This window comes from Qipengyuania algicola (assembly GCF_042492175.1).
GTDB lineage: Bacteria > Pseudomonadota > Alphaproteobacteria > Sphingomonadales > Sphingomonadaceae > CAJXSN01.
In genome coordinates this window covers 2269001-2325988 of sequence record NZ_CP170453.1, presented here as the reverse complement: position 1 = coordinate 2325988, position 56988 = coordinate 2269001, and the positions used below count along the sequence as shown (strand labels likewise).

The 56988-nt window shown below is 62.2% G+C and carries 53 protein-coding genes and 1 tRNA gene (2 of these 54 only partly in view); 29 read left to right on the top strand and 25 right to left on the bottom strand.

The window, feature by feature from the left end; all coding sequences use genetic code 11:
- From ACFCW2_RS11055 to ACFCW2_RS11020, 8 genes are all read right to left on the bottom strand, one after another.
- Window positions 1-201, bottom strand: partial view of a hypothetical protein gene (locus ACFCW2_RS11055; protein WP_379546401.1) — the 5' end (the start) only. Its footprint begins 333 nt before the window's first position; 201 of the gene's 534 nt are visible here — the first part of the coding sequence; it begins with the start codon at window positions 199-201; the stop codon falls past the left edge of the window.
- Window positions 194-688 (bottom strand): ATPase, encoded by a 495-nt coding sequence (locus ACFCW2_RS11050; protein ID WP_379546399.1) that lies wholly within the window; start codon window positions 686-688, stop codon window positions 194-196. Before ACFCW2_RS11050 ends, ACFCW2_RS11055 begins: the two co-directional genes overlap by 8 nt.
- A gap of 102 nt (window positions 689-790) precedes the next feature.
- Window positions 791-1018 carry a F0F1 ATP synthase subunit C gene (locus tag ACFCW2_RS11045; protein ID WP_114520182.1) on the bottom strand — a complete coding sequence of 76 codons (228 nt, stop codon included), beginning with the start codon at window positions 1016-1018 and terminating at the stop codon, window positions 791-793.
- 39 nt (window positions 1019-1057) lie between these two features.
- The gene (locus ACFCW2_RS11040; protein ID WP_379548975.1) at window positions 1058-1816 is read right to left on the bottom strand and encodes a F0F1 ATP synthase subunit A; all 759 of its coding nucleotides are present in this window, start codon (window positions 1814-1816) and stop codon (window positions 1058-1060) included.
- 91 nt (window positions 1817-1907) lie between these two features.
- The gene (locus tag ACFCW2_RS11035; RefSeq protein WP_379546397.1) at window positions 1908-2243 is read right to left on the bottom strand and encodes an AtpZ/AtpI family protein; all 336 of its coding nucleotides are present in this window, start codon (window positions 2241-2243) and stop codon (window positions 1908-1910) included.
- A gap of 142 nt (window positions 2244-2385) precedes the next feature.
- Window positions 2386-2781 carry a YdbL family protein gene (locus tag ACFCW2_RS11030; protein WP_379546396.1) on the bottom strand — a complete coding sequence of 132 codons (396 nt, stop codon included), beginning with the start codon at window positions 2779-2781 and terminating at the stop codon, window positions 2386-2388.
- Between the two features lie 23 nt (window positions 2782-2804).
- Window positions 2805-2960, bottom strand: coding sequence for a YnbE family lipoprotein (locus ACFCW2_RS11025; protein WP_379546395.1), 156 nt, complete (start codon window positions 2958-2960; stop codon window positions 2805-2807).
- A gap of 101 nt (window positions 2961-3061) precedes the next feature.
- Window positions 3062-6334: an intermembrane phospholipid transport protein YdbH family protein gene (locus ACFCW2_RS11020; protein WP_379546393.1), complete on the bottom strand. Its 3273-nt coding sequence runs from the start codon at window positions 6332-6334 to the stop codon at window positions 3062-3064.
- Window positions 6335-6455: 121 nt separating this feature from the next.
- Here ACFCW2_RS11020 and radC point away from each other — a divergent pair, with 121 nt between their 5' ends.
- Window positions 6456-7145, top strand: coding sequence for a RadC family protein (gene radC, locus ACFCW2_RS11015; RefSeq protein WP_379546392.1), 690 nt, complete (start codon window positions 6456-6458; stop codon window positions 7143-7145).
- A 34-nt stretch (window positions 7146-7179) separates the two neighbouring features.
- Here the strand turns inward: radC and ACFCW2_RS11010 are convergent, their stop codons facing one another.
- Window positions 7180-9924, bottom strand: coding sequence for a DUF3857 domain-containing protein (locus tag ACFCW2_RS11010; protein ID WP_379546390.1), 2745 nt, complete (start codon window positions 9922-9924; stop codon window positions 7180-7182).
- A 286-nt stretch (window positions 9925-10210) separates the two neighbouring features.
- Between ACFCW2_RS11010 and purB the strand changes: the two genes are divergently transcribed.
- From purB to ACFCW2_RS10965, 9 genes are all read left to right on the top strand, one after another.
- Window positions 10211-11521 (top strand): adenylosuccinate lyase, encoded by a 1311-nt coding sequence (purB, locus tag ACFCW2_RS11005; protein WP_379546389.1) that lies wholly within the window; start codon window positions 10211-10213, stop codon window positions 11519-11521.
- 67 nt (window positions 11522-11588) lie between these two features.
- The gene (locus tag ACFCW2_RS11000; RefSeq protein WP_379546388.1) at window positions 11589-11942 is read left to right on the top strand and encodes a DUF1049 domain-containing protein; all 354 of its coding nucleotides are present in this window, start codon (window positions 11589-11591) and stop codon (window positions 11940-11942) included.
- A 10-nt stretch (window positions 11943-11952) separates the two neighbouring features.
- Complete coding sequence (pyrF, locus tag ACFCW2_RS10995; RefSeq protein WP_379546386.1) at window positions 11953-12627, top strand: orotidine-5'-phosphate decarboxylase; 675 nt, start codon at window positions 11953-11955, stop codon at window positions 12625-12627.
- Between the two features lie 50 nt (window positions 12628-12677).
- Window positions 12678-13409, top strand: a complete 732-nt coding sequence (gene bla / locus ACFCW2_RS10990; protein ID WP_379548974.1) for a subclass B1 metallo-beta-lactamase — start codon at window positions 12678-12680, stop codon at window positions 13407-13409.
- A 10-nt stretch (window positions 13410-13419) separates the two neighbouring features.
- The gene (locus tag ACFCW2_RS10985; RefSeq protein WP_379546385.1) at window positions 13420-14052 is read left to right on the top strand and encodes a phosphoribosylanthranilate isomerase; all 633 of its coding nucleotides are present in this window, start codon (window positions 13420-13422) and stop codon (window positions 14050-14052) included.
- A 107-nt stretch (window positions 14053-14159) separates the two neighbouring features.
- Complete coding sequence (gene trpB / locus ACFCW2_RS10980) at window positions 14160-15371, top strand: tryptophan synthase subunit beta (protein ID WP_379546383.1); 1212 nt, start codon at window positions 14160-14162, stop codon at window positions 15369-15371.
- A gap of 519 nt (window positions 15372-15890) precedes the next feature.
- Window positions 15891-16676 carry a tryptophan synthase subunit alpha gene (gene trpA, locus ACFCW2_RS10975; RefSeq protein ID WP_379546381.1) on the top strand — a complete coding sequence of 262 codons (786 nt, stop codon included), beginning with the start codon at window positions 15891-15893 and terminating at the stop codon, window positions 16674-16676.
- Complete coding sequence (gene accD, locus ACFCW2_RS10970; RefSeq protein ID WP_379546379.1) at window positions 16673-17521, top strand: acetyl-CoA carboxylase, carboxyltransferase subunit beta; 849 nt, start codon at window positions 16673-16675, stop codon at window positions 17519-17521. Before trpA ends, accD begins: the two co-directional genes overlap by 4 nt.
- Before the next feature lie 106 nt (window positions 17522-17627).
- Complete coding sequence (locus ACFCW2_RS10965) at window positions 17628-18995, top strand: bifunctional folylpolyglutamate synthase/dihydrofolate synthase (RefSeq protein WP_379548973.1); 1368 nt, start codon at window positions 17628-17630, stop codon at window positions 18993-18995.
- On the opposite strand, the gene ACFCW2_RS10960 is transcribed toward ACFCW2_RS10965, so the two are convergent.
- Window positions 18996-20777, bottom strand: a complete 1782-nt coding sequence (locus ACFCW2_RS10960; RefSeq protein WP_379546377.1) for an AmpG family muropeptide MFS transporter — start codon at window positions 20775-20777, stop codon at window positions 18996-18998. It lies immediately after the preceding gene.
- Window positions 20778-20869: 92 nt separating this feature from the next.
- Here ACFCW2_RS10960 and ACFCW2_RS10955 point away from each other — a divergent pair, with 92 nt between their 5' ends.
- From ACFCW2_RS10955 to rsmD, 3 genes are read left to right on the top strand one after another with little or no spacing between them, the layout of a single operon-like run.
- Window positions 20870-22036, top strand: coding sequence for an aromatic ring-hydroxylating oxygenase subunit alpha (locus tag ACFCW2_RS10955; protein ID WP_379546375.1), 1167 nt, complete (start codon window positions 20870-20872; stop codon window positions 22034-22036).
- A gap of 35 nt (window positions 22037-22071) precedes the next feature.
- Window positions 22072-22857, top strand: a complete 786-nt coding sequence (locus ACFCW2_RS10950; protein WP_379546373.1) for a pseudouridine synthase — start codon at window positions 22072-22074, stop codon at window positions 22855-22857.
- On the top strand, window positions 22854-23396 hold the full coding sequence (gene rsmD / locus ACFCW2_RS10945) for a 16S rRNA (guanine(966)-N(2))-methyltransferase RsmD (RefSeq protein WP_379546371.1): 543 nt from the start codon (window positions 22854-22856) through the stop codon (window positions 23394-23396). The genes ACFCW2_RS10950 and rsmD overlap by 4 nt, the downstream gene beginning before the upstream one ends.
- On the opposite strand, the gene ACFCW2_RS10940 is transcribed toward rsmD, so the two are convergent.
- The 3 genes from ACFCW2_RS10940 to ACFCW2_RS10930 all read right to left on the bottom strand — a co-directional run bounded on the left by ACFCW2_RS10940 (window position 23393) and on the right by ACFCW2_RS10930 (window position 24941).
- Window positions 23393-23803, bottom strand: coding sequence for a GFA family protein (locus ACFCW2_RS10940; protein ID WP_379546369.1), 411 nt, complete (start codon window positions 23801-23803; stop codon window positions 23393-23395). The two genes, rsmD and ACFCW2_RS10940, sit on opposite strands and share 4 nt — an antisense overlap.
- A gap of 128 nt (window positions 23804-23931) precedes the next feature.
- A complete protein-coding gene (locus tag ACFCW2_RS10935; protein ID WP_379546367.1) occupies window positions 23932-24405 on the bottom strand; it encodes a hypothetical protein in 474 nt (157 codons plus the stop codon).
- A gap of 287 nt (window positions 24406-24692) precedes the next feature.
- Window positions 24693-24941 (bottom strand): hypothetical protein, encoded by a 249-nt coding sequence (locus tag ACFCW2_RS10930; protein ID WP_379546365.1) that lies wholly within the window; start codon window positions 24939-24941, stop codon window positions 24693-24695.
- 144 nt (window positions 24942-25085) lie between these two features.
- On the opposite strand from ACFCW2_RS10930, the gene ACFCW2_RS10925 reads away from it, so the two are divergent.
- Together ACFCW2_RS10925 and ACFCW2_RS10920 are read left to right on the top strand one after the other, a co-directional pair.
- Window positions 25086-27425, top strand: a complete 2340-nt coding sequence (locus ACFCW2_RS10925; RefSeq protein WP_379546363.1) for a UvrD-helicase domain-containing protein — start codon at window positions 25086-25088, stop codon at window positions 27423-27425.
- A 37-nt stretch (window positions 27426-27462) separates the two neighbouring features.
- On the top strand, window positions 27463-28029 hold the full coding sequence (locus ACFCW2_RS10920) for a DUF7010 family protein (RefSeq protein WP_379546361.1): 567 nt from the start codon (window positions 27463-27465) through the stop codon (window positions 28027-28029).
- Window positions 28030-28163: 134 nt separating this feature from the next.
- Here ACFCW2_RS10920 and trhA read toward each other — a convergent pair whose 3' ends face one another.
- The 3 genes from trhA to ACFCW2_RS10905 form a co-directional block, all read right to left on the bottom strand.
- Entirely contained in the window at window positions 28164-28796 is a 633-nt protein-coding gene (gene trhA, locus ACFCW2_RS10915) for a PAQR family membrane homeostasis protein TrhA (protein ID WP_379546359.1), read from the bottom strand.
- Window positions 28797-28941: 145 nt separating this feature from the next.
- The gene (locus ACFCW2_RS10910) at window positions 28942-30360 is read right to left on the bottom strand and encodes a DEAD/DEAH box helicase (protein ID WP_379546358.1); all 1419 of its coding nucleotides are present in this window, start codon (window positions 30358-30360) and stop codon (window positions 28942-28944) included.
- 192 nt (window positions 30361-30552) lie between these two features.
- The gene (locus tag ACFCW2_RS10905) at window positions 30553-31119 is read right to left on the bottom strand and encodes a hypothetical protein (RefSeq protein ID WP_379546356.1); all 567 of its coding nucleotides are present in this window, start codon (window positions 31117-31119) and stop codon (window positions 30553-30555) included.
- Between the two features lie 163 nt (window positions 31120-31282).
- Between ACFCW2_RS10905 and ACFCW2_RS10900 the strand changes: the two genes are divergently transcribed.
- Together ACFCW2_RS10900 and ACFCW2_RS10895 are read left to right on the top strand one after the other, a co-directional pair.
- Complete coding sequence (locus ACFCW2_RS10900; protein WP_379546354.1) at window positions 31283-32731, top strand: FAD-binding oxidoreductase; 1449 nt, start codon at window positions 31283-31285, stop codon at window positions 32729-32731.
- A gap of 85 nt (window positions 32732-32816) precedes the next feature.
- Window positions 32817-33614: a SapC family protein gene (locus ACFCW2_RS10895; RefSeq protein WP_379546352.1), complete on the top strand. Its 798-nt coding sequence runs from the start codon at window positions 32817-32819 to the stop codon at window positions 33612-33614.
- A 97-nt stretch (window positions 33615-33711) separates the two neighbouring features.
- Here ACFCW2_RS10895 and ACFCW2_RS10890 read toward each other — a convergent pair whose 3' ends face one another.
- Window positions 33712-34668, bottom strand: coding sequence for an N-formylglutamate amidohydrolase (locus ACFCW2_RS10890; RefSeq protein WP_379546351.1), 957 nt, complete (start codon window positions 34666-34668; stop codon window positions 33712-33714).
- 94 nt (window positions 34669-34762) lie between these two features.
- Here ACFCW2_RS10890 and cpdR point away from each other — a divergent pair, with 94 nt between their 5' ends.
- From cpdR to ACFCW2_RS10855, 7 genes are all read left to right on the top strand, one after another.
- Window positions 34763-35155, top strand: a complete 393-nt coding sequence (gene cpdR, locus ACFCW2_RS10885; RefSeq protein WP_379546349.1) for a cell cycle two-component system response regulator CpdR — start codon at window positions 34763-34765, stop codon at window positions 35153-35155.
- Window positions 35156-35235: 80 nt separating this feature from the next.
- Window positions 35236-35310 (top strand) — tRNA-Val (locus tag ACFCW2_RS10880).
- A gap of 160 nt (window positions 35311-35470) precedes the next feature.
- Window positions 35471-36160 carry an NAD(P)-dependent oxidoreductase gene (locus ACFCW2_RS10875; protein WP_379546347.1) on the top strand — a complete coding sequence of 230 codons (690 nt, stop codon included), beginning with the start codon at window positions 35471-35473 and terminating at the stop codon, window positions 36158-36160.
- 118 nt (window positions 36161-36278) lie between these two features.
- Entirely contained in the window at window positions 36279-37493 is a 1215-nt protein-coding gene (locus tag ACFCW2_RS10870) for an NADP-dependent isocitrate dehydrogenase (protein ID WP_379546346.1), read from the top strand.
- A 26-nt stretch (window positions 37494-37519) separates the two neighbouring features.
- A complete protein-coding gene (locus ACFCW2_RS10865) occupies window positions 37520-39169 on the top strand; it encodes a GNAT family N-acetyltransferase (protein WP_379546344.1) in 1650 nt (549 codons plus the stop codon).
- A gap of 74 nt (window positions 39170-39243) precedes the next feature.
- Window positions 39244-41016, top strand: a complete 1773-nt coding sequence (locus tag ACFCW2_RS10860; protein ID WP_379546342.1) for a cation:proton antiporter — start codon at window positions 39244-39246, stop codon at window positions 41014-41016.
- A 63-nt stretch (window positions 41017-41079) separates the two neighbouring features.
- A complete protein-coding gene (locus ACFCW2_RS10855) occupies window positions 41080-41250 on the top strand; it encodes a hypothetical protein (protein ID WP_379546340.1) in 171 nt (56 codons plus the stop codon).
- A 39-nt stretch (window positions 41251-41289) separates the two neighbouring features.
- Here the strand turns inward: ACFCW2_RS10855 and alaS are convergent, their stop codons facing one another.
- The 8 genes from alaS to dapA all read right to left on the bottom strand — a co-directional run bounded on the left by alaS (window position 41290) and on the right by dapA (window position 52243).
- Window positions 41290-43953: an alanine--tRNA ligase gene (gene alaS, locus ACFCW2_RS10850; RefSeq protein WP_379546338.1), complete on the bottom strand. Its 2664-nt coding sequence runs from the start codon at window positions 43951-43953 to the stop codon at window positions 41290-41292.
- Between the two features lie 84 nt (window positions 43954-44037).
- Complete coding sequence (locus tag ACFCW2_RS10845) at window positions 44038-44865, bottom strand: class I SAM-dependent methyltransferase (RefSeq protein ID WP_379546336.1); 828 nt, start codon at window positions 44863-44865, stop codon at window positions 44038-44040.
- A gap of 208 nt (window positions 44866-45073) precedes the next feature.
- On the bottom strand, window positions 45074-46144 hold the full coding sequence (gene recA, locus ACFCW2_RS10840; RefSeq protein ID WP_379546334.1) for a recombinase RecA: 1071 nt from the start codon (window positions 46142-46144) through the stop codon (window positions 45074-45076).
- A 97-nt stretch (window positions 46145-46241) separates the two neighbouring features.
- Window positions 46242-48716: a hybrid sensor histidine kinase/response regulator gene (locus ACFCW2_RS10835; protein WP_379546332.1), complete on the bottom strand. Its 2475-nt coding sequence runs from the start codon at window positions 48714-48716 to the stop codon at window positions 46242-46244.
- Window positions 48716-49330, bottom strand: a complete 615-nt coding sequence (locus tag ACFCW2_RS10830) for a DUF2062 domain-containing protein (RefSeq protein WP_379546330.1) — start codon at window positions 49328-49330, stop codon at window positions 48716-48718. Before ACFCW2_RS10830 ends, ACFCW2_RS10835 begins: the two co-directional genes overlap by 1 nt.
- Before the next feature lie 179 nt (window positions 49331-49509).
- Entirely contained in the window at window positions 49510-49992 is a 483-nt protein-coding gene (smpB, locus tag ACFCW2_RS10825) for an SsrA-binding protein SmpB (protein WP_379546328.1), read from the bottom strand.
- A gap of 59 nt (window positions 49993-50051) precedes the next feature.
- Window positions 50052-51365, bottom strand: coding sequence for a hypothetical protein (locus tag ACFCW2_RS10820; RefSeq protein WP_379546326.1), 1314 nt, complete (start codon window positions 51363-51365; stop codon window positions 50052-50054).
- Window positions 51362-52243 (bottom strand): 4-hydroxy-tetrahydrodipicolinate synthase, encoded by an 882-nt coding sequence (gene dapA, locus ACFCW2_RS10815; RefSeq protein ID WP_379546324.1) that lies wholly within the window; start codon window positions 52241-52243, stop codon window positions 51362-51364. The genes ACFCW2_RS10820 and dapA overlap by 4 nt, the downstream gene beginning before the upstream one ends.
- Before the next feature lie 108 nt (window positions 52244-52351).
- Here dapA and ACFCW2_RS10810 point away from each other — a divergent pair, with 108 nt between their 5' ends.
- The 5 genes in view from ACFCW2_RS10810 to ACFCW2_RS10790 are tightly spaced (at most 48 nt apart) and all read left to right on the top strand, a layout consistent with a single transcriptional unit that may run on beyond the window.
- Window positions 52352-54304, top strand: coding sequence for a lytic transglycosylase domain-containing protein (locus ACFCW2_RS10810; protein ID WP_379546322.1), 1953 nt, complete (start codon window positions 52352-52354; stop codon window positions 54302-54304).
- A 1-nt stretch (window position 54305) separates the two neighbouring features.
- Window positions 54306-54812, top strand: a complete 507-nt coding sequence (locus ACFCW2_RS10805; RefSeq protein WP_379546320.1) for an invasion associated locus B family protein — start codon at window positions 54306-54308, stop codon at window positions 54810-54812.
- Between the two features lie 48 nt (window positions 54813-54860).
- Window positions 54861-56105 (top strand): 23S rRNA (adenine(2503)-C(2))-methyltransferase RlmN, encoded by a 1245-nt coding sequence (gene rlmN, locus ACFCW2_RS10800; RefSeq protein WP_379546318.1) that lies wholly within the window; start codon window positions 54861-54863, stop codon window positions 56103-56105.
- Window positions 56102-56722 carry a class I SAM-dependent DNA methyltransferase gene (locus ACFCW2_RS10795; RefSeq protein WP_379546316.1) on the top strand — a complete coding sequence of 207 codons (621 nt, stop codon included), beginning with the start codon at window positions 56102-56104 and terminating at the stop codon, window positions 56720-56722. The genes rlmN and ACFCW2_RS10795 overlap by 4 nt, the downstream gene beginning before the upstream one ends.
- Window positions 56719-56988, top strand: the 5' portion of a protein-coding gene (locus ACFCW2_RS10790) for an MOSC domain-containing protein (protein ID WP_379546314.1). The gene runs 378 nt beyond the window's last position; the window shows 270 of its 648 coding nt (coding positions 1-270); its start codon is at window positions 56719-56721; the stop codon falls past the right edge of the window. Before ACFCW2_RS10795 ends, ACFCW2_RS10790 begins: the two co-directional genes overlap by 4 nt.

Genomic DNA, 56988 nt, shown 5'->3' with positions numbered 1-56988 from the left:
CTCGTCGAGCTGTTCGCGGATCGCGGCGATGCGGGCATCCAGACCGCCGGCAATCATACCGGGGACCTTCTTCCAGATCATCACTGCGATCAGCACAGCCATGGAGATCGAAACGATCACATAGGGTTCCATGCCCCACAGGCTGGGCCCGAGCGCTTCGGGAACGTCCTGCGTGGTCAAGACTGCGGGTGCATTAGACATGAGCCAGTGCCTCCTTGACGGCCTTGGTTGCGGTAGGCTTGGTCACCTTCACACCGGCGAGACGCTTGGTGATGTCCTGCGCCGCTTCGGCAGCAACCGTCTCGATTTCCGCCATCGCAGTGTCGCGCGATGCGGCGATGCGGGTTTCCGCCTCGGCAAGTTTGGTATCGAGCCGCTTCTGGGCCGCCGCGATCTTCTTCTCCGACTTGGCGGCGGCATCAGCTTTCGCTTCCGCTACCAGAGCCTGTGCCTGTGCGCGGTTCTCGTTTTCGCGAGTGCGCCAGGCTTCTTCCTCTTCATCCGCCCGGTCTCGTGCCGCCTGTGCGGCAGCCAGATCGTCGGCGATCTGTTTGTCGCGGTCACCCACGGTCGCCATCACGCGCGGGACCATGCCCCGACCGATGACGAAGAAAACAAGACCGAAGAACACCAGCAACCAGAAAATCTGGCTGGAGTATGTCTCGGCGAGCTGGGCTATCTGAGGCATTGCACGGGTCCTGCGAAGAGGCGTCTTGCGAGAGAAAACTCGAAATAATCAGCGTTGCAGGCCGAGGTCGCCCCCGGCCCGCAGCACCAAAACGTCAACCGATCAGGCGACGAAGATCAGGATCATGGCGACAACGAATGCCAGCAGACCGAGAAGCTCGGCAGCGGCGAAGCCGATGAACAGGCGGCCCTGCTGGCCGTCAGCGGCGCCCGGATTGCGCAGTGCGCTCTCGAGGAACGAGCCGAACACGTTACCCACACCGATAGCGGCCATACCGGCACCGATTGCTGCGAGACCGGCACCAATGAGCTTTGCTGCTTCTGCGTCCATTAGAAAATTCCTTTAAATTCTGTGTGTTGTGAAAATAACTTAGTGAAGGTTCTCTGCGTCGTTGATGTAGAGCGACGTCAGAAGAGCGAAAACATAGGCCTGAATGCCGGCGACCAGAATTTCCAGCGCGCTGATACCGATCATCAGGACGAAGCTGGGTACACCGACCAGCAGGCCGAAACCGATACCGGCGTTGGTCCCGTCGATCACGAAGCTCGACAGAACCTTGAGCAGCACGTGCCCGGCCATCATCGCAACGAACAGTCGCAGCGCGAGGCTGAACGGGCGCACGAGGAACGAGATCAGCTCGATCGGGAAGATGATCGGGATCATCGGCAGCGGCGTGCCGTGGGGCACGAACAGGCTGAAGAAATGGAAGCCGTGCTTCCAGAAGCCCACGATCAGGACGATCGCGAAGCTGATGACAGCCAGAACGCCAGTGACGGTGAAGTGGCTGGTGAAGGTGAACGGGTGGATGCCGACAATGCCCAGCGGCAATAGGCCGAGCAGGTTGGCGAACAGGATGAACATGAACAGCGAGAAGACGTAAGGGACGTATTTCTTCCCTTCTTTCCCGATGTTTGCTTCCAGCATATCATCGATGAAGCCGGTCGCGCTTTCCACCATGACCTGCCAGCGGCCGGGCACGAGCTCGCGCTTCATGCCGCCCCAGACAAATACGAACAGCACGATGGTGGTGATCATCATCCACATCGAGCTGTTGGTAAAAGCGATGTTGAAACCGGCAATTTCCCAGTTCTCCGAACCCAGAATGGGCTCGATATGGAACTGGTGCATCGGGTCGACTTTGCCCTCTTCGGCGGCCACGATAATTCCCTGTGCGTTTGCGCCAAAACGGCGCGTTCGGTTTCCGGCGAGCCTGAACCTGTTACCCGTCTTCCGGCGGGGTCTGGCTCTGCGTGCTCGCCATCTTGAAAATGTTTCTGAAGGCCACGACTATTCCGAGGAACAGCCCGATCAACAGACCCCAGGGCGAGGTATCGAACAGCGAGTCAACCGCAAAGCCGATAACCAAACCGCCGAGAATCCCGCCAAGCAAATCCGCCAGCACACGGTTGCCACTGCGGTAATTCGCATCGGCACCGCTTGCCTTGGGACGGTTGCGCTCTTCTTCACGCTCGCGTGCGGTCTTCAACCGCTCTTCGAGCGCGTCAATTCGCGCATCCTCGGCAATGGGTTCCCGTGCGGACTTGTCATCGCTCATGCCATGCTCCTGTGTGGGAATGCGCGGCACGGGCGAAACCTGCCCGCCGAGGGCGCGCTCCCCTTAGGTGGGGGGCTGGGCCAAGTCAACCGATGGCGACGGTTCTCGTGGTGGTTTTTCGGACGCGCTCAGGGTGCGAAAATTACGGGCAGCGGGGATCGCGCTGCGGCGCAGCGGACCCGCGGGTTTCCCAGTTTCCGCTGGGGGCCTGATATTTCTCGCCCGGCACGGTGCGATTGATCAGCACACAGCCCTGCGTGAAGGCGTATTCCTCGATCGTCGCATTCTGGCCCTGCGCACGCTGGGTGTAATTCGCCCGGCGCTTGATGTTGAGGTCGGCGACCAGCTTGCGAATCGACGCATCCTGATTGCCCACCACGCCCAGATAGCCGTCCATCTTTTCGCCAATGGAGCCATTGGCCCGGGCAGCGGCATAGGCAGGGTCGCGCTGCGCCATGGCCGAAGTCGGAATGGCGAGCGACAGCGCGGCGAGACCCAGAAGGCCTGCTTTTGCGATGTGTTTTGCCTGCATAGACATTGGCATTTCCTTGTTCGCCCGCATCAGAAGATATCGGGGTTTTCGTCAATATTGTCACGGACATCCGCCGCGAGCTGATAAATCACTTCCTGCCGGATGTTGATGTTGAGTTCGATCACGATCGCATCGTCCGGTGCATTCACCTGAATGCAGCCGCCCAAAGCAAGCGGGACCGCCATCACAGCACCCCATCTGGCCGCCCTGCCCTTTAGCATATGCTCAGCCCCCCGTCTGCGGGGCTTCTTTGCAAAGCGCAGGCGAGTCGTCAATTTGAATGGGTTCATCGCATATTCTCGCTTTCGGAGGACTGAACGGACGGGTCCGATGGGGCGGCGTCTAGCGTGGCGGGGAAATCGGGGTCGACCACTTCGGGCGCATCCTCTCCGCTAATCGAGGGACGGAGCCGGGTTCCGTCTTCGGAGACCAGCCCCAATTCGCGCGGGTCGCGGACAAACGCCGGATCATAGATCGAGCGCACATTGGTCAGCAGCTGATAAAACGGCGCGCGGATATTCACATTGAATCGCAGCGGCAGATTGGCCAGTCGCCGGGTGATGAAATTGCGCTTTGCGCCCTCCCCCTGGCTGACTCCGTCGAACCGGACCTTGGTCAGAATATCACCGGTCAGCGGGCCATCTATGCCGACCTCCATCCGCTCGTACTGGAGCGAGCGCAGCGCATCGAAGGCGAAATTGGCAATCGGCGAAAGGTCTTCATAGGTCAGCTCGCCAACATAAGAGAGGCTGCCCCCCGGTGCGCGCGAGGACAGCAGACCCTGATCGATGCGACCGTTCCCCATGCGGTCGAAAACGATCTTCATCTGTCCGTCGAACACGCCATCAGCCGAGAAATTGGCCAGTTCCAGCCGTTCGAGCAGCTGCGATGCCTCCAGACCGGTGATCTTGAAAGTATATTCCCGCACCTCGCTGAGCCCGATGGTGATCCGCGATGGCGCCATCTCCAGCGTGCCGCCGAGGAACGGCCAGCTGCCGCCCTGAACCGCCAGAAGCTCTCCATTGGTCAGCGAGAACTGGACCGTGCCATCGAACACCTCGATCCCCGGATTGATCGCCCCGATGGACAAACGCTGGTCCGGAGCGGTCGTCAGGCCCAGCAAATCATCGAAGACGATGGTTCCGCGCGCGTTCTCCACGGGGCCGAAGATCGCCGCCAGATCGAGGCCTTCGGAAGAGAATCGGCCCGTGCTGGTTACCGTATCCGAATTCCAGTCGATCCTGCCCGAGCCGGTCACCGGCCCACGCACGTTCGCCACAACGCCCAGCGCGAGATAGGTCAAATCCGTGGGTTGAAGCGCGTCGCCAAAGCGTATGCCCGGCACGTCGAGATCGGCGAAACCGGCGCTGGTCGTCAGATCGTGCCGCAAATCCAGCGCCGTAATCACCGCATCATTGGCGGGCGTGCGCAGCAAGGCGTTCGCGGTGATAACATTGTCAGCAAGGGTCAGGCTGGCATCGCGCGCGATGAGCGGCTCGAACCGGTCGACCTCCTCCCGGTCCTCCAGCACGAATGCCCCCTGGTCGATAGCGATAATGCCATCGCGGTAAGCCCAGTCGCCGCTGGCTTGCAGAATATCGAGCGGTACAGTGGCAAGCCGCACATCGGCCTCGGCGAAACTGCCTGCCAGTTCATCGCCCAGCCGCCCGGTCAATTCGGATACGGCAAAGCGCACCCCAGTCTCCGGCGGTCCAAGCTCGACATCCAGCGCGCGCGCCTTCAGCGTACCCGGCCATGCAAAGCCGACCGGCCCGCTGCCCAGTTTCAGCCGCGTACCGCCCAGTGTGCCGGAGACCGCCAGCGAAGGCACACCCGCCGCGATGCGGAAGCCCCTTGCCCCGGCTCCCGCTCCGGCTTGCAAGATTGGTTTGCCGCTGGCCGGGCACATGGTCAGGTCCTGCCGCCCCAGCTCCAGATTGGCATAGACCAGCTTGTCAAAACGAGCTCTCGTGCAGCCATTCCATAGCGCCAGCCCCGCGCCGGACGTCCAGCTGCCGCTGACCGGCATTTCCAGCCCCTGCACCGTTCCGCCGGGCAGTTTGCCGCTCGCCCTCGCCAGCCCTTCGAATGCCAACGCTCCGCCGGGCGATTGGCGAACGGTCATCTGCGGAATTGCGATCCTGTCGCTGCCGACACCATATTCTGCCATCCCCAGATTGAGAGCCAGCTGGCCATTGGCGGCCCGCTCCATCCGTCCCTCGATGCGCGGCAAATCCGGCCCGCCTGTGGCGATATTGCCTGACAGCCGGGGGATCGGCGTGCCCAGCACCGCACTGCCCCGCGACAGCGAAGCGAGCACCGCGCCGCCGCGATTGGCCAGAACCGCGCGCGGGATGGTGACTGTCGCTCCGTCGCGGCCAGTGCGGTAGCGAATGCTTGCCCGCAGCTGCGAACCGGGAACCTGCTGCTCCAAAGCGCGCGCCAACCGGGCGATGATCGGGGCCGCCAGCGTGTCGGCGGCGCCCGCCTGCGCATCGTCCAGTGCCGCGGTGAAGCCGCGGCCTATCTGGATATTCTCGGCAGTGCCTTCGGCGGAGACATCCCACGAGGCGAAGCCTTCGGCGGACCGGAAGCTGCCGCCCATGACCACGCGCGAAGCGCCGACCGCGCCGCTTTTGAGTGCCCGGGCCGTGATGTCATAGCTGCCAACCAAGCGGTCTTCGCCATATTCCAGCCTGCCCGACACATTGGTCGGCCCCGCGCCGGTCCCAGCCGCCGAAAGGCTGGCGATCCGCCCTTCATAGGTGGCTGCGATGCCAGAAAAGTCCTCGTCCGCCGTTACCACCACCGGCAGTGCAGCACCGGCCAGCGCGATACTGCCATTGCCACCGCCGCAGGTGCCTTCTGCCAGCCGCAGCGGCCCGCTGATCCTCGGTCTGCCGCCGGTAATGGTGAACTTGCCATAGAGCGTTGCCTTTTCGGCCACGCAGTCGCCCAGCACCAGACGGGGCGCATTGGCCGCCATCATGCCCAGAAACCCGTCGGCCAGCACGCCTTCGCCGTCGGCCTTGAGCCCGATGGGCCCGTAAGGCGTATCGATCCGCGCCCGGCCATCCACGATGGCGATATCGCGCTCCGGCAATCCGGCCTCGTCTTCGCTAGTCCCGAACAGCAATTCATCGAGCGTGCCAAAGCTGATGCCCTCCGGCCCCGCCTCTCCCCATAGACGCGGGCGGAACACGCGGATCTGCCCCAGTTCCGGCCCCGTGAGCCGGTAGACCAGATTGACCTCGATCCGATCGACCGTCAGGTCGGGCCTTTCTGGATCGCCAACGACGATATTGGTCAGGACCTGCTGCTCGCCCGAAATATCCTCTACCTTGTAGGTGATGGGAAGGTCGTAAGCCTCCAGTTCCTCGTCGATAAAGCCTTTCGCGTAATCGGTGCGATTGGCCCACAGCACCAGCAGCACCGCGACCAAAACGAGAAAAAGCACCAGCAGCACACGCGCCACCCAGTTGCGACGGCGGCGCAGGCTGCTGGCCGTGGGAACGGCCTCCTCGGCAACATCCGGTCCAATTTCTTCAGCCTCAGCCATCAGCCTCCACTTGCGCGCAGCGCATGGCAAAGGCAATGCTGCCAATCGATCGCGCCACCTCGCTTTAGCGGGGCCCATAGCGGGGAAAGAATTGCCGCAAGCTGACGAGACTTCACGAGGGTTGGCCAAGAAGCGCCCTGCCCATGGCGGCACGGGCCATCGCCAGCGCCTGCGCGACCGGTTGCTGACCGGCGGAGCGGAAGCGCTGGCCGATTACGAAGTGCTTGAATATCTGCTGTTCGGCGCTTTCCGGCAGGGCGATACCAAGGCTCTGGCCAAACGCTTGCTCGACCGGTTCGGATCGCTGGGCGCGGTGCTGGATGCGGACCCCGGAGCTTTGGCCGGGGTGAAGGGTATGGGCGAGACCAGCGCCGCGACGCTGAAAGCCACGGCATTAGCGGCCCGCCGGATGGCCCGGAGCAAGGTGCAGAAACAGCCTGTTCTGGGCAGCTGGCAGGCGCTGCTCGACTACCTGTCCATCGATATGGCGAACCTGACCGTGGAGCGCGTGCGCGTGCTCTATCTCGATACCCGCAACCGTCTGATCCGCGATCATCATGTGGGCGACGGCTCGATCGACGAAGCCGCAATCCATCCGCGCGAAGTGATCCGGCAAGGCCTCGACCTTGGCTCAACTGCGCTGATCCTCGTGCACAATCACCCCAGCGGCAACCCGGAGCCCAGCCGCGCCGATATTCAAATTACACAGCGCATTGCCGAGGCAGGCCGCCTGCTCGGCATTACCGTTCACGATCACGTCATCGTGGGGCGGGAGGGCCACACCAGCCTGCGTGCGAAGGGGCTGATCTAAGGGTCGCCTTGTCTGCAAAGAGCGCGCTGAGGCTCTACTCGATCCCGAAGCGCCTATAATACGGGATCACATCCGGCCAGATGCGCTGGGCTTTCCTGATAAGTTCCTGCCCTTCGCGGCGACTGCCCGTTTCACGCCGGATGATGCCTAGCAGATAGGTGCTACCCGACATGCCGGGATTGCGCCGAAGCGCGGCCAGCAGATCGTTTTCTGCTTCCTCCAGATTGCCAGCGCGAAAATGCGCGAAAGCCCGGCTATCCAGCGTGCTCGCAGAATAATCACCCAGGTCCACCGCCTCGTCGCACACCTCGGCGGCCTGATCGATCCGGTGGTCGGCAAGAGCCATGAACCAGCACTTGTTGTTCCACGCTCCGCTTTCGTCCGGCTGATCGAGGACAAGCTCGTCTGCCCATTCAAATCCCTCCTCATCGCGTCCGACTTCAGCGAGAACCAGCATGCGCTCATAAATTATGGACCGACGGTCATCGCCGGAAAACTCGTCGGGGTCGAGCAAATCGAGCGCTTCCTCGGTTCTGCCGGTGCGGGCCAGAAGGTCGGACAGGCGGGTTCGATCACCGATGGTTCCGCGCGCATCGAAGGCCTCACGCGCATCGGTAATCGCCGCCTCATAATTGCCCGCCATCGTATGGGCCCAGGCCCGCGAAGCGTATAGCCCCGGCGTTGCCTCCATCGCGATAGCTGCATCGTAATCGATCAAAGCCCCGGAAAAGTCGCGGGCTTCGGTGCGATAATAGGCCCGCGCGCTCAGCGGATAACCTTCATCGGGTTGCTCGGCCACGATGCGGTCGAAAGCAGCGATGACCGATGCCATGCGGTCGCGCAACTGCGCATCGCTGAAATCCCATGCGCGCTTCGCCTTGCTCACGCGGATGACAGGGTCGGCGCTGGAATATCGACGAACGGAACGCCTCGCGTCGGACAGGGAATCGCTCGGCAGGACGGCCGGGATGGTGTTGAGGGAGTCGGTCAGCGCAATGCGGGTTCCTGTATATGAGCCGGTGCGCGCTGCGCGGATTCCGCCCGCGGTTACTTCGCTCTCCAGCTCTCCGCGAATGGTGATTTCGCCGGCCTCGTCGGGCAACGTCGCCTCGAAATTCTCGATATAGAAAGACGGTCCGCCAAACCGCACGGGAATATCGCGCCATTCTGCCCGTGCGCGGTCGGCATTGAGTTTAAGATTGGTAGACGGCAGAGCCAGTTCCCATTTGCCGCGATCGCGGCCGAACTCGAATTGCGGCTCCATGATGCCGCTGGCCCGCATGGTGCCAACGCCCTGCTCATTGTCATAGGTCACTTCCACGCCGTAAATGTCCGCCTCGCCGACGATATTCTCGAGCCAGTCGCCAGCAAATTTGCGGAGTGCCTCGTCATCGGTCTCGTCCGCCTGAGGCCGTAGCAAAGCGCCCAGCGACCCCCGCCCTTTGACTTCGGCAGTATACAGCACCGGCATGTCGAGGCCGGCGGTGAGGTCGTAAGTGACGTTCAGGATCCGGTCCGGCGTCTGCTGAAAACGCTGCGTGATTTCTTCAAGGTCGGAACCCGCGTCGGTAACCGGCAGACCGAAATAGAATGCGGGCACTTCGTCCATTGTGTCGATCCGGCCGCCTCTGCTGGTGCCATCCAGCCAGTAATCGCGGCCATCGATCTGAGTTTTCACGATCATATGATCGAAGACTCCCAGCATCGGCAGGCTGTCAGCCACAAGGTCTCCGCGCTCGCTGTGCACCAGAACTGTCTCAGCCGGGATACCCAGCTCGCCAAGCACCACCGCGAGGAGGTAGGACTTGGCCTTGCAGTCCCCATATCGCGCATCCCACGTTTCCTGCGGGGATTGCGGCAGATAATTGCCATTGTTGAGGCCATTGGCGAGATAGCCAATCTCGTCCTGCACGAAACGCAGAGCGAGCGAGGCGCGTTCCAGCTCATCGGTGGTCGCCGCTGCAATTTCAGCAATCTTGGTCGCCAGTTCGCTGCCATCCGCAATCTGTCCCTGAAGCTGGAAATGCGGGGCAAGCAAACGCGAAACATCCTGCCAGTCGTCAAACGAGGTGACCTGCACATAGGGACCCCGGCGAAAGCGCATAGGCGCGTCCTTGGGCCGGTCCGGCATTTTTGCAATCGGCATGGAAATATCCAGCCAGTGATAGCCGCCCCGCGTTTCAAGCGGGACATCCACAGCGCTGAAATCGGGCCCGGTCCGGTAAGACAGCCCCTCATCCACCGGCCACGAAAGCAAGGCCCGGCCAAAGCCGATCTCCAGCGGTTCCTGCTGGATGCCGTCATAATGCTGGATATTCCCATCGAGCGCCCCATCGCGCGAACTGGTGGTAATCGAGTAGCGAAGGATATCGCCCACCTGAAGGCCGGGAATTACTGCCGACGCCGTCAGAACCCCGTCCAGCGTGCGCTTCTCCAACTGTGCTTCGCGCCGCAGGACCTGAAAGAGGGTCTCGTCCTCCAGCACATTGATGACTGTGCCGCCTCGGACAATGTCCACGCGGTGCACGACCAGATCGCCTTTTTCCGGCAGCCATTGCACGTTAACTGTCCCGAACTGAGTCAGCGCTTCGGGGTTTTCCATCCTGAGCGCAACGTCGACATAATTCCGCCGCTCGCCGTCCTCGAAACGAGACTGCTTATCGAGGATGACAACCGTGTCGCTCGAGGATGTGTAGTCTGCAATATCCACAGCCTGCACCCAATCCGCAGGCTCGCGGTAAAGAATGGTTTCACCTGCATTGGCTGCAGTAAAAGGCACCGCAATTACGGTGCTGGCAAGAAAAGCGTTCCTAATGTGCACAGGGTTCCCCAAAGCTCGTTCCACACAGGCGTAAAGAAAATCGCGCGCTCCTCCAACGGGTAAAATCTGATTGATTGAAATAGAGAAGCCATTGCACGCGGGAATTCGCCCGTGCCGCTGGTCGCATTGGTCACGTGTTCCCGGTCTTATCGTCAGCGTTGCGGGTTGCGGTCTTGCCAAGGCAATGGCTGGCCGATAGCCGCCGCTGCAATCAGCAATCCCCCCTCTTCGGAGTTAAAAGACAATGGTCCCTCGTTACGCCCGTCCCGCCATGACTGCTTTGTGGGAGCCGGAGGCGAAGTATCGCATCTGGTTCGAGATCGAGGCGCACGCGACGCAGAAGCTGGCCGATCTCGGCGTGGTGCCGGAAAGCGCAGCCAAGGCGCTGTGGGATTGGTGGGCAACCGATCCGAAAATCGATGTCGCGGCGATCGACGCCAAGGAAGCCATCCTCAAGCACGATGTCATCGCCTTCCTCGATTGGGTTGCGGAACAGGTGGGGCCGGAAGCGCGGTTCATGCATCAGGGCATGACCAGTTCGGACGTGCTCGACACCACGCTGGCGGTGCAGTTGGCCCGCGCGGCGGACATTTTGCTGGAAGACCTCGACCTGCTGCTGGCCGCGATCAAGAAGCGCGCCGAAGAGCATAAATACACCCCGACCATCGGGCGCAGCCACGGCATTCATGCTGAGCCGGTGACATTCGGCCTCAAACTGGCGCAGGCCTATGCTGAGTTTTCCCGCAACCGCGAGCGTCTGGTGGCCGCGCGCCGCGAAATTGCGACCTGCGCCGTGTCAGGCGCGGTCGGCACTTTCGCCAATATCGATCCGCAAGTGGAAGAGCATGTCGCGCAAGAGCTGGGTCTGGAGCCCGAGCCCGTCAGCACGCAGGTGATCCCGCGTGACAGGCATGCGATGTTCTTCTCCACCCTCGCCGTCATTGCCGGTTCAATCGAGCGCGTGGCTGTCGAGATTCGCCATCTCCAGCGCACCGAAGTTCTGGAAGCCGAGGAGTATTTTGCGCCGGGTCAAAAGGGCTCGAGCGCGATGCCGCACAAGCGCAACCCGATCCTCACCGAGAACCTGACTGGACAGGCGCGGATGATCCGCGGCTACGCTATGCCCGCGTTGGAGAACGTGGCGCTGTGGCACGAGCGGGATATTTCGCATTCGTCGGTTGAACGCTTCATCGGTCCCGACGCGACCATCACGCTGGACTTCGCCCTAGCGCGGCTGACCGGTGTGATCGACAAACTGCTGGTTTACCCGGAGCGAATGCAGGCAAACATGGACCGAATGGGCGGCCTTATCCACTCGCAGCGGGTGATGCTGGCGCTGACACAGGCGGGTGTGACGCGCGACAATGCGTATCGTCTGGTACAGCGCAATGCGATGAAGGTGTGGGAATCCGATGGCCGTCAATCACTGCTCGATCTGCTGAAAGCCGACGACGAAGTGACGGCAGCCCTGTCGGACGAGGAACTCGAGGAAAAGTTCGATCTCGCTTACCACTTCAAGCATGTCGACACGATCTTCGCCCGCGTTTTCGGCTAATCTGCCAGCCCTTTACGGCCTGCGGCCCTGCGCCTAGCATTGCGAGAATATTTGGGAGACTTTGTCGATGCAGCTCGTCCGCACACTCTTGTGGGTCCTGATCCTTGCCGGTTTGCTGGCCTTCTCGTTCTTCAACTGGCAGCCTGTCGAGGTAACGATCTGGGAAAATCTGGTCTTGGAAACCAAGGTTCCGGCGCTGGTCGTCGTGTCGTTCCTGCTGGGACTGCTGCCTATGTGGCTGGTCCATCGCGGCGCGCAGTGGCGGGCGAAGCGGCGCATTTCCTCCTTGGAAGCGGCAGCGGAAAGCCAGCGCCGTCTTGCTACGCCGACACCGACACCCGCACCAGCGGCCACAGCCACGGCTCCTGCGCCCAAGGCACCTGAACCCGATGCCGGGCCACTGACTTCCGATCCATCCTAGGACACATTGTATGAGCAACCCCGTCTACCTTGCGCTCGACCTCCCCCGCCTCGAACAAGCGAAGGCACTGGTGGAGAAGGTCAAGGCGCATATCGGCGGGGTGAAGCTGGGGATGGAATTCTTCTACGCCCACGGCGCGCACGGCGTGCATGAGATTGCGCATCTGGGCTTGCCGATTTTTCTCGACCTGAAACTGCACGATATCCCCAACACGGTCGCTGGGGCGATGCAGGCGATCCATGTGCTGGAGCCCGCTATCGTCACGGTGCACACCAGCGGCGGGCGCGCGATGATGGAGGATGCCAAAGCGGCAGCGGCGGACGGCACCAAGGTCGTCGGCGTCACCATGCTCACCAGCATGGACGAGCGCGATCTGGAACGCACAGGCGTGAAAGGCACACCGCACGATCATGTGATGCGGCTGGCCGAACTGGCGGAGGCATCGGGGCTCGACGGGATTGTCTGCTCCGGACAGGAAGTCGGCGCGGTGCACAAGCAGTGGAAGAAGGGATTCTTCGTCGTCCCCGGCCTGCGCCCGGCTGGTGCCGCCGTGGGCGACCAGAAGCGCGTCGTCACTCCGCGTAAGGCCCGCGATGACGGCGCAAGTGTTCTCGTCATCGGCCGCCCGATCAGCCGCGCTGACGATCCGGCGCAGGCCGCGCGCGATATTGAGGCCACGCTGTGAGGCAGGCGCTCGGCCTACTCGCAGCTCTGGCAGTCAGCGCCTGTATCCCGATGGGCGAAATCCACCAATCTACCGCCGTGCAGGAGCGCGGCGATGATGTGACCCGTTTCGGCGATGTTGCGTTTCGCGAGCTTGCTCCGGGTGTGTGGCAGCACACCACCTATCTTGATCTACCCGGTATCGGGCCGGTGCCGTCCAACGGGCTGCTGGTGGTCGATTTCGACAACACATTGCTGATCGACACCGCGTGGACCGATTCGCAAACCGCGCAGATCGTCGCATGGGCGGATGGCGTGCTGGAGAAGCCGATCCGCGCGGCGGTGATCACCCATGGGCACAAGGACAAGATGGGCGGTATTGCCGCGCTCCATCAGGCGGACATTGCGACCTATGCGCATCCCCTCACCAATGAAGACGCGCCGGACAACGGGTTCGAGCCGGCACGCAACGTTCTGCAATTCGCAGACAATGGCTGGGTTCAGGGAGAGCAATCGATCACGCTCACTCCGCTCTCAATCTACTATCCCGGCGGCGCGCATACGCGGGACAATATCGTTGTCGGCGTGCCCACCGCGGGGATCGTCTTTGGCGGCTGCATGATCAAGGGCACGGACAACGCAACGCTGGGCAATCTGGCCGATGCCGACACCGCTGCCTATGCGCAGTCGGCGCGCAATGTCGATGCTGCCTTCCCGCGCTTCGATGTGGTCGCGATGAGCCATTCGCAGCCACAGGGACGCGAGGCGATTGCCCACACCATCGCGATGGCCGAAGAGCTGTAGGCCCGCATCCATGGCAGAGATAAAGATATGCGGGATTTCCACGCCCGAAGCGCTGGAAGCCTGCATCACCGGTGGGGCGGACTATTGCGGGTTGGTGTTCTTCCCCCCTTCGCCGCGCAATGTCGGTATGGAGGAGGCATCTGCCTTGGCGGAACGGGCCGGGTCGCGGATTGGCCGGGTGGGATTGTTCGTGAATGCCGATGATGCGTTCATCGGCGAGGCAATTGCTGCCGGGAAACTCGATGCGGTTCAATTGCATGGCAAGGAAACGCCCGGGCGCTGCGCACAGGTGAAGGCCCGCTTCGGCGTGCCGGTGTGGAAAGCGCTGTCGGTTGCAACCGCGCAAGATGTGGAGCGCGCAGGCCAGTATAGCGGCGCGGCGGATCTGCTGCTGTTCGATGCCAAAACTCCGGACGAGGCGGCGCTGCCCGGCGGGATGGGGCTGACCTTCGACTGGTCGCTGCTGAGGGCCTATCGCGGGGCAACGCGCTGGGGGCTGGCAGGCGGCCTGACGCCCAACAATGTCGTCGAAGCGATTGCCGCAACGGGCGCACCTCTGGTGGACACTTCCAGCGGCGTAGAGACGGCCCCCGGACTAAAGGACGTCGACAAGATTGTGCGCTTCTGTAAAGCGGCGCAATAACGAATGCATGGCCCTTGACCCGTTCGCCCTGAGCTTGTCGAAGGGCTGGCAAGGCACCCGCCACTCGTACTTCGACAAGCTCAGCACGAACGGATTTCCTTGTTTCGATGAACCAACCCAATTCCTACCGCACCCAGCCTGACGATCGCGGGCATTTCGGCGAGTTCGGCGGGCGCTATGTCGCCGAAACGCTGATGCCGCTGATCCTCGACCTGGAACGTGAATACCGCGCCGCGCAGGCCGACCCGGCGTTCAAAGCCCAGTTCGACGATCTGCTGGAGCATTATGTTGGCCGCCCCTCCCCGCTCTATTTTGCCGAGCGGCTGACTGAGGCGCTCGGGGGCGCACAGGTCTGGTTCAAGCGCGACGAGCTGAACCATACCGGCGCGCACAAGATTAACAATTGTATCGGCCAGATCCTGCTCGCAATCCGCATGGGGAAGAAGCGGATTATCGCGGAGACTGGCGCGGGCCAGCACGGGGTCGCCACGGCCACGGTCTGTGCGCGGTTCGGCCTGCCCTGCGTGATTTATATGGGCGCAGAGGACGTCAAGCGGCAGTCGCCCAATGTCTTCCGGATGAAGCTGCTGGGCGCTGAAGTCGTCCCCGTCACCAGCGGCGGCGCGACATTGAAAGATGCGATGAACGAAGGGCTGCGCGACTGGGTCGCGAATGTGGAGGACACGTTCTACATCATCGGCACCGCTGCCGGCCCGCACCCCTATCCCGAAATGGTCCGCGATTTCCAAAGCGTGATCGGCACCGAAGCGCGGGCGCAGATGCTCAGCCGGACAGGCCGCCTGCCCGATCTGCTGGTCGCTTGCATCGGCGGCGGATCGAACGCGCTGGGCCTGTTCCACCCGTTCCTCGATGATCGGCAAGTGAAGATGCTCGGTGTGGAGGCTGCGGGCCACGGCCTCGACGGCGACGAACACGCCGCCAGCCTGCTGGGCGGATCGCCCGGCGTGCTGCACGGCAACAAGACCTATCTGCTGCAGGACGAAGACGGCCAAATCACCGAAGGCCACTCGATCAGCGCCGGTCTGGACTATCCCGGCATCGGCCCCGAACACGCCTGGCTGAAGGAAAGCGGCCGGGTCGAATACACCGCCGTGACCGACGAGCAGGCGCTAGACGGCTTCCAGCTGCTCTGCCGCACCGAAGGCATCATCCCCGCATTGGAACCGAGCCACGCGATTGCCGCGGTAGCAGATCGCGCCAAGACAATGGCCGACGATCAGATCATCCTCATGAATCTGTGCGGACGCGGCGACAAGGACATCTTCACCGTCGCCGAAAAGCTGGGAGTGGAGATTTGACCTTCTCCCCTGCCCGCGCCGGTGTCTTCTTTCTCATTGGATTACCGATCGGGTTTATTTTGTCCGCGCTCGCGCTCGTAGTGTCGGGACGCGGGATCTCTGCCCCTGAAATCGCACCATTTGCTCTGGGAATCGCGCTTGCCGTCGCATTGGCCGCCGCAATCTGGAATCCCCGCGCATGACCCGCGTATCCATAAACCGACTGACGAAAAATCCCGTCGCCCCGGACTTGATCCGGGGTCCAGCTTCTTTGGGCGCGGCGCGAAAGGCAGCGGGCCCCCGACTCTGGGGCCGGGGTGACGTGGGAATCCAGGCTGTCCTACATCCCCTCGAATATGCCATGGCAACGCGATGAAACCGAACCGTCGAAAGAAACCACGCCAGAACTGCCCATGTGTAACGCCCATGCCAAAAAGCACTTCCTCCACAACCACTTAACCCGGGTGACACGAGGGTTACACGTGTCACCCTGTCCGCCATTCCTGTTCCTGCAATTCCCCAACTACAAGGTTTGTCAGCTTGACCCGCTTCAAAGCCGCCTTCGCCTCCCCCGCTCTCGTCTGCTTCGTTACCGCCGGTGACGGGAACACCTCCGCAAATCTCGATGCTTTGGTCGAGGGCGGCGCGGATGTGATCGAGTTGGGGATGCCCTTCACCGATCCGATGGCCGATGGCCCCGCCATTCAGGAAGCGAACCTGCGCGCGCTGGGCGCTGGCACCACAACGGCAGACATATTCGCCATCGCCGCCGCATTCCGCGCGCGCCACCCGGATGTGCCGCTGGTGCTGATGGGCTATGCCAATCCGATGGTTCGGCGCGGGCCGGAATGGTTTGCTGACGAATGCGCCAAAGCTGGCGTGGACGGCGTGATCTGTGTGGATATTCCGCCGGAGGAAGACGAGGCCCTCGGCCCCGCTTTGCGCGCCAAGGGCATTGCGCCGATCCGCCTTGCCACCCCCACCACCGATGCCGCGCGCCTGCCCACGGTGCTGAGCGGTTCGAACGGCTTCGTTTATTACGTCTCGGTCGCCGGGATCACCGGCAAACAGCAGGCGGCGCAGGCCAGTATCGCCGATGCGGTTGCGCGGCTCAAAGCCTCCACCGAACTGCCGATTGCGGTCGGCTTCGGCGTCCGCACGCCGGAACAAGCGGGCGAAATCGCCAAGGTTGCGGACGGCGTTGTGGTCGGTTCCGCGCTGGTCGAACTGGTCGGCCAACATGGGGCAGACGCGCCGCAGCATCTCAAAGCGCTGACGGCCTCCCTTGCCAAGGCAGTGCATTCGGCGGCAAAGACACAACCATGAACTGGATCACCCGCGTCAGAAACTCGCTCCCCTTCATGGCGAAGCGGGAAACGCCCGACAATCTTTGGGTCAAATGCCCCTCCTGTCAGGAAATGCTCTTCGTCAAAGAGTATGAGGAGAACCTGCATGTCTGCCCCAATTGTGGGCACCATGGCCGTATAAGCGCGGATCAGCGCCTCGCCCTGCTGCTGGACGAGGGATACACCGTGCTCCCTCAGCCGGAGGTTGCTGAAGACCCGCTGAAGTTCAAGGACAGCAAGAAATACACCGAGCGGCTGAAACAGGCGCGCGCTAAGAACCCGCACAAAGACGCGTTTACAGTGGGTTCGGGCGCAATCCTAGACCAGCCCGCCGTGATCGGCGTGCAGGATTTCGGATTTATGGGCGGCAGCATGGGCATGGCTGTGGGCACAGCCTTCTGCGCTGGTGCTCAGGAAGCGCTCGACCGTGGCTGCGGCTATGTCGTCGTGACGGCGGCTGGCGGCGCGCGGATGCAGGAGGGCATTCTCAGCCTGATGCAGATGCCCAAGGCAACCGTGATGACCCGGCGCCTGAAACAGGCTGGCCTGCCCTATATCGTGGTGCTGACCGACCCGACCACGGGCGGCGTCACCGCCAGCTATGCGATGCTGGGCGACGTGCAGATTGCCGAGCCCGGCGCACTTATCGGTTTTGCCGGACAACGTGTGATCCAGGACACTATCCGCGAGCAATTGCCCGAAGGCTTCCAGCGCGCGGAATATCTCCACAAGCACGGGATGGTGGACCGCGTGGTGCATCGCAAGGATCTGCGCGAGGAACTGGCAATGCTGCTGGACTATATGCGGGGCGAGGAAGCGGCTTAATTTCTCCCCTCCCGCCTGCGGGAGGGGCCGGGGGTGGGCACGAGAACACCATGCGTAGCACGCTCCAATTCCCACCCCTAACCCCTCCCGCAAGCGGGAGGGGAATCTGATGGACTTCGCAAAATCGGACAGCCCCGCAGTGCAGGCGCAGCTCGACCGCCTCGGCGCTTTGAGTGTGCCGGACGGGCGGCTGGGGCTGGAAACCATCCGCGCTTTACTGGACAGGTTGGGCAATCCGCAGCGCTCTCTCCCGCCCGTTTTCCATGTCGCGGGGACCAATGGCAAAGGCTCCACCTGCGCCTTCCTGCGGGCCATGCTGGAGGCGGACGGCAAGCGCGTCCACGTCACCACCAGCCCGCATCTGGTGCGCTATAACGAACGTATCCGGCTGGCGGGAAAGCTGATCGAGGATGATGCGCTCGCGGCTCTGCTGGAGGAGGTTCTGGATGCGGGCGAGGACCTGAACCCCAGCTTCTTCGAAGTCACCATTGCCGCCGCCTTCCTCGCCTTCAGCCGCACCCCTGCTGATGTCTGCGTTGTCGAAGTCGGTTTGGGCGGCCGTTTCGATGCGACGAATGTTATCGAACACCCTGCGGTATGCGGGATTGCGGCGCTTGGCATAGACCACGAGCGGTTCCTACTTGCCCCGGAAGAGGGCACACCTGACGATCCAATCGCGCGGATTGCTTTTGAGAAGGCGGGCATTGCCAAACCGGGTGCTGCGCTGGTGACCCAGACCTATGCTGAGGGAGCCAACCGTGAAATACGGATCGCTGCGGCGAAACACCAGACACCATTGGCCATGCGCGGTGATGGTTGGAACATCGACGTCACGGACCGGCTGGAATACAGGGACAATCGGGGAAAGCTGGACCTGCCCCTGCCCGCCATGTTCGGCGAACACCAAGCGGAAAATGCGGGCCTCGCAATCGCAATGTTGCGCAATCAAAGCATACTTTCAATCAGCAACATAGCGATGGCCGAGGGGCTGCGAAGGGCGCATTGGCCTGCAAGAATGCAGCGGCTGACCGACGGGCCGCTGATGGATATTGATGCCGGGTTCGATATCTGGGTCGATGGCGGTCACAACGCGAATGCGGCGGCGGCAATTAGACAAACTTTATCCAAAGAAAGCCGGCTGATAAACTTCACCGAAGACGGCCCAAAAATCAGCGTCGTTCTGGGTATGCTTCGTAATAAAAACGTGGCGGAGTTCATTCACACGATTGCGCCAATAACGCGAACATTGGTCGGTGTGCCGGTGCCGAGCCATGATCATCACGAGCCGGGTGCAATTCGTGCAATTGCAAAGGAAGCGGGCATAGCTGGCCATGGTGCGGCAGACGACGTGACAAGCGCGTTGAACATGCTCAACACCGGCAGGCCCCATGACGAATGGCAACCTGTCGCCGTATTGGGCTCGCTCTATCTCGCCGGCGAAGTCCTACGGCTTAACGACGAACTGCCCGACTAATCACTCTGCCGGGTCGGCACTCAATTTCGGATCGGGAGCAACAACCCCAGACGCCTTGCCCAGCCGCGCCTGCCGAATCCATTCGATAATGCACAGCACCACGGCGCCCATCCCGATTAAGGTGGTCAGGATGAAAACATCGTAGTAGCTCTGTTCCTCGATCATCTGGCCCAGCGCGCCGCGCCCCAGCGTGCCGACCAGCAGCGTGAGCGAGGACAGCAGCGCATATTGCACAGCGCTGTATCCTTTTGACACGATGCTGGAGAGGTAGGCGACGAACGCAGCGCCCGCGATACCCACAGCGATATTCTCGCCGGCAATCGCCATCATCAACGTCGCCAGCCGGTCATCACCGCCCAGCGCCCCGACGAGCCAGGTAAAGCCTGTCATATCGGCAAAGGCCTGCACGCGCGCGCCGCCGATGGCCAGATCGGCGTAGAGCAGGTTGGTAATCGCTGCCAGAAATGCGCCCAATGTCAGCGTGACCATCCGGCCAATCGCGGTTAGCAAATATCCGCCCAGTGCGAGGCCAACTAACAGCGCCCCGACACCGAAGAACTTGGACGCCACAGCCACCTCGTCCTTCGTATATTCCAACTCGCCGAGATAGAACGGGTAGGCAAACGTGCCCCAGATCGCGTCGGTGATGCGGTAGGTCAGCACCAGAGCGATAACGATAATAATCGCCCAGCCCAGCCGCCCGATCAAATCGGTCAGCGGCAGAACCAGAGCGCGGTAAAGATGGTCCATCGCCCGGTCGCCAGTTGACGCTGCAGCGTATTGGGATGTGTATTGGCCGGTCTGGATACCGGGGCCATCCTCGATACCAGCAGGTATCACGTACTTCCCGCGCTTGCGCGCGCTTTCCAGCCATGCCGCCACCATCGCCGGCAACACCACGGTAGCGATCACAATAAGTGGTCCCATGTTCGAGATAAACTCGACCGAGTCGGGCCGCGCGTCGGGATCGCTCGACAGGCTGCGAACCATGAACACACCGACCGTCACCAGTGCCCAGCCCCACAGCAGGGCCACGATGGCCAGCGCCGTCATGCGGACCTTGGGCAGCATCTGGCCAGCCACGCGCAGGCCGTAAGGATCATCGCCCAACGCCGCCTGATCGGCCGCCATGTCCGCTGCGTTGGCATCGGGTGCCCACAGTCCGGCGAAACCAACTGCCAGCATCGTCAGCCCCATGCCGAAATAGGTCGCTGGCCAGCCTACCCGCTCTGCCGCGAACAGTGCCAGCGCACCGCCGACCAGCGCGGCAATGCGGTATCCCATCTGATAGACGGTGGAGAGGATATCGATGGTCGCGACATCATCCGCCACATCCACGCGCCATGCGTCGATCACCACGTCCTGCGTCGCGCTGGCAAAGGCCGCGAGGCCAGCGAGCAGGCTGAAAATACCGATGGTGGAATTGCTCGGCGTGATGAAGCTGAGAGCGACCAGCGCGCCGCCGATCACCAGCTGCGCGGTGACGATCCACTGCTTGCGCTTGCCCAGCCTGCTGACGAACGGAATATCGACCCGATCAAGCGCGGGCGACCACAGGAATTTGAACGCGTAAGCCAGCCCGATCAGCGAGAAGACACCCATCGTCTCCAGATCGATATCGCCCGCATCGGACAGCCAAGCATACAGCGTGCCCAGCACCAGCGCATAAGGCAGGCCCGCAGCAAAGCCGAACAGCAGCATGTATCCGGTCTTGGGCTGCTTCAGTGCGGCGAGAACCGCGCGCCATCCCGGCTTGCCCTGTTTTGCTGCTGCATCCGCCATTGTCGTCCCGTCCCTTTATTCCCGCAGGATATGCTGTAATCCTTAGTGCCAAGCCGCGCCAAGGCAAAGGCGCTGGATGAGGAGTATCGGGGATGAGCGATGTGCAGGCGGTGAACCGAGGCAGCAGTCCTACGCCCGGCCAGATAGCGCTCGCGCGCCGGATTGCGGATGGCAGTGTCGATCCCAAGCGCTCGACCACGATCCAGACTGTGCCGGCAAGCGATTACACCGATCCCGTCCATTTTGCGCGCGAGAAGGCCGCTTTGTTCGAGCGGCTACCGCAAGTCATCGCGCCCTCTGCTCTATTGCCCACAAGCGATATGGCCGTGCCGCATGACGCCACAGGCCGCCCGCTGCTGCTGACCCGCGATTCAGAAGGCAAGGCGCATGTCTTTCTCAACGTCTGCCGCCACCGGGGCACGCGTCTTGTGGAGGGCGAAGAAAGCCAATGCGCCAAGCGGCTGGTATGCCCCTATCACGCATGGACTTACCGGCTGGATGGCAAGCTACTCGCCCTGCCCCGGCCCGAGACCTTTCCCGGCCTCGACAAGAGCGACATGGGTCTGGTCGAGCTGCCCAGCATGGAAGAAGGCGGGCTGATCTGGTTCTCTCCCGACCCGCAAGCCGACTTCACCGATGCACAGGCGATCAGCGAAGATATGGCCGCCTTTGGCACTTCAGAGCATCATTTGTTCCGGCGCAAGCTGCACACGGTGCATGGCAACTGGAAGCTAATCATGGATGCGTTTCTGGAAAGCTATCATGTCACCCGGCTGCACGCGAACACCATCGGGCCGTTCTTCAAGGACGGGATCACTTCCGGCGACACGGTCGGCCCGCATATGCGCAGCGCCGTGGGCCGTCTGGAGGAGATGGAGAACATCGACCTGACCGACATGGCCGCGCTGCGCCGCGTGGTCACCTTTGCCTATCAATTTCTGCCCGCCACCATCGTGATCCCCAGCCCCGATTACCTCAATATCATGGTCCTGATGCCGCAATCGGAGAAGCTGACGCTGGTGGAGGATTTCATGCTCATCCCCGAAGCACCCGCGACCGAAAAGGCGCGCGCGCATTGGGAGAAAAGCTGGGCGCTGCTGGATGGCGGCGTGTTTGCCAGCGAGGACTTCCGCGCGGCGGAATTGGGCCAGCAGGGTCTTTCCAGCGGCGCAATCGATCACATCACACTCGGAACGCTGGAAGGCGGAGTGCGCGCTTTCGCCGATACAGTCGCACAGGCGTTGCGCGCTATTAATTGATTTGGGCCAATTGAAGGCCTAACCCGCGCGGCATCATGGCCCATAAAGAAACCCGATCGCCTGACCGCCCCGATGGCGACCGCATTGCCAAGCTGCTCGCCCGCGCTGGCGTCGCCAGCCGCCGCGAGGTGGAGCGGATGATTGCCGAGGGGCGCGTGTCGCTTCACGGCAAGGTGGTGGAAACGCCGGCAACCTTTCTCGAAAGCCTGCGCGGCATCACGGTGGACGGCAATCCGGTGGGCAAGGCGGAGCCGACCCGGCTGTTCGCCTTTCATAAACCCGTCGGCCTATTGACGGCGGAACGCGATTTTTCAGGCCGTCCGACGATCTACGATGCGCTGCGCAATGCGCTGCCCCAGGACACACCGCGCCTGATGCCGGTCGGGCGGCTGGACATGAACACAGAGGGCCTGCTGCTGCTGACCAATGATGGCGGCCTGAAACGGCAGATGGAGCTACCATCCTCCGGCATCCCCCGCACCTACCGCGCCCGCACCTATGGCGACATTGCCGAAAGCGATCTGCACGGCCTGATGGAAGGGATCACCATTGACGGCGTGCGCTACGGCGAAATCGACGCCGATATCGAACGGGGCGGCGGCAAGCAGGGCGCGAACAAGTGGATCGTGATGACCATTACGGAGGGCAAGAACCGTGAGGTGCGCCGCGTTCTGGAGCATTTCGACCTTAAGGTCAGCCGCCTGATCCGCACATCCTATGGCCCGTTCGATTTGGCCGACCTGCCGCGCGGCGCTGCAGTGGAGATTGCCAAGCAAGACATCGGACGCTTCCGTTCCAGCCTGCCGAAAGACAGCAAATGAGGATAATTGCGGGCGATTGGCGCGGGCGCAAACTGACGGCGCCCAAAGGCGACGCCACCCGCCCCACCGCCGACCGGACCCGCGAGACCCTGTTCAACATGCTCACCAGCCGCCTCGGCACATTCGAAGGGCTGTCTGTTGCCGACCTGTTTGCAGGCTCGGGCGCACTGGGGCTGGAGGCGCTTTCACGCGGCGCGGCGCATTGTCTGTTTGTGGAGCAGGAGAAGCCTGCACTGGATGCTATCCGCGCAAATATCACCGCCCTCGATGCTCGTGCGCGCACCACCGTCAGCGCAGGCTCGGTAACAGCTCTGGGGCCTGCCAAGGCTCCGCATGATTTGCTATTGCTCGATCCGCCCTATGGCACCGGCGCGGCCAACGTGGCGCTCGACCGGATGATCCGGTTGGGATGGATCGGCGAGGCGACGTGGGTGGCGGTGGAAACAGCCGCCATAGAAGATGTCGAGGTCCGCCTGCTCAGCGTGGATAAGGAACGCAAGGTCGGCAAGGCGAAGATCACCCTGCTGCGTTTGACCTAGTCCGCATCACCCTCTTGCGGAGGAAATCGCTCGAACTGCACCAGATGATGCGCATCGGCCATCCAGCCAACCCGTTCCGCCGTTTGGATGTGGCATTCCGGGGGCAACTCGTCCGGTTCGTCCAGTGTGCCAGTTTTCACATCGACCATGCCGGGCAGCATCGCCTCGTTCGAATAGAACAGCCCCGTGCCGCACTGGATGCAGAAATGGCGGCGCGCATCTTCCGAGCTGGCATAGGTGCTGATCTCTCCGGAAATCGACAGCTGGTCATCGCGCATCATGGCCCACCCCGTCATCGGCGCGCCGGAGGACCGGCGGCAATCGACACAGTGGCACAGTGCGTGGTTAAGCGGCTCGCCCTCGATCTCGTAACGGATCGCTCCGCAATGGCATCCCCCTGTCAGCATCCCGTCACTCCCTCGCAAAACGTGTTGCGGGCACTAAGACAGGTGCACGCCGGAACGGCAAGGCTGCTGTGTTATGGCAATCACAGCCTGCGGTCCCGGCGCACAGATGTCGGCGCTATAGACTGGCGCTAGCTGGGACTGTGATCGTCCACCTCCGTCATCGGGCGATCCATGGGTTCTTCCATCGGTTCGTCGATTGGCTCCGGTGGAGCGGAAGGCGTAGCAGCCGCTGATCCCGCGGGCGGTTGGCTGGCGAGCATTTGCTGCTCCAGCCTGCTCCAGGCCGTCTCTTGCTCGTCTTCCGCCATGCCGGTCAATGTCAGCCGGTCACCATCGCTCAGCATCCAGAACACTTCCTGACGCGGCGGGCTGAGCGACCAGTAATAGCTCTTCGCTTCCTGCGACCAGCCATCGAACATGGCCTGCCGTTCCTGCGGCCACCGCCCGTAGACACGCATTTGCTCGGGCGACATTTCCGCCGGTGTCGCTGCATCAGCCGAAGCAGTCGGCGGCGGTGCAGGAGGCGGCGCACCCTCCTGCGCGGCCAGTGGACCTGCTGCGAAAATAGCTGCAGCAGCACAAATTCTCATCATCTTACGCATTGGATTCTCCATAATTCAGGGAAACCCAAACGTTACGAACGCGACCCGTTCGGTGGCCCCAATTCCCAATTGCCATCGAACAAGTTCGTGTTCAGCGATCCGCGTTGAGACGGCAATAGAGCCGCGGCTGCCCGGTCGCGCGGCCAGCCCGTTTGGCCCGCTCTTGTGCAATTTTTGCGGTGAGCGTGCAGGATGACAAAAGGGCCGGCCCCACGATCAGTGGAACCGGCCCTTTCGGCTTCATGCGCGGCGGCGAGGGGTGCTGCCGCGCCAAAATACAGTCGGAGTTAGCGGGGGAAATAACCCAGCGGACGATCGCCCCAATTAAGCCCGGCTTCGCGCGGATTGATGCAATTGTCCTGTTCTTCCGACATGCAGACGTCGATCACCTTGCCGTCGATCATTACCTTCGATGCCTTGCCATTTGCGGTGCGCTCGACGATTTCGGGCGAGGCTGCTTGCGTGCCTTGCGCGATTGCGGGCGCGGCGGAAAGGGCAAGGCCAGTGGCGGCTGCGGCTGCGAGAATAGTCTTCATTATCAATTCCTTCGTCGTTGGTATTGGACTTCTCTGTCCTTGCCTAACCAACCCGCGCACCCGCATGGGGTTCCAAATTTGGTCCTCTCGCCATGCACGGCTTGCCGCAGGCGTCCGCGTTCCCTACCTGTTCACGCAGACAGTATGACAGACCAACCGCACCCCCACGCCCCTCCGGGCGCGCTCGATACGCCTCCTCCCCCTCCCGCCGAGGGCGATATCCCGGCCTATGCCGCGCGTCTCAACCAGCCGCAGCGCGAGGCGGTGCTGACCACCGAGGGGCCGGTATTGATGCTGGCGGGAGCAGGCACCGGCAAGACGTCGGCGCTGACCTCTCGGCTGGCGCATCTGGTGGCGATGAAGAAGGCGTGGCCCAGCGAAATCCTCTGCGTCACCTTCACCAACAAGGCGGCGCGCGAGATGCGCGAGCGGGTGGCCGTGCTTACCGGCGGCGCGCTGGAGGGCATGCCGTGGCTCGGCACCTTCCATTCGATCTGCGCCAAGATGCTGCGCCGTCATGCCGAGCTGGTCGGGCTGCAATCGAACTTCACTATCATCGATACCGATGACCAGCTGCGCCTGCTCAAGGCATTGATTACAGAGAACGATCTGGACGAGAAGCGCTGGCCGCCGCGCCAGCTGGCGGGCCTGATCGACCGCTGGAAGAACCGCGGGCTGAACCCCGATGATCTCGATGCGGTGGAGAACGAAGCCTATGCCAATGGCAGGGGCGCGCAGATGTACGGCCTCTATCAGGCGCGGCTGAAGGCGTTGAACGCGTGCGACTTCGGCGACCTACTATTACACATGCTAAACATTCTACGGCGCGAGAAGGACATCCTGCGCAGCTATCAGCAGCGCTTCAAATATATTCTCGTCGACGAGTATCAGGATACAAACGCCGTTCAGTATCTGTGGCTGCGACTGCTGGCACAGGAGCGCAAGAATATCTGCGTGGTCGGCGATGACGACCAGTCGATCTATTCCTGGCGCGGCGCAGAGGTGGCCAACATTCTGCGGTTCGAGAAAGATTTTCCCGGCGCGAAAGTCGTCAGGCTGGAGCAGAATTATCGCTCCACCCCGCATATTCTGGGGGCGGCATCGGGCCTGATCGGGGCCAACAGCCAGCGGCTCGACAAGACGCTGTGGACCGAGATGGATGCGGGCGACAAGGTCAAGGTCATCGGCATCTGGGACGGTCCCGAAGAAGCGCGCCGGGTGGGTGAAGATATCGAGGGGCTGGAGCGTTCCGGCGCTTCGCTGGACCAGATCGCCATTCTGGTGCGCGCATCCTACCAGACCCGCGAGTTCGAGGACCGGTTCATCCAGATCGGCCTCAATTACCGCATCATCGGCGGTTTCCGTTTCTACGAACGCGCCGAGATCCGCGATGCCCTCGCCTATCTGCGGGTGATTGCCCAGCCGCGCGACGATCTGGCGTTCGAGCGGATTTACAATCAGCCCAAACGCGGGCTCGGTGCCAAGACGCTGGAGAAGATGCACCAACATGCGCGGCGCACCGGGCAGCCGCTGGCCGCCGCTTCGCTACAACTGGCGGACAGCGACGAGCTGCCCAAACGCGCGGCCACCACCATCGGTAATCTGATGCGGCAGTTCTTGGCATGGCGCGAGCGGGCCGAGGAGGTCTCCCCATCCGAATTGCTTCGGCAGGTTCTGGCCGAGAGCGGCTATGACGATATGCTGGCGGCGGACCGCAGCGCTGAGGCGGCCGGGCGTCAGGACAACTTGACCGAGCTCATCCGCGCTATGGAAGAATACGAAACGCTGGGCGATTTCCTCGAGCATGTCAGCCTGGTGATGGACAACGATGCCAACGCGGAAGACGCGAAAGTCACGCTGATGACCATTCACGCGGCCAAGGGTCTGGAGTTTGATCACGTCTTTCTGCCCGGCTGGGAAGAAGGCGTGTTCCCATCTCAGCGCTCGCTCGACGAAGGGGGGCTGGCGAGCCTCGAGGAAGAGCGACGCCTCGCCTATGTCGCAATCACCCGCGCCCGGCAGCGCTGCACCATTCTGCACGCGGCCAACCGGCGCATTTACGGCCAGTGGACCAGCTCTATCCCCAGCCGCTTTGTCGAGGAATTGCCGGACGAACATATCGAAAGCGAAACCACGATGAGCGGCGGCGCATCGCTCTGGCGGGCGAATTACAGCGAAAGCGAAGACCCTTTCGCCCATGTCTCGCAAAACCGCCCCGACCGCTCCAGCAATCGCGGTCCCGGATGGCAACGCGCCCTCACATCCGGCTACGATACGAAGCCCGCGCGCGTCGCCGAAAACCGTCGCAGCGCCGCCAGCTTCGCTGCAAAGGCCCGCACCGACATCGCCATCGGCGCGCAGGTCCGCCACGACAAATTCGGCAGCGGCACGGTGATCGATCAAGAAGGCAACAAGCTGGTCATCAATTTCGAGGACGCGGGCGAGAAGCGCGTTATTGACAGCTTTGTCACGCTCGATAACTAATTGGGGTTGCTGGATAAGAAACGGCCCGGAGCATGTGATGTCGAAGTCGCCTGATAATTCTGCAACCGCAATGGAAACCATGACGTTGCAGGAATTGCGGGCGGATTTTCGCGATGGCAGCACGGTTGCGATGCCGATTGCCGGCATGATCGTTTGGGCAGCGCTGGGAATTGCTGCCTTACAGCTCGACGAAGAGACAATCGCAACGGGCGCGCTTTACGTGATGGTGGCGATCATGCCGCTCGCGTTCCTGATCGATAAGGTGCGGGGGCGCAATCTGTTTGCCGGAGGGTCGGACAATCCGCTGACCAAGCAGTTCCTGCTGTCGATCCTGATTGTGGGCCTTGTCGTCCCTATAGCCATCGCGGGAGCCCGTGCGGGCGAGCCCTTGATCCTGGTTGTCGGGATGGCGGTGCTCGCCGGAGTGGTCTGGATACCGTATGGATGGGCTGCCGATGATCCGGTGGGAATCCGGCATGCCGTTGGCCGCGCAATCGGTTGTTATGCGGCCTTCGCCTATGTGCCCTCGCCATACACCGCCACGGCCATCTGCGGCGTGGTTGTGGTCTCCTATATATACTCGTTGGCATTCCTTAGGCGCTGAGTTGGTGTAACGATCCGGCCCAAAGGATGGGATAGATCGTTGAAGCCGCCGTTCAAATGCCAGCAGGCAGGCAGGCGAGAATTCACTGATCGGCAGCTTTGTGCAGGTCGAGGGCTAACCCCCTACCCCGCCCCCTAATTCTGCAGCGCGATCCAGATTGCTGCGGCCATGCTTCCTCCGCCGAGTGTGCCCCAGATGTGCCAGATCGGGTAACGGAACGGCATTTGTTTCTGGCGATAGAACCACGTCCCGATCAAATAGAACACTGCGCCCGATCCTATCGCGACCATGGAGCCCCGCGGTAGCTGCATCCAGAAGTCGGGCAGAGCGAGCAGTCCAATGGCACCAAACCCGATATAGGACGCGAGCGACCATTTCGGGTCCATGTTCGTCGCGATCAGCTTGAAGACAATGCCGATGGCCCCGACCAGCCACATCACTGCCAGAATCGCGAATGCACTGCGGGTTCCGGCCATCAGAAGCAGCGGTGTGAAGGTCCCGGCAATAACGGGATAGATTGCCGCATGGTCCCATCGCCGCAGGGTCGGTCGCAATTCGTGGCGCGGAAAGAGATGGTAGGCGCCCGAGATAGCCACCGACGACAGCACAGCGATGCCATAGACCGCAATCGCTAACGGCAAGCCGGCCTCCGGTCGCGCCTGTGCAAGTTGCAGGAAATACGGAACGATCGCGACAAAGCCTGCGAAGCTGATCGCGTGGACGATCAGGTCAGCACTGCGCGCCCTCGGATTCTGGCTAGGAAACATGTCGTGTGCTCGACTGTCTGCATGTCGACGACACCTGTATGAAGGGTTCGCCGGGTTAGGAGGTTTGCATTACCGCGCAAGTCGTCGCGATGCACTGAAACGAAGCGACGGCCCCTTTAGAAATTTGTGGCCGATCGAATGCTGCTCAGTCGAAGCCAACGTCTAGGAAGCCCGGCTGTGGGCCGTTCCATTCGCCCGGGGGGACCGGGTCGTCGTCCTGCTTGCGGCCCCGGCCGTTACTGCCCTTTTGGGAGCGTTCCGGTTTCGCCTGTTTCTCGCGGCGCGGCTTTTTCTCGCTCTTCCCGCTGTCGCCATCATTATCGCGCTCGGGTTTCTTTGAACGCGACCGCTTGGGCTTTTCGTCCTGTTCGGACTTTTCATCACGCTTTGGCTTAGCTTCCTCGGCCTTTTCCTCGCCCGCATCGCCATCTTTTAGCTCGACCCGAACGTCGTCCTTGCCGAAGACCGGAATGACGTTCTTGGTCAGCTTCTCGACATTGTCGATTGCTTCAGCGTCTTCGGGTGTCACGAAGGTGAAGGCGCGGCCCTTGGCCCCTGCTCGGCCTGTGCGGCCGATGCGGTGGACGTAGTCATCGGGGTGCCACGGCGTGTCGTAGTTGAACACGTGGCTCACGCCCTTGATATCCAGCCCGCGCGCCGCAACGTCGCTCGCGACGAGAATATTCATGTCGCCCGACTTGAAGCGCTCAAGCTCCTTCTGACGGGTCGCCTGGTCGATATCGCCGTGGATCTCGCCGCTCTTGAAGCCCTTGCGCTGCAAATGCTGGTTCAGATCGCGCACGGTCGTCTTGCGGTTGGAGAAGACAATCGCGGTTTCCACGTGATCATTGGCCAGCAGCCATTCCAGCGTGTCGCGTTTCTGGCGCGCGCCGACCATCACCTTGAACGCGGTAATATCGGCATTGGTCGTCGCCGCCCGGCTCACTTCGATCCGCTTGGGATTGTCCATGAAGGTCTTGGCCAGCTTCTCGATCGGCGGAGGCATCGTTGCCGAGAACAGCATTGTCTGGCGTTGCTCGGGCAGCTTGGAGCAGATGAACTCGATATCGGGAATGAACCCCATGTCGAGCATCCGGTCCGCTTCGTCGATAACCAGCAATTCGCAGCCATTGAGCAAGATCTTGCCGCGCTCGAACAGGTCCATCAGGCGGCCTGGCGTCGCGATCAACACATCGACGCCTTCATTGAGCGCCTTCACCTGATCGCCCATCTGCACGCCGCCAATAAGCAGCGCCATTTTCAGATCGTGGTTCTCGCCATATTTCTCGAAATTCTCGGCCACTTGCGCCGCCAGTTCGCGGGTCGGTTCCAGAATAAGGCTGCGCGGCATCAGCGCGCGGCGGCGGCCGCTGGCCATGATGTCAATCATCGGGAGCACGAAGCTGGCCGTTTTACCGGTGCCCGTCTGGGCGATACCGATAATGTCCTTCATCATCAGCACCGGCGGGATCGCCTGTTCCTGAATCGGGGTCGGCGTATCGTAGCCGGCTTTGTCGACCGCTTTCAGCAATTCAGGGGAGAGGCCGAGGTCGGCAAATTTCATGCATATGTCCGAAAATAAGAATTCAAATAGAAAGGTGTGGCCGCTCTGGCTGGCAAGTCGCCACAAAAGCTGGAGCAGACCCGGCGGCGCGAAAGGCGCGTCACACGCCGCGTCCTCTGGGCAAACGCCTTCGTAATGTCAAGAAATCTGCCGGAGAAGCACACAGTCTTCGCCCGCAAAACGCGTGTCCAATCAGACGCCCGCAGGCACCAATTGACGGATACGGCTCATCTGGCACGACATGCCATTGCGCGACTGGAGATTGTCACGCTTGATACACAGCTTCCCGTCCTTGCTCGGCTCGACATAAAAGCCGGAGTAGAAATCGCGCGGACGGCAGCTCTTTTCCAACGTCGCAGAGATGATCTTGCGGTCGTTTGTGTAGAGCAGCAGACGTGCGGCATCGGCCTGCACGGCAATCACGCTTTTCAGCTCAAGACAATTGCCGATCTTGCGTTCGATATAATCGGTCGGAGGTCGCGCGGGCAGCGTAGCGACCAGGCTTTGCCGCGCACGACGCGGAGAAACCCTGACAATCACGCGCTGCTGGATGCGCACCTGGTACCACGGCTGCGCCCCGCTGAGCGGGACAATACCCTGCCAATGCTGCGGCATGGCAGCAGGGCGGGCGCTGTCTTCCTTTACCGGCTCGGGCTTTGGCGCGAGCTTGACCGGCTCTTCCACCGGCGCAGGCTCGCTGTCTGCCGGGATCGGCAGCAACAGCGCTAGGGGCGCAAACAGGTCGACAAAATTGGGCATCGCTGGAACGGGTGTGCCGTGAAACTCCTGTACCGGCCCGCTGATACCACGCGCCGTTTGTGGTGGAGCGCATTCACCCACCGCGATTGAATGCTGGCTTAATTATCCTGTCAGCGAACGCAAGAGGTGGCATTTGGCCGTCCCGGTGTGGCAAAGGTGCATCATGCAAAGCAGCGACGATTTTCTGAAAGAGGCCCATGCCGTGCTGGGCGACCGGGGCCTGACGCGGGATCCCGATCTGGTCGAGCCTTGGCTGACGGATTGGCGCGGGCGCTATTCAGGCAAGGCACTCGCCCTCGCCTCCCCCGCCGATACGAGCCAAGTCGCCGAACTTATGAAACTGTGCGCGAAAGCGGGCGTGTCGATTGTCCCTCAGGGCGGCAATAGCGGGATGTCCGGCGGTGCCACGCCCGATCAGACAGGTGCCTCGCTGCTGCTGTCCCTGCGCCGTTTGGATACCATCGACCCTATCAAGCCGGGAAGCGGACGCGTGACCTGCGGTGCGGGCGTTGTGTTGCAGAACCTGCACGAGGCCGCCGATGCGGCGGGCTTGCGCTTTCCCCTGACACTGGGCGGCAAAGGCTCGGCCACGATTGGCGGGCTGATATCCACCAATGCCGGCGGCACACAGGTGCTGCGGCACGGAACGATGCGCGCGCAGGTGCTTGGCTTGCAGGCGGTGCTGGCGGACGGGCAGGTGTTCGACTCGCTCACACCGCTGAAAAAGGACAATCGCGGTTTCGATCTCAAACAGCTGATGATCGGCAGCGAGGGCACGCTGGGGATCGTCACGGGCGCAACCTTGCGGCTGCTCCCCGCCATTGCCCGCCGCTCGGTCATGTTTGTCGGCCTGAAACGGATCACCGATGCACGCAAATTGCTGCTCCATGCGCAGAGCGAGGTGGGCGATGTCCTGGAAGGGTTCGAGGTGATGCCCCACCACACGCTCGAATCGGTGCTGGACCATTACCCCGATGCACGCGATCCGCTGGCCGGTGCGCATGACTGGTATGCGCTGATCGAGCTGGCCGCCGATAAGGCGGGCGCGGAGGCTTTGGAGGGGCAGACGGAGGATTTCCTCGCCAGCGCCTTTCAGGCCGAGCTGCTGGACGATGCCACCATCGCCGCCAGCGAATCGCAGGCCGAGGCGCTGTGGCATTTGCGCGATGGTATCTCCGCCGCCGAGCGCGCGATTGGTCCGGCCATGCAACACGATATCTCGGTCCCGGTCGAGACGATGGCCAATTTTGTTGAGCATGCTCTGCCGGTGATGGACGCAGAATTTCCCGGCACCAAAGCGGTTGCTTTCGGCCATCTGGGCGATGGCAATGTCCATTTCCACGTACTCGCCCCTCCCGGCGCGGTGCGCGGCGAATGGGAAGAGACCGAGGGCAAGACGATCAGCCGCAAGGTCCATGATCTGGTGACACAGTGGGGCGGATCGATCAGCGCGGAACATGGCATCGGCCAGATGAAACGCGACGAGCTGGGGCGGCTGGGCGATCCGGCATCGCTGTCTATTCTGCGCGGCGTGAAATCAGCGCTGGACCCGCAAGGCCTGCTCAATCCCGGCAAGCTGGTCCCGCTTGCACCGGCGGGGGCGAGTGTTTAAGGCGCAACACCATCTTCCTGCGCAGGCTCTAACCCTTGCGTGACGACGACCATATTTTCTCAATCCAACGATCCGGAGACTGCCAATGGCCAGCGCGCCGCAGCCGAGCCTGCCCCTGTTTTACAAAGACCTGATGCCGCTCAATTCGCGCGACCACCTCAAGTGGAACAATCGCCGCAGCGACACCGCCAAATGGCTGATCGGCCACCATGCGATTCCGCTGACAGCCGACGAGTTCGTGCAGGCGCAGCGCGATTTTCCGATCGTTTTCTCGGCCGGTGACGATCCCCTGCCGCTGGCGCTGATGGGCCTGAATGAAGGCGTGAACACCTTTGTCGACAAAAAGGGCAAAGTGTCGGATCCGATCTACATCCCGGCCTATATCCGCCGCTATCCCTTCATGCTGGCGCGCATTCAGGAAGGCGCCGAGCAGCTTTCGCTGTGCTTTGACCCGACCAGCGATACGGTTGGCGAGTTCAAGGATGGCGAGCGCCTGTTCACCGACGATGGCAAGGCCACTGACGAGACCACCAAAATTCTCGATTTCTGCCAGAAGTTCGAAGAAGCCGGGATCAAGACCAAGGCTCTCGTCGAGGAACTGAAGAAGCACGACCTGCTGATGGAAAGCGAAATTTCGATCTCGCAGGACGGCAACACCGATCAGCCGTATCTCTATCGCGGCTTCCAGATGGTCGATCAGGAAAAGCTGCGCGCTCTCGATGAGAAAGTGACCAAGGAATGGATGGACAACGGCATGCTGGCCGTCATCCATGCGCATATCTTCTCGCTCGATCTGATGCGGGTGATTTTCTCGCGTCAGGTGCAGCAGGGCACCGGCCCGAAGCTGCCTGCTGAAGCAGCGAAGGATGCTGCAAAGAAATAACGCGCCGCGCCCCGGCGCACTCGCATAAAGAAAGGCGGCGGGCTCCTTAGGGGTCCGCCGCTTTTTATTTGGCCTGAACTAACCGGTTACGTAGTCTCTACTCGGCAGCCTGCGGCCAGCTGCGACGGGGGACCACTTCCTCGGCCAGCGCCCGGACCAGGCCGGTCAGCACGCCGGCAATCTCGCCTGCGCGGGCGCTCGGCACCGCATGGTCACGCTCCAGATACAGCGAGCGGCATACTTCGATCTGCATGGCGTGCACGCCCACCGATGGCGCGCCATGCCGGTCCAGCACATAACCGCCGGCATAGGGCCGGTTATGAGCCGCGCGCGCACCGACCCGCCCGAAATAGCGCATGGCCGTGGCCGACAGCATGCCATTGCATGAGGCCCCGAACCGGTCGCCCAGAACATACTGCGCCGGACGATCGGTCGGGCGGCGCGGCTTCAATGGCGGCATCGAGTGCAAATCGATCAGCAGCGCGGCCCCCCACCGGCTTCGGATACGGTCCAGCGTCGACTTGAGCGCAGCATGATATGGCTCATGCACTTGCGAAATCCGGCGCTGCACCTCTGCATGGGAAATGCGCTCTCGCCAAATTTCGCCCAAACCATTCAACCTGCGCGGGATCAGCCCCAACCCGCCCCGCGCCCGGCGGTTGGCCGCCGAATGCGAAACATTTGCCGGCCGCCCCTCTGCCACCATGCCCCAGTCCATATCGCCGGGCGCACGGTTCAGATCGATCAGAGCGCGCGGCGCATCGGCGACCAGCAGAGCCGCCCCGGTCTGCCGCGCCACTTCCCGTGCCAACAGATCGACAAGCCGGTCTTCGAGCCGGATGGCGGCAAAATCGGGATTGCGCATCGATGCGAGCAAGTCGGGCGGATAATTGCGCCCGGCATGCGGCGCGGCAATCAACACCGGCGATGGCAAAGCGTCCGGGATGTCCAGCGTGAAGCGTGGGAGGCCTTTGGAAATAGCACCGTCTTTATGGGTCGCAAATTGGCTTGCGTTTCCCTGAATCCCGTCATTCTCACCGTGTGTAGCCATCATCTGCGGTCATGCCATATCCAGCATGTGTGTCAAAGCAGGTCGCAGCGCGCGCGGCAGAAGAAATTTTAAACACATGGGCGTATAGGGAGCCGCTATGAGCGAACCGAACCAGCCCCCCCGCATCCTTCTGGCCGAGGATGAAGAGGCCATGCGCACCTATCTTGTCCGTGCGCTGGAGAATGCCGGATACGAGGTCGATTCGGTCGATCGCGGGACTCTGGCTGTGCCGCTGCTGGAAGATTCGCATTACGATCTCCTGCTGTCCGACATTGTGATGCCGGAAATGGACGGGATCGAGCTTGCCCAGAAATGCAACGAGATCAGCCCCGCGACGCAGGTGATGTTCATCACCGGCTTTGCCGCCGTTTCTCTGCGGGCCAGCGCCGATCAGCCGCGGGCAAAGGTGCTTTCCAAGCCCTTCCACCTGCGTGATCTGGTGATGGAAGTGGACCGCGTTTTTCAGGATCGCAAGGAAGCCTCGCTTTAGAACCGATTGCACCTTGCGTGCGCGCCGGGTCGCGGCTAGATGCGCGTTCCGCTTCCAAGGAGGCGGATATTCGATGGTGCGGGCGTATAGCTCAGTGGTAGAGCACTGTATTGACATTGCAGGGGTCGGGAGTTCAACTCTCTCTACGCCCACCATCGAAACTTTTTTTGCCTCAAGCGCCGACGGTCGCATCCGCTCCCTAGGCTAGCGCGCCACAGGGCGCGGCGGCCAGTCGGCCTTTGGCTGCCGCGACCAAGCGGCTCGCGCACTCATCTTCAAACCGGCACAATTACGCTGCCGGTGCGTTGAAGCCCCATGAAAATATGTCTTCTCGGCCCCGGCGGCGATACCGGCAAACACATCCTTCATCAGGCGCTGGAGCGCGGCCACAGCGTGCGCGGTGTGGAGCGCGAGGATCCCGGCGACCTGTCCGATCATCCCGATTTCGAGCCGCGCGAGGCCGACATACTCGCCGATGACCTGACAGATATCGTCGCCGGGTGCGATGTGGTCATCTCGGCGCTGGGTCTGGGGCGCGACCTGCAGACGTTGGCCGACCCTCCCCCGCTTTATACCGAGGGCGCAGTGCGGATCGTCGAAGCCATGCGCGCTGCCAAGCTGAAGCGGCTGGTGGTCATCTCCGCCGCATTTGCCGCGCGCGACGCCGGTGTGCCGCTGTGGTTCCGCGCCGCGACCCTGCCGCTTACCGGCATCTTCCGCCAGATGGCCGCAATGGAGCGCGTGCTGCGCGCTGCCGACGATATCGAGTGGACAGCCGTGCGCCCGGGCTGGCTGCTCAACCGTGACCACACGGGGGACTTCGAGGTATCGGAAACAGGATTGCCCGATACCACCTTGCGCACTCGGCGCACCGACCTTGCGCACTTCATGCTCGACTGCGCGGAAAAAGACCTCTGGGTGAAACAGACCCCCTTCATCGCCCGGCGCGAAGCCTTGCATCTGGAGACCCCGCCCGCCCTGGTGGAAGAAATATTGCCGATCTGATCCGCGCGGGCACCCGGCGCTCCCTTGCGCCACACACCCCCTCTGCTAAAGCCCCCAGCAATCGAAACACACCCGGCACGCCCGGGCAAAAAACACCCGATAAGAGGCACATTCCGAAATGGCGAAAATTCAGGTCAAAAATCCCGTTGTCGAGCTTGATGGCGACGAAATGACGAAGATCATCTGGCAGTGGATCCGCGAGCGGTTGATCCTGCCCTATCTCGACATCGACCTGAAATATTACGACCTGTCGATCGAGAAGCGCGACGAAACCGACGACCAGATCACCATCGACGCAGCCAATGCGATCAAGGAACACGGCGTCGGTGTGAAATGCGCGACGATCACGCCCGATGAAGCCCGCGTCGAGGAATTCGGCCTCAAGAAAATGTGGCGTTCGCCCAACGGCACCATCCGCAACATCCTCGGCGGCGTCGTCTTCCGCGAACCGATTGTGATCGACAATGTGCCGCGTCTGGTTCCCGGCTGGACCGACCCGATCGTAGTCGGCCGTCACGCTTTCGGCGACCAGTACCGCGCAACCGACACGCTGATCCCGGGGGCCGGCAAGCTGCGCCTCGTATTCGAGGGCGCGGACGGCAAGAATATCGACCTCGAAGTGTTCGAATTCCAGTCGAGCGGCGTCGCCATGGCGATGTACAACCTCGACGATTCGATCCGCGACTTTGCCCGCGCATCGATGAATTACGGTCTGGACCGCGGCTGGCCGGTTTACCTGTCGACCAAGAACACGATCATGAAGGCCTATGATGGGCGTTTCAAAGACCTGTTCGAGGAAGTCTTCGAAGCCGAATTCAAGGAAAAATTCGAGAAGGCCGGCATTCATTACGAGCACCGCCTGATCGACGACATGGTTGCCGCTGCGATGAAGTGGAACGGCAAGTTCGTGTGGGCCTGTAAGAACTACGACGGCGATGTTCAGTCCGACACCGTGGCTCAGGGCTTCGGCTCGCTCGGACTGATGACCTCGGTTCTGATGACGCCCGATGGCGATGTCGTAGAAGCGGAGGCCGCACACGGCACCGTCACCCGCCACTATCGCCAGCACCAGGAAGGCAAGGCGACCAGCACCAACCCCATCGCCTCCATCTTCGCATGGACGCGCGGCCTGATGTATCGCGGCAAGTTCGACGAAACACCCGAAGTGGTGAAATTCGCCGAGACGCTGGAGCGGGTCTGCATCGAAACCGTCGAGAGCGGCAGCATGACGAAAGATCTCGCCCTGCTGATCGGTCCGAACCAGAACTGGCTCACCACGGAGCAGTTCTTCGAGGCTATCGTCGAGAATCTCGAAAAAGAAATGGCTGCGTAAGAGCCAGCTGAAAAGGGGCCGCCACTATGGCGACCAAATCAAAGGCCCGGCTGGAAGTCCGGCAAGCGCAGGCGGGAGACGTCCGCGCCATCGCCGATCTCGTCCGCCGGGCCTATAGCGAACTGCCCGCCTACACCCATGGCGAAATTCGCGGGCAGCTGAACAATTATCCCGAAGGCTGTTTTGTCGCCAAGCTTGACGGCAAGCTGGTCGGTTATTGTGCCTCCATGCGTCTTTCGGAACGCGTCGCATTCTCCAATGGCAATTGGGACGAGATAACCGGCAACGGCTTCGGCAGCCGTCACAACGCCACCGGCGCCTGGTTGTATGGCTACGAAATGTGCGTCGATCCCAAGACGCGCGGCACACGCATCGGGCGAAGGCTGTACGAAGAACGCCGCGCTCTGGCAGAGCGGCTGGAGCTGGACGGTATTGTGTTCGGCGGCCGGATGCCGGGCCTTGCACGGGCGATGCGCCGCAAGACCAATCGCGCCGATACGCCTGAAGAATATCTCCAGATGGTCTTGGATTCCAAGATCCACGACCCTGTTCTGCGTTTCCAGTTGGCCAATGGTTTCGAGCCGCAGGGCATCATCGAGAGCTATCTGCCCGAAGACAAGCAGAGCAAGGCGTTTGCTGTGCGGATGGTCTGGCGCAACCCCTATGTCGACAGCGACGCGCCGAAGAAGCACCGCGTGCCCCGCGACGTCGAAAGCGTGCGCATCGCCACCTGCCAATTGCAGGCCCGCGCAGTTACCGGCTTCGACGAGTTTATGAAGCACGTCGAATATTTCGTCGACGTTGCAGCGGATTACGAGGCGGACTTCATCGTCTTTCCCGAGCTCTTCACCCTCATGCTACTGAGCGCCGAGGAAGAAGAGCTGAGCCCGATGGAAGCCATCGAGGCCTTAAGCAAATACACGCCGAAAATCCGCACCGCCCTGAGCGAGATGGCGCTCAATTACAACATCAACATCATTGGCGGATCGCACCCTACGCGGCTCGACGATGGCGACATTCACAACATCGCCTATGTCTGCCTGCGCGACGGATCGATCCATTCTCAGGAAAAGATTCACCCGACCCCGAACGAGGCCTATTGGTGGAACATCAAGGGCGGCGACAGCATCGACGCAATCCAGACCGATTGCGGTCCGATTGGCGTGCTGATTTGCTACGATAGCGAATTCCCGGAGCTGGCCCGCCGACTGGTGGACGAAGGCGCGCGGATTATCTTCGTGCCCTTCTGCACCGACAGCCGCCAGGGATATATGCGCGTGCGATATTGCGCGCAGGCTCGCGCCATCGAGAACCAGTGCTATGTCGTCATGTCCGGCAATGTCGGCAATCTGCCCAATGTCGGCAATATGGACATCCAATACGCGCAAAGCTGCATTCTGACGCCGTGCGATTTCCCCTTTGCCCGCGACGGTATCGCTGCCGAGGCCAGCGAGAATGTCGAAACTCTGACCATCAGCGACGTCAATCTGGCCGATCTCAGCTGGGCCCGCGCGGAAGGCACGGTGCAAAACCTCGCCGACCGCCGGTTCGATCTGTACCGCATCGAGTGGGACAAGCGCGTCGGCCAAATCAGCCCGAGGATCGGCGAAAGCATTGGTGACGATGCCGATGGCGAGAGCCAGCCCATGGGCCGTCATTCGCCCGGCGGCGGATAACGCGGCAAATAAGCGCGGCGGATAGCGCCGGATAAGCCGTATGAACCACGCCCCGCACCGGCTATAGCGCCTCCATGGCCGGTGAACTTTCCCTCTCCCCGATGTTGTCGGATGCGCTCGTCATTCTCGGCGCTGCGGGGATTGTTATTCCGGTCTTCTCACGTTTTCGCATCACACCGGTGATCGGGTTCATCCTGATCGGCATTCTCGTCGGGCCGTTCGGTCTGGGCAAGCTCACTTACGAAATAGAGTGGCTCAAACACATAACCATAACCGATCCGGAGGCGCTTGCGCCTTTTGCCGAGTTCGGGATCATCCTGCTGCTCTTCACCATCGGGCTGGAGCTGAGCTTCAACCGGCTATGGCAGATGCGGCGGCTGGTCTTCGGCCTCGGATCGCTGGAACTGCTTCTTGGCGGTGCCTGCATCGCCATCGTGCTCTCGATGATGGGCCAGTACTGGACTGGCGCAATGGCGCTGGGTCTGGCCCTCGCCATGTCGTCCACGGCGATTGTTCTGCCCATATCGGGCACGTCTTCTCCTGTCGGACGCGCGGCGCTTTCGATGCTGCTGTTCGAAGATATCGCCATTGTGCCGATCATTTTCATGTTGGGTGCACTGGCCCCTTTTGCGCAGAGTGACGGTCTGACAGGACTGGTCGACACGCTGTGGCAGGGCGGACTCGTGGTGATCGCGCTGCTTGTGGTCGGGCGCGTTGCCCTGCCCCGGCTGTTTGCTCAGGCTGCGCGCACAAAAAGCCCCGAACTGTTTCTCGCCGCCAGCCTGCTGGTGGTAATCGGCGCGAGTCTCGCCACCGCTTTGGTCGGCCTCTCCCCCATTGTCGGCGCGCTGATTGCCGGGCTGCTGATCGCGGAAACCGAATATCATTCCGAAGTCGAAAACATCATGGAGCCTTTCAAAGGCCTCGCGCTGGGTGTCTTCCTGATCACCGTGGGCATGAGCATCGACCTGCTGAGCATCTGGGACAATCTGTTCGCCATCCTTTCGGCGGTGGTGCTGGTGCTGGTTTTCAAGGCGCTGCTGACCGGCATTCTCCTGCGCAGCATGGGCGCGCGCCGTAGCACTGCGACCGAGACCGGCATTCTGATGGCCAGCCCGTCCGAGACGACACTGATCGTCATCTCCACCGCCGGCACAGCCATGTTGATCCAGCCTGGCACAGCGCAATTCTGGCAGATCGTCACCGCCATCGGGCTGACCATCACGCCGCTGCTGGCCATGCTCGGCCGTGCGGTGGGCCGCCGGGTTGAGCCTATCCCGGAGCTGGAAGAGGACGACAGCGGCGAACCGAAAGTCATCATCATCGGCGCGGGCCGGGTTGGCCGCCTGATCGCCGATATGCTGGGCCGCCATGACCGGCCCTATGTGGCGCTCGATTCCAATGCCGATCTGATTGAGGATGCCCGCCGCGAAGGTTTCCGCGCGACGTTTGGCGATGCGGCGCGCGGCAATGCGCTGGACCGGCTGGGCATAGACAATGCCGCCGCTGTCGTTTTGACGATGGACGAGCCAGTGCTGGCCGAGCGTCTGACGCAGAAGCTGCGCAAGGCGCATCCGGATTTGCTGATCGTTTCGCGCGCCCGCGATGCAGAGCACGCGGCAACATTGTACCGCGCGGGGGCCAGCCATGCGGTGCCGGAAACACTGGAAAGTTCGCTCCAGCTATCGGAAGCCGTGCTGACCGATATCGGCGTGGCGGTGGGTCCGGTAATTGCGTCCATCCACGAGAAACGCGACGAATTTCGCTCGCAGATTCAGGAAAGCGGCGAGCTGGAGAGCAAGCCGAAACTGCGCACATCGACCGTCAGCGCGCCTTCGTCCGGCTAGGCAGAGCGGAGATTTTTGGACCTCTTCCACGCGCCAAGCATTGGTAGGGAAAGGAGAAAATCGATGTCCAACCCTGACCCTACCAAGCCGACCCCGAACAAGGAAAAGTTCAAGCCGCAGAACGTGGCAGACCCGCAATCGACCGTCGAACCGCCAAGCCGTGACCCGGCAAAGCCGTCCGACACAGGCGGGCAGGATATCCCGCGCGGTAGCGAGCCGGAAACCCGCCGCTAAGTCTGGCCGCAAGGCTCCGGCAGATGCCGAGCCCGACTATCAGCCGGCGAGGACCGCTCGCACCGCGTCGAGCGCCTTGTCGGCCTGGCCACCATCAGGCCCACCGCCCTGCGCCATATCGGCCCGGCCACCGCCGCCTTTACCGCCCAAAGCTTCGACCCCAGCACGCACCAGCGCCACCGCGTCATATGTGGCGGTCAGGTCATCGGTGACGCCCACGGCCAGCGCGGCGCGCCCGTCATTGACGGCAATCGCCGCGGCGACGCCGGAGCCAATGCGTTTCTTCGCCTCATCCAGCAGACCGCGCAGATCCTTAGGATTGAGCCCTTCCAGCACCTGTCCGCTGAAGGTCACACCATTAATCGTCTCATCAGCGGTAGCCTCCGCCGATCCAGCCCCGCTGGCTGCACCGCTCAGCGCGAGCTGTTTCTTCGCGTCGGCGAGCTCTTTCTCCAGCGCTTTGCGCTCGGCCAGCAGCGCACCAATCCGGTCGGCCACTTCTTCGGGTGTGGTGCGCAGCGCACTCGCGGCGGATTTCAACGCATCTTCGCGCCCCGTCAGCCATTGCCGCGCGGCATCGCCGGTGAGCGCTTCGATACGGCGCACGCCTGAACTGACCGCGCTTTCGCTGATGATGCGCAGCAGCTGGATGTCGCCTGTAGCGTTCACATGCGTCCCGCCGCAGAGTTCGACCGAATAGTTTCGCCCGTCTCCCCCAGCGCGGCCCATAGAGAGCACGCGCACCTCGTCACCGTATTTCTCGCCGAACAGCGCCAGCGCGCCAGCCTCGACGGCATCGTCGGGCGTCATGAGGCGGGTGGTGACGCGCTCATTGGCGCGAATCTCGGCATTCACGTCTGCTTCAATCGCCGCAATGTCCGCATCGGACAAAGGCTCGGGATGACTGAAGTCGAACCGCAAGCGGTCTTCCGCCACCAGCGACCCCTTCTGCGTGACATGACCGCCGAGCCGATTGCGCAGGGCAGCGTGCAGCAAGTGAGTCGCCGAATGGTTCGCCTTCACCCGGTCGCGCCGCTCGGCATCGACCTGCAGGTGCACCACATCGCCCACCGCCAGCGCGCCGCTGGCAATCTTTGCACTCTGTGTGTGCAGGCGGCCGAGCGGTTTGCCGGTATCGGTGACTTCGGCGGACAGACCGTCCGCGCCCGTGATGGTCCCGGTATCGCCCTGCTGACCGCCGCTTTCGCCGTAGAACGGAGTCTGGTTGGTCAGAACGACCACCTCGTCCCCGGCCTCGGCCCGGTCGATTTCAGCGCCATCCTTGACCAACGCCACAACGCGCCCCTCGCCGCTGGTGGCGGTGTAGCCGGTGAACTCGGTCGCTCCCTCGCGCTCGGCAATGTCGAACCAGACCTGACTGTCGGCCGCCTGTCCGCTGCCCTTCCATGCCGCGCGGGCCGCCTCTTTCTGTCGCGCCATGGCGGCATCGAAGCCCGCGCGATCGACCCCGATACCCCGATCGCGCAAGGCATCCTCCGTCAGGTCATAGGGGAAACCGTAGGTGTCGTAGAGCTTGAACGCGACTTCGCCGTCGAGCTGGTCGCCGCTGCCCATCGTGCCGGTCGCTTCGTCGAGCAAGCGCAAGCCATTTTCCAAAGTCTGGCGGAAACGGGTTTCCTCCCGCTCCAGCGTTTCCTCGATCAGCGGCTGTCCCCGCGCGAGCTCGGGGAAAGCCTGCCCCATCTCGGCCACCAGAGTGGGCACCAGACGATGCATCAGCGGGTCCTTCGCCCCAAGAATATGCGCATGACGCATGGCCCGCCGCATGATCCGGCGCAGCACATAGCCGCGCCCTTCATTCGAAGGCAGGACCCCGTCGGCAATAAGGAAGCTGGTCGAGCGCAGATGGTCGGCAATCACCCGGTGGCTGGCCTGCCGCTCGCCCTCGGCTTTCACATCCAGTAAACCTTCCGACGCGCCGATCAGCGTCTTGAAAGTGTCGGTATCGTAATTGTCGTGTTCGCCCTGCATTACGGCGGCGATGCGTTCGAGACCCATGCCGGTGTCGATATTCTTGTTTGGCAGGTCACCGATAATCTCGCCGCTGCGCTGCTCGTGTTGCATGAACACGAGGTTCCACACTTCCACGAAGCGGTCGCCATCCTCGTCGGGCGATCCCGGTGGGCCTCCGGCAATATGTTCGCCATGATCGTAGAAAATTTCGGAACACGGGCCGCACGGGCCATCATCGCCCATCGCCCAGAAGTTATCCGACGTGGGGATACGGATGATGCGCTCTTCCGGCAGGCCGGCGATCTTGCGCCACAGATCGAACGCTTCGTCATCCGTATGGTAGACGGTGGCCGTCAGGCGCGCGGGATCGATGCCCCATTCCTTGGTCAGCAGCGTCCACGCATGCTCGATTGCCTGATCCTTGAAATAGTCGCCAAAGCTGAAATTGCCGAGCATTTCGAAAAAGGTGTGATGCCGCGCGGTGTAACCGACATTGTCGAGATCGTTGTGCTTGCCCCCTGCCCGAACGCATTTCTGCGAGCTGGTGGCAGTCTGCGCGGGCGGCGTCTCCAGACCGGTGAACACATTCTTGAACGGCACCATGCCGGCATTGACGAACATCAATGTCGGATCGTTGTGCGGCACAAGCGGTGCACTGGGCACTTCGCGGTGGCCCGCAGCTGCAAAGTGATCGAGGAAGCTGCGGCGAATGTCGTTGGTCGATTGCATGGTGGTGAGCGAATTAGGCGCTGGCGGCGCGCGCGACAAGCGGTGAGTGCATGAACCTGAGGACGCGATCCCGACGGAGCACGGTCATGCCGGAGCTTTTGCGCTCACGAGCCACGCCCCTGCTTTCATCAAGACCATGCTTCCATCGCGGTGCTGGGCAAGCAAAGCGCGCAAGTCCTCGGAAAATTGCGCACGTTCGGCTGCAGGCAGTTGGGCCGCAGCGCGCGCCGCGGGCCCGATCGACAAAAAGAACGAATGCGCATCCTCCACCGGATCATCGCCTGTTCCGGCCACGTAGGGATAATCGAAGCTTTCAAACTCGACATCTTCCCAACCGGCGCGCTCCATCATGGCGCGGGTGCGTTTCGCGTCGGCGAAGGCGAAGGGGCCAGGGCCGGTTGGTTGAGAAGAGGAACCGCCGGGCACAAGAGCGGAAAGCTCCGCGGCCCATGCATTTTCGGACACGCTACGAAAACAACTGAACACAAGGCGCGCGCCGGGCGCAGCGCTTTCGCGCATATTAGCGAACGCCGCCTGCGGGTCGTCAAAAAACATCACGCCGTGACGGGAAACGATAAGGTCCGGCCCCTGATCGGGCGAAGGGGCAGACCACGTGGCAGCGTCAGCGAATTCGAACGAGACGTTTGCCCGCTGTCCCCCGCGCTGTTTGGCCACTGCGATGAGCGTTTCGCTGATATCGATGCCATGGATACTCGCACCGGTATGGCCCCTGGCAAGCGCGAGCGATATCTCTCCCGCGCCGCAGCCGATATCGAGTGCCCGCGAAAATCCGCCATCGCTTGCAAGGCCCAGCAAGCGGTCGGTCAATGCCGAGAAGCTGCGGTCGGTGCGCGACCATTCGCTGGCCCAGCTCTCGCCAACCCGGCCCTGCCAGTCACTCTTGTCAGTCATGCTTGGCGTTCATCGCAAATGTCATCCTGTCCATCGGCCGGGGAGCCTAACCTTCACCGGGGCCTAAACCAAAGTTCCGGCCACCGCTATAACGGCAGGTGCGATAAGCCAAAGAAAAGCCGGCGCGACGCCCCCTTCTCTGGAGCACCGCGCCGGCTCATCCTTTTAATCCTGCGCCGCCCGGCGGACAGCGCATAGTCGTGGAAACTCAGTCCCCGGCTTCATCTTCCGCATCGGGACCGGTCATCATCTCCTCGGCCACTTCGTCGGTCTTGCCGCGAATGGTCGCTTCCAGCTTGTCGGCCATTTCGGGATTCTCCTTGAGGAATGTCTTCGCATTCTCGCGGCCCTGCCCGATGCGCACGCTGTCATAGCTGAACCAGCTGCCCGACTTCTCGACCACACCGGCCTTCACACCCAGATCGAGAATCTCGCCCAGCTTGGAAATGCCCTGACCGTACATGATGTCGAACTCGACCTGCTTGAACGGCGGGGCGACCTTGTTCTTCACCACTTTGACGCGGGTGGAATTGCCGACCACTTCGTCACGGTCCTTGATCTGGCCGGTGCGGCGGATGTCGAGCCGGACAGAGGCGTAGAATTTGAGCGCGTTGCCGCCCGTCGTGACCTCGGGGTTGCCATACATCACGCCGATTTTCATCCGCAGCTGGTTGATGAAGATCACCATGCATTTGGAACGGTTGATCGACCCGGTGAGCTTGCGCAGGCTCTGGGACATGAGGCGCGCCTGAAGGCCGACATGCGAATCGCCCATCTCGCCTTCAATCTCGGCGCGGGGGACCAGCGCGGCCACCGAGTCGACCACCAGCACGTCGATGGCATTGGAGCGCACCAGCGTGTCGGTAATTTCAAGCGCCTGCTCGCCCGTATCGGGCTGCGAGACGATCAGTTCATCGACATCCACGCCCAGCTTCTTCGCATAGACGGGATCAAGGGCATGTTCGGCATCGACGAAGGCTGCGGTGCCGCCGTTCTTCTGCGCCTCTGCAATCACGTGCAGGGCGAGGGTCGTTTTGCCCGAGCTTTCCGGCCCGTACACTTCGATGACGCGGCCTTTGGGAAGACCGCCAATGCCCAGAGCAATGTCGAGGCCCAGCGAGCCGGTCGAAATCGCTTCGACATTCATGGCTTCGCGGCTGCCCAGCTTCATGGCCGAGCCTTTGCCGAATGCGCGATCAATCTGCGCGAGTGCGGCGTCGAGCGCCTTCTGACGGTCCACGGTTTTTTCCTTATCAACCAGTTTTAGATTGGCGGACATCGCACGCTCTCCCTGACTTGCCTAGGGGCCCATCGCCCTTATCGACGGAAGCGTATGTATCGGCTTTGTTCCACAAGAACAAGAGTGGAACGAAAATTTATTCCACAGCGCTTGGCGGGGCGCTCCGGGCGGCTGCCCTTGTGCCGATCACCTCGCCGGCTTTCTGCGAGATTTGCTGCACGCTGAAGGGTTTGGCGATGAAGTGCATGTCGGGCACATCGATGTCCTTGCGCAGCTGCTCCTCGGCATAGCCGGACATGAACAGGATAGGGATATCGGGCGTCACGCGGCGAATGCCCTTGGCCATGGTCGGCCCGTCCATTCCCGGCATCACCACATCGGACACCACCAGATCGAAGGGCCCGCTATTGGCAAATGCAGCCAGCCCCTCCTCGCCATCGGCACACGCTGTCACGTCGAAGCCGGCGCGGGACAGAGCACGCTCTGCGACGGCGCGGACCATGTCCTCGTCTTCAACCAAGAGCACGCGTCCGCCTGCGGCCCACTCGCCTGCGCGTTCCGGCGCAGGAGCAGGTTTGGGATCCACCCGTCCCCGATGGACCGGGAAGTACAGGGTAAAGCGCGCACCCCGTTTGCCGCCCTGCCCGCCGTCGACATTGTCGGCAAAGATGAAGCCGCCCGACTGTTTGACGATGCCATACACGGTGGAGAGGCCGAGGCCGGTGCCCTTCCCCTGCTCCTTCGTGGTGAAGAAGGGTTCGAAAATCTTGCCCAAGACATCCTCGGGAATGCCCCCGCCCGTGTCCTGCACGATGAGCGCTGTGTAGTCCCCGACAGGCAAGATGTCGGAGCCCATCGCCCGCACATCCTTGGCCGTAATTCGCCGCGTCGCCATTGATAGCCTGCCTGAGCCATCGCCGCGCGACTGGATCGCATCGCGGGCGTTAACCGCCAGATTGACGATTACCTGCTCCAGCTGTCCGGGATCGGCGCGCACCGGGCCGAGATCGCGGTCATGCCGAACGGAAAACTCGATCCGCTCCCCCATCAGGCGCTTGAGAAGCTGGCTCACTTCGCTGACCACGTCGGGCAATTGCAGAACTTCGGGCTTGAGCGTCTGCTGGCGGCTGAAGGCAAGCAATTGCCGCGTCAGGCTGGCGGCACGGTTGGAATTGGCGCGGATTTGCTGGATGTCATCGTAATCGCTGTCGCCCGGCGTATGGCGCAGCAGCATCAGATCGCAATAGCCGATGATCGCGGTCAGCACATTGTTGAAATCATGCGCAACGCCGCCTGCCAGCTGACCGACAGCCTGCATCTTTGTCGCCTGCGCCACCTGCCGCTTCAGTCTCGTTTCCTCGCTGGTATCGGCGAGGCTGAGCAGGACCGCCGGTTCGCCCAGCCCGCGCACGCCGGCAAGGCCGATGGACACGGGGTCCTCCGGTGCATGGCGCAAGCGGATGGCCATATCGCCATTATTCGCCGAACCGCGCGCAAAGCGCCGCACGGCATCGGCCAGCGCGCTCTTGTCCTCTGCCACCACCAGATCGGATGGGTATTGCGGCAATCCGCGCTCCTCCCGGTCGGCTGCCCGCAGGAACGGCGCGTTGGCGAACAGCAAGCGTCCATCCCGGTCCGCCATTGCGAGGCCGAGCGGCAAGGCCCCCAGCAAGGCCTCCAGTTCCGGGGCGGCGGGGTCTGCACTATCACTCGCCCCGACGCCGACACCGTGTTCCAGCAGCATCATCAGCGAGGGCGCAGCATCGGCGTTTGCGGCGACCGCATCGTCAATCGAATTGAGCGGGACATGGACCAGACGGTTGGGCGTTCCGCGCCGCCCTTCCCGCTCGAAATAGATTCGGTCCTGTTCGTCGGTCCGCAGGAAGCTGACAAATTCCTGCCCGGCCAGCGTGGCGCCTTCATCGCCCGATGCACGGCGGGCAAAGCCGGGGGCCGCAGCGCGGATGGTGCCGTCCGGTCCGACCAGCGCGATCTCGATACCGGCGCGGGTCAACACCTTGCCCAGCGGCCCGGCAACCTGCCGCGCAATGTCGGTCGCAATGTCATCCTCCCCGCGTGCGGTGAAGCGCCAGACCAGATAATCATCGCCCCGCCCGGCGCGCTTCGCGCTCGCCTGCCAATGTCGCTTGCCATCGCGGCTATCCAATCGCGGAGCCTCGGCCTCGCCGTCCCGCCATGCCTCGCGCGCCAACACCATCAAGGCCTCTTGCGACCCTTTGTCGAGCGCGAGATTGGGCGGCGCGACATCTTCCCCGAATTGGGCAACATAGACAGAACTGGCGCACACCAGCCGGTTGGCCTTGTCCGTGATCGCCACGGCTGTATCGGGCCGCTCGATCGCCTGAACCGTGACCGACCAGTCGGGCAAGGCGAGCCCTTGCCCGGTCGGCTCGGGGCGCAGCCGAACAAGCGCAAAGCCCAGCACGATCAGGGTCGCCAGACCGCCAGCGTAGGCCGCTGTCAGAAGTGGAACTTCGCTCACAAACCAGACCGCAGCGATGCTGGCAATGAGCGCCAGACCAAGCGCGGCCCAGCCGAGCCAGCCAACGGCAGCGAGTCCTTTGTCCGATTTTCCGTCCAGGAACGCCATCAGCCCGCGCTGTTCTCGCCTGGCCCTGACTGAGCGGCGTTCAGCCTTTCATCGAGGCGTTTCTCCAACCGGCGAAGGCGTATTGTCCGGCGCTGCGCAACGCGCCAACGCCAGAACCAGCCTGCGACCAGATAGCCGACCGCCGCCGAAACAACGGCCAGAACCACAAACCCGAATACAGTGACGCCCGCTGCCTCGAAGAAGCCGCTAAAGGTCCGCCAGCTCTCGGAATTGACCTGCCCCTCCATAGTGCCGGAACCGATATCCCGGTCGATATCCAGCATTACTTTTCCGACCCTGTTGGCGATCACCACCCAGAACGGGAACGTGAAAGGATTGGTCACGAAAGTCACGAGCGCGGCCAATGGGACATTGGCCCGGGCGGGCAGCGCCATAAAGGCCGCCAGGAAAATCTGGCCGAGCGGAATGATAAACCCGCAAAACAGACCCAGCGCGATCCCTCGCGGGACCGAGCGGCGGGTAAAACGCCAGAGTTCCGGGCTCAGGAAACGATGGGCAATGGGCGCAAGATATTTGTTGCGCGCCATCTCGTCGCGCGAGGGCATGTGCTCGCGCAGCCAGTCGGCCAGAAATGTCTTGCTACCAAAGCTCATAACAGGCCACGGCTCATGCTCGCCCGCAGCCCTGCTTTCAAGTTTGAACCGGAAGAGAGAGGCGTGTTGTGCATAGCGGGGATATGGTTAGCAGATGAGGTATGGCCAACCAATGAATCGCCGGACCGTTCAATAATTTTCTACGAACTGCGTCAAAAGGCGTTTGGCCCGGCGTTTCGTCAGCCCTGCTCGCGCATGATCCGGGCCTTGTCCCGCTTCCAGTCGCGGTCCTTGATATAATCGCGCTTGTCCTTGGCTTGACGCCCTTTTGCCAGCGCCAGTTCGACCTTCGCGCGGCCCGTCTTGTTGAAATAAATCGACATCGGGACCAGCGTCATGCCCTTGCGCTCCACCGCGCCCAGCAGCCGCTCGATCTCGCGCGCATGCAGCAGCAGCTTGCGCGGGCGGCGGGCTTCGTGATTATTGCGGTTGCCGTGGCTGAATTCGGGGATGTTGGCGTTGATCAGCCACGCCTGCCCGTCACGGACCTCGGCATAGCTTTCGGCAATGGTCGCCTCGCCTGCGCGCAAAGCTTTCACCTCGGTCCCCTGCAGCGCAATGCCGGCCTCGAACTTGTCCTCGATTGCATAGTCGAACTTCGCCCGTCGGTTCTCGGCGACGGTCTTTTGCTTGTCGAAGGTTTCGGGTTTGGGGCGTGCCATGGTTGGGGCCATGTAGGGGCTGAAGGAGCGCGGGGAAAGGCCCCGCTACTCCACCAGCCTTACTCTACCTGATCGCCGGGCAGGCTCGGTTCACTGAGCAGGCGCTCCATCCGGTCCCACCGCGTGGCCTCGTCCGGCGCACTGCGTTCGATCCAGTCGCGCACCATGTCGCGGCCCAGCCCGTAATTTATGATGTAACTGCGGTAGGTGTCTGTAAATCTGAGTGATTGCGCTGCACGTTCCGGCGAGAGCAGCTGGTATTTCTGCAGCAGCGCGGTGGCTTCCTCGGTCGAGATCTCGCCCGCGAGATAGGCGGATGCAATCGTGTATCGGGCAGGCCCCAGATTCACGAGCGCGCGTTTGAGCGCGGCATACTGCGCCAGATCATCGGCGGGCAGTCCAGCGAGCGGAGCGAGAACCTCGCTTTCAAACGCAGTCTGTTCCTCTTCGCTGAGTGCCAGCCTGATCCCGTAATTGGCCGACCCTTCGGCAATCAGCGATTGCGGGGAATAAAGAGGATAGACGGAGAATTCAGTCCAGCCGCGATCATTGACCAGGTTCTTTTCCAGCAGCGCGTTGAAGGCGTGGTGGCCGGGATACCCCTCGTGGCACCCCAGATCGACCGCGCGGTCCAGCCGGATCGGGAGGTCCGTATTGACCTCGATCTTCGAGGCATACTGGCCCTGATAGTAATTGTACCCGCTCCATGGTTTGTCGGTCACGAAGGCTAGTGTGAAACTTTCCGACGCGGGCATCGCGATATGGGCCAGCGTCCGGCGTTTGCATTCGGCGATCGAGGCATCGAACACCGCCTTTAGGCGATCAGCGGGAATATTGAACCGGTTGCGATAGGTGTCGAGCCGTTGCCATAATGGCCCATCGTTCTCTTCGGTGCCCGGAACCAGCTTCTCGATATTGGCAATCGTCGCATCGAAGCTTTCAAGCGGCGGCAGATCAGGCGTGACACCAAACAGGCCCTGCGCCTCCTCGACGAAGGAAAGTTCTGCCCCCTGCATCATCTGCAACCTTGTGTAGGCGGCGGTCAGCTGGGCGACCAGAAAGCGCGCCCGGCGCTCGTCAATGCTGGTGCCCTCGACACCATCATCAGAATAGCGTTCGACCCGCTTGCGCAGCGCTGCGGTCAGGATTTCGAGCTGCGGCAGGCCCTTCTCGGACAGCTCGACCACCGAGCGCTCGCGCAGCTCCTCCGGCCCGTAGTAAGCGTCGATATAACCCGCCTCTTTCTCGCCAATGGCCAATTGCAGCGCGACGTAATCCTGCGCCAGCGTATCGAGTGTCTCTTCGGGCTGCGGGAGCGTGGCGCATGAGGCGAGTGCTAGGGCAGAGCCTACTGCGAAAAGCGCGCGCATCATGCGATCCCCGCATGGGCCAGCGCTTCGTCGACGGCAGCGCGGGAGGCCTCGCTGGCATTTGTCAGCGGCAGGCGCACATCGGGCATCACCCAGTCATGCACCCGGCTGAGCGCATATTTGACCGGTGCCGGGCTGGCGTCGGAGAACATCGCGTAATGCAGCGGGAACAGACGGTCATTGAGCTCGCGCGCCTTCACCAGATCGTTGGCCGCGATGGCTTCGTGAAATTCTGCGCACAGTGCCGGAGCGACGTTGGCGGTGACGGAAATGCACCCCGCCCCGCCCGCGGCCGAATGCGGCAGCCAAAGCTCGTCATTGCCCGATAGCTGGCAGAAATCGTGGTCCAGTCCCATCCGGTGGTCGGCAACACGCGAAAGGTCGCCGCTCGCATCCTTGATCGCCACAATCCGGTCAGGGAAGGCGCGGACCAGTTCGACCACGGTCTCGTCCTCGATATCGGTCACCGTGCGGCTGGGCACATTGTAGAGCACAATCGGCAGATCGCTGTTCTGCGCCAAATGACTGAAATGCGCGATCAACCCCGCCTGGCTGGGGCGGTTGTAATAGGGCGCCACGCACAGACCTGCTGCTGCGCCCGCCTTCTTCGCAAACTGCATATGCAGCAGCGCGTTGCGCGTGTCGTTCGATCCGCAACCGGCAATAACCGGCACGCGGCCAGCGGCCTGCTCGACGCACACCTCTATCACCCGGTGGTGTTCGGCATTGGAGATGGTCGACGCTTCGCCCGTGGTGCCGCAGGGGACCAGAGCCTTTGATCCGCTCTCGATTTGCCAGTCGACCAGCCGCCGGAAAGCGGCCTCGTCAAACGCTCCGTCGCGAAAAGGAGTCACAAGAGCGGGAATAGAGCCAGTAAACATTTGCCGTGCACCTGCATTGGTTTAGGGCGCATCGCATCGATGGCCCGGTTGCGGGTTTGTCGCCCTTATTCAGTCCCTACTAAGGAGACGCCGGACATGGTGTCCAGCATGAACAGACTTCCCCTGATTGCCGCCCTCCTCGCCGGTACTGCCGCGATGGTCCCCCTCGCCCCCGTCAGCGCGCAAAGCGGAGACACCTACAGCGCCCGCGCCGGTCTGGTGGCGCAGCAGCCCACCCGCATGGCCGAGGCTGTGAACCGGTGGGAATATCTGATCGGGCAGCGCAATCTGTCCTTCGATCAATATGCCGGATTCCTGCTGCGCTATCCCGATTTTCCTCAAGCGGAAACGCTGCAGACCCGCGCGGAGAGTGCACTCGATGATTCGGCAGCCTCGCCCGAGCAACTGGTTGCCTATTTCGATGCGCTGCCGCCGGTCACCAATTCGGGCAAGGCCCGCTATGCGCTGGCTCTTGCCACGCTGAACCGGCCGGAAGCCTTCGAAATCGCGCGCGAAGCATGGCGCGGCGGCAATATGAGCGGGACGGCGGAAGCCTATATGATGGGCCTGTTCTCGTCGCGCTTCACACAGGATGACCACGACGCGCGGATGGATGCTCTGCTGTGGCAGCGTGATGCCGAGGCAGCGGCGCGGCAGATCGCCTATGTGCCTGCTGCGAAGCGCAATCTCTACATGGCGCGGCTGGCCATCGTGCAGGGTGAAACGCCCGCACAGGCAGGCCTGAGCGTGCCTCCCGAAGCGCGCGGCGATGCGGGCTATGTCTATAATCTGGCGCGGCACTACCGCGTGAACCGGCAGAACCAGCAGGCCGTCTCGCTGCTTTCCAGCCGTCCGGCCTTTTCCGCCCCCGCATTCGATGGCGAGGTCATGGTTGGCGAATTGCTACGCGTGGCCAAGGGCGCCAGCGCAGGCGACACCATTCGCATCGCGCAGCGTGTCGATGATGTCTTTCCCGCCGGTACCGATATCAGCAAGGAAAGCTATCGCACCCGCGACGATTACACCTCGCTGATGTGGGCAGGCGGCACCAATGCGTTGTGGCGCATGGGTGACGGGCGCACAGCCGCACCGCTGTTCTATCGTTATGGCGCGGCAGCGCAGACCCCGCAGACCCGCTCCAAGGGCTTTTACTGGGCGGGCCTCGCCAGCCAGCGCGGCGGCGATATGGCGGAGGCCAATCGCTATTACGAGATGGCAGCGAGCTATCCCGAGCGGTTTTATGGCCAGCTCGCCCTCGCCCAATTGGGCCGCAGCGTGCCGGTCGCGCAACTGGCCTCCGGACCTAGCGCGCAGCCGACGCCCGCACAGCGCGAGGCCTTCCAAAACAGTGCCATCACCAATGCCGTGCGCGAAGTGGCGCGCGGAGCCCCTTGGCGCACGGGTATCCGCTTCTATCAGGAAGTCGCCCGCAGCGCGGACACGCCGGCAGAGCACCAGCTGGTGGCCGATCTGGCGCTTGAGACCGGGCGGCGCGATCTGGCGGTGAATGTCACAGAAGCCGCCGGGGCCGATGCCATTGATGGCTTCATAGCGCAGGGCTTCCCACTGCTCCAGACCCCTCCGGGATCGAACTGGACCTTCGTGCACGCCATCGCGCGGCAGGAAAGCCAGTTTGCCCAGAACGCCATCAGCCATGCTGGTGCGCGCGGCCTGATGCAGCTGATGCCGGGCACTGCGCGCGAGCAATCGGGTATGCTTGGCATGAGCTATCGCCAGAGCGATCTAATCAACAGCCCGAGCTACAATATCCAGCTAGGCAATGCCTATTTCGCCCGGATGATGAGCTATTATAACGGCAGCTATCCGCTTGCGATTGCAGCCTATAATGCCGGGCCGGGCAATGTGAACAAATGGCTGCGGGCTAATGGCGACCCGCGCAATGGCTCGATCGACTGGCTGACATGGATCGAACGGATCCCGATTTTCGAGACCAAGAACTATGTCCAGCGAGTGATCGAGAACGCAGCGGTGTACGAGCATCTCTATCCCGAGCGCGCGGAATTTGGCCGTGCGCGCATGGCGAACGAGTTCCTGCGCTGAGATGAAACGGCTGGTTGCAGGGGCGAGCATGGCGGGGCTGCTGGCGGCCGCGCTCGCCCTCCCCGCGCCTGCCATAGCGCGGGATTCGCTGGGTATTTTCGGGGATTGGGGAGCGTTTATCGATCCCCGGACACCGCGCTGCTACGCGATCGCGAAAGCTGCGCCCAGCAGGCTGCAACGCGATCATAAGCCCTATGCCAGCATCGGCACATGGCCGGGCCGCAATGTGCGCGGGCAGGTCCATTTCCGCCTCTCGCGCAATATGTCGACAGGCCGCCCGATCCGTCTGGTGCTGGGCGACCGGACATTCGAACTGGTCGGCAGCGGAGCCGATGCGTGGGCCAAGGACAAGGCCATGGATGCTGCTATCATCGCCGCAATGCGTGCCGCCGGGTCCATGACGATCAGCGCTAGCGACGCCAATGGCAGGCGCTTTTCCAACACATATGACCTCGACGGCGTGGCCACCGCAATGGACGCGGCCACAGTGGGCTGCGCGAACCTGTAAGGCTCCATCTGGCGTTCCGCGCCGCATACGCCTATATCGGGGCTTCCCATGCCAGACACAGCCGCCATGCCCATTCCCGGACAGATCGATCCGGTCCCCACCTCGCGTCCGATCACGCCGCGTGCCGATGGCCGCATCGACGTGCTCGGCATCCCGCGCGAGGCGATCCGCGATCTGTTTGCGGAGGCCGGGCTGGACGCGAAGCAGGCCAAGCTGCGCGCCAAGCAGGTCTATCACTGGCTGTATCACCGGGGCGCCACCGAATTCGCGGCGATGACCGATATCTCGAAGGCCATGCGCCCGTGGTTGGAAGAACGCTTTGTCATTGGCCGTCCGGAGGTAGTCGAGGCGCAGCATTCCACCGACGGGACGCGCAAATGGCTGCTCAAAACAGCCGATGGTCACGAGTTCGAGATGGTCTTTATCCCCGATGCCGATCGGGGGACTTTATGCGTCTCCAGCCAAGTCGGCTGCACACTCAATTGCACCTTCTGCCATACCGGAACGATGCGGCTGGTGCGCAATCTGACGCCCGGTGAGATTGTCGGTCAGGTGATGCTGGCCCGCGATACGCTGGGCGAATGGCCTAAGGGCAAGATGGACGTGTCGGACGACGCGGACGAAAACGAATATCGCGCCGACGGCCGCCTGCTGACAAATATCGTCATGATGGGCATGGGCGAGCCGCTGTATAATTTCGACAATGTGCGCGACGCGCTGCGGCTGGTGATGGACGGCGAAGGGCTGGCCTTGTCCAAACGCCGTATCACCTTGTCGACCAGCGGAGTGGTGCCCGCAATGGCCCGTTGCGGCGAGGAAATCGGCGTCAATCTGGCGGTTTCGCTCCACGCGGTGAGCAAGGAAGTGCGCGACGAAATCGTGCCGATCAACCGCAAATACGGTCTGGAGGAATTGCTGAAGGCCTGCGCCGATTACCCCGGCGCCTCTAACGCCCGGCGCATAACATTCGAGTATGTGATGCTGAAGGACAAGAACGACAGCGACGAAGACGCGCATGAACTGGTGCGTTTGCTGCGTGAATACGATCTGCCAGCGAAAGTGAACCTGATTCCGTTCAATCCATGGCCCGGCAGCGTCTACGAATGCTCCACGCCGGAACGCATCCGCTCCTTTTCCAACATCGTTTTCGAAGGCGGCATCAGCGCGCCGGTCCGCACGCCGCGCGGGCGCGATATCGATGCGGCGTGCGGCCAGCTGAAAACGGCGGCGGAGAAAAAGAGCCGCGCGCAGATGGACCGCGAGGCGGCCGAGGCAGAGGCGACCGCGGCTTGAATTACGACCCGGCCACTATCGACTATTACGAAGCGGCCGCACCGCATTATACCGCCAGCACCGCTCAAGACCGGCACCGTCACCTCGATCCGTTTCTGGACCGGCTGACATCCGACGCGCGCATTCTGGAGCTTGGCTGCGGATGCGGGGCGGATGCTGCGCATATTGAGAAGCGCGGCTTCGAGCTTGACGCCACTGACGGCACCCGCGCTATGGTCCGCAAAACCAAGGAGCGCTTCGGGATCGAGGCGCGGGTGATGCGTTTCGACGAGCTGGAAGCGTGCAGTGCCTATGATGCGGTCTGGGCGCATGCCGCGCTTCTCCACGCCCCGCGCGGTGCCCTGCCCGATATTCTGGACAGGATCTTCGCCGCGCTGAAACCCGGCGGCTGGCACTTCGCCAATTATAAGCTGGGCGATGCCGAGCACCCCGACGAGGGACGCGATCCGCTTGGCCGCTGGACCAGCCTGCCAAGTGCGGAATGGCTCGAGACTGCCTACCAGACCGCAGGCTTCGTCATCATCGAAAGCGAACAATATACCGGCAATGGCAGTGATGGCGTAGTGCGCGAATGGCTTGCACTAACCGTGCGCAAGCCAACTGAGGACCAGCAATGAAAACCACCGTCGACGCGCTCTGCATTGGCCAGCCCCGCCCGTTCAATGGCGCGGAGATGAGCGCGATTGGCAAGCTGCCCGCCGATGGCCCGCTCGACATTCGCAGCTTTGGCATTGTCGGAGACATGGTCGCCGATCCGAAAGTGCATGGCGGACCGGACATGGCCGTGCATCTTTACCCGCGCGACCACTACGCATGGTGGCGCGATCAGATCGGGCCGCATCCACTGCTGGATAGCGCCAATGCCTTTGGCGAGAACATCGTG

Bases quoted from the DNA above. Each gene is read 5' to 3' on its own strand.
- ACFCW2_RS10855 (WP_379546340.1), top strand. From the start codon at position 41,080: ATGTCCAACCCTGACCCTACCAAGCCGACCCCGAACAAGGAAAAGTTC.
- trhA (WP_379546359.1), bottom strand. From the start codon at position 28,796: ATGTTTCCTAGCCAGAATCCGAGGGCGCGCAGTGCTGACCTGATCGTC.
- purB (WP_379546389.1), top strand. From the start codon at position 10,211: ATGGTCCCTCGTTACGCCCGTCCCGCCATGACTGCTTTGTGGGAGCCG.
- ACFCW2_RS10875 (WP_379546347.1), top strand. From the start codon at position 35,471: ATGAAAATATGTCTTCTCGGCCCCGGCGGCGATACCGGCAAACACATC.
- cpdR (WP_379546349.1), top strand. From the start codon at position 34,763: ATGAGCGAACCGAACCAGCCCCCCCGCATCCTTCTGGCCGAGGATGAA.
- ACFCW2_RS11045 (WP_114520182.1), bottom strand. From the start codon at position 1,018: ATGGACGCAGAAGCAGCAAAGCTCATTGGTGCCGGTCTCGCAGCAATC.
- ACFCW2_RS10845 (WP_379546336.1), bottom strand. From the start codon at position 44,865: ATGACTGACAAGAGTGACTGGCAGGGCCGGGTTGGCGAGAGCTGGGCC.
- ACFCW2_RS11025 (WP_379546395.1), bottom strand. From the start codon at position 2,960: ATGGCGGTCCCGCTTGCTTTGGGCGGCTGCATTCAGGTGAATGCACCG.
- ACFCW2_RS10865 (WP_379546344.1), top strand. From the start codon at position 37,520: ATGGCGACCAAATCAAAGGCCCGGCTGGAAGTCCGGCAAGCGCAGGCG.
- rsmD (WP_379546371.1), top strand. From the start codon at position 22,854: ATGAGGATAATTGCGGGCGATTGGCGCGGGCGCAAACTGACGGCGCCC.
- ACFCW2_RS10835 (WP_379546332.1), bottom strand. From the start codon at position 48,716: ATGGCGTTCCTGGACGGAAAATCGGACAAAGGACTCGCTGCCGTTGGC.
- ACFCW2_RS10940 (WP_379546369.1), bottom strand. From the start codon at position 23,803: ATGCTGACAGGGGGATGCCATTGCGGAGCGATCCGTTACGAGATCGAG.
- ACFCW2_RS10820 (WP_379546326.1), bottom strand. From the start codon at position 51,365: ATGATGCGCGCGCTTTTCGCAGTAGGCTCTGCCCTAGCACTCGCCTCA.
- ACFCW2_RS11000 (WP_379546388.1), top strand. From the start codon at position 11,589: ATGCAGCTCGTCCGCACACTCTTGTGGGTCCTGATCCTTGCCGGTTTG.
- trpB (WP_379546383.1), top strand. From the start codon at position 14,160: ATGAACCAACCCAATTCCTACCGCACCCAGCCTGACGATCGCGGGCAT.
- alaS (WP_379546338.1), bottom strand. From the start codon at position 43,953: ATGCAATCGACCAACGACATTCGCCGCAGCTTCCTCGATCACTTTGCA.
- ACFCW2_RS11020 (WP_379546393.1), bottom strand. From the start codon at position 6,334: ATGGCTGAGGCTGAAGAAATTGGACCGGATGTTGCCGAGGAGGCCGTT.
- ACFCW2_RS10805 (WP_379546320.1), top strand. From the start codon at position 54,306: ATGAAACGGCTGGTTGCAGGGGCGAGCATGGCGGGGCTGCTGGCGGCC.
- ACFCW2_RS10930 (WP_379546365.1), bottom strand. From the start codon at position 24,941: ATGAAGACTATTCTCGCAGCCGCAGCCGCCACTGGCCTTGCCCTTTCC.
- bla (WP_379548974.1), top strand. From the start codon at position 12,678: ATGGGCGAAATCCACCAATCTACCGCCGTGCAGGAGCGCGGCGATGAT.
- rlmN (WP_379546318.1), top strand. From the start codon at position 54,861: ATGCCAGACACAGCCGCCATGCCCATTCCCGGACAGATCGATCCGGTC.
- ACFCW2_RS11050 (WP_379546399.1), bottom strand. From the start codon at position 688: ATGCCTCAGATAGCCCAGCTCGCCGAGACATACTCCAGCCAGATTTTC.
- ACFCW2_RS10900 (WP_379546354.1), top strand. From the start codon at position 31,283: ATGCAAAGCAGCGACGATTTTCTGAAAGAGGCCCATGCCGTGCTGGGC.
- ACFCW2_RS10810 (WP_379546322.1), top strand. From the start codon at position 52,352: ATGAACAGACTTCCCCTGATTGCCGCCCTCCTCGCCGGTACTGCCGCG.
- ACFCW2_RS11035 (WP_379546397.1), bottom strand. From the start codon at position 2,243: ATGAGCGATGACAAGTCCGCACGGGAACCCATTGCCGAGGATGCGCGA.
- ACFCW2_RS10895 (WP_379546352.1), top strand. From the start codon at position 32,817: ATGGCCAGCGCGCCGCAGCCGAGCCTGCCCCTGTTTTACAAAGACCTG.
- ACFCW2_RS10955 (WP_379546375.1), top strand. From the start codon at position 20,870: ATGAGCGATGTGCAGGCGGTGAACCGAGGCAGCAGTCCTACGCCCGGC.
- ACFCW2_RS10925 (WP_379546363.1), top strand. From the start codon at position 25,086: ATGACAGACCAACCGCACCCCCACGCCCCTCCGGGCGCGCTCGATACG.
- pyrF (WP_379546386.1), top strand. From the start codon at position 11,953: ATGAGCAACCCCGTCTACCTTGCGCTCGACCTCCCCCGCCTCGAACAA.
- ACFCW2_RS10920 (WP_379546361.1), top strand. From the start codon at position 27,463: ATGTCGAAGTCGCCTGATAATTCTGCAACCGCAATGGAAACCATGACG.
- ACFCW2_RS10860 (WP_379546342.1), top strand. From the start codon at position 39,244: ATGGCCGGTGAACTTTCCCTCTCCCCGATGTTGTCGGATGCGCTCGTC.
- ACFCW2_RS10960 (WP_379546377.1), bottom strand. From the start codon at position 20,777: ATGGCGGATGCAGCAGCAAAACAGGGCAAGCCGGGATGGCGCGCGGTT.
- ACFCW2_RS10905 (WP_379546356.1), bottom strand. From the start codon at position 31,119: ATGCCCAATTTTGTCGACCTGTTTGCGCCCCTAGCGCTGTTGCTGCCG.
- recA (WP_379546334.1), bottom strand. From the start codon at position 46,144: ATGTCCGCCAATCTAAAACTGGTTGATAAGGAAAAAACCGTGGACCGT.
- ACFCW2_RS11030 (WP_379546396.1), bottom strand. From the start codon at position 2,781: ATGTCTATGCAGGCAAAACACATCGCAAAAGCAGGCCTTCTGGGTCTC.
- ACFCW2_RS10910 (WP_379546358.1), bottom strand. From the start codon at position 30,360: ATGAAATTTGCCGACCTCGGCCTCTCCCCTGAATTGCTGAAAGCGGTC.
- ACFCW2_RS10985 (WP_379546385.1), top strand. From the start codon at position 13,420: ATGGCAGAGATAAAGATATGCGGGATTTCCACGCCCGAAGCGCTGGAA.
- ACFCW2_RS10890 (WP_379546351.1), bottom strand. From the start codon at position 34,668: ATGATGGCTACACACGGTGAGAATGACGGGATTCAGGGAAACGCAAGC.
- ACFCW2_RS10935 (WP_379546367.1), bottom strand. From the start codon at position 24,405: ATGCGTAAGATGATGAGAATTTGTGCTGCTGCAGCTATTTTCGCAGCA.
- dapA (WP_379546324.1), bottom strand. From the start codon at position 52,243: ATGTTTACTGGCTCTATTCCCGCTCTTGTGACTCCTTTTCGCGACGGA.
- ACFCW2_RS10950 (WP_379546373.1), top strand. From the start codon at position 22,072: ATGGCCCATAAAGAAACCCGATCGCCTGACCGCCCCGATGGCGACCGC.
- ACFCW2_RS10870 (WP_379546346.1), top strand. From the start codon at position 36,279: ATGGCGAAAATTCAGGTCAAAAATCCCGTTGTCGAGCTTGATGGCGAC.
- ACFCW2_RS11040 (WP_379548975.1), bottom strand. From the start codon at position 1,816: ATGCACCAGTTCCATATCGAGCCCATTCTGGGTTCGGAGAACTGGGAA.
- accD (WP_379546379.1), top strand. From the start codon at position 16,673: ATGAACTGGATCACCCGCGTCAGAAACTCGCTCCCCTTCATGGCGAAG.
- ACFCW2_RS10830 (WP_379546330.1), bottom strand. From the start codon at position 49,330: ATGAGCTTTGGTAGCAAGACATTTCTGGCCGACTGGCTGCGCGAGCAC.
- smpB (WP_379546328.1), bottom strand. From the start codon at position 49,992: ATGGCACGCCCCAAACCCGAAACCTTCGACAAGCAAAAGACCGTCGCC.